43 protein-coding genes (1 of these 43 running past the window's edge) are annotated in these 57,671 nt (G+C 56.2%); 17 read left to right on the top strand and 26 right to left on the bottom strand.

Annotated features, from left to right (window positions below):
- The 15 genes from VLY20_01040 to VLY20_00970 all read right to left on the bottom strand — a co-directional run.
- A protein-coding gene (locus VLY20_01040; GenBank protein HUK55225.1) for a peptide-binding protein crosses the window boundary here: on the bottom strand, nt 1–714 show its start. Its footprint begins 858 nt before the window's first position; the window shows 714 of its 1,572 coding nt (coding positions 1–714); its start codon is at nt 712–714; the stop codon falls past the left edge of the window.
- 38 nt (nt 715–752) lie between these two features.
- A complete protein-coding gene (gene secG / locus VLY20_01035) occupies nt 753–1,187 on the bottom strand; it encodes a preprotein translocase subunit SecG (protein HUK55224.1) in 435 nt (144 codons plus the stop codon).
- 27 nt (nt 1,188–1,214) lie between these two features.
- Nucleotides 1,215–2,024 (bottom strand): triose-phosphate isomerase, encoded by an 810-nt coding sequence (gene tpiA / locus VLY20_01030; GenBank protein ID HUK55223.1) that lies wholly within the window; start codon nt 2,022–2,024, stop codon nt 1,215–1,217.
- Nucleotides 2,021–3,235: a phosphoglycerate kinase gene (locus VLY20_01025; protein HUK55222.1), complete on the bottom strand. Its 1,215-nt coding sequence runs from the start codon at nt 3,233–3,235 to the stop codon at nt 2,021–2,023. The genes tpiA and VLY20_01025 overlap by 4 nt, the downstream gene beginning before the upstream one ends.
- 94 nt (nt 3,236–3,329) lie before the next feature.
- Nucleotides 3,330–4,334, bottom strand: a complete 1,005-nt coding sequence (gap, locus tag VLY20_01020) for a type I glyceraldehyde-3-phosphate dehydrogenase (GenBank protein ID HUK55221.1) — start codon at nt 4,332–4,334, stop codon at nt 3,330–3,332.
- A gap of 116 nt (nt 4,335–4,450) precedes the next feature.
- Nucleotides 4,451–6,865: a PBP1A family penicillin-binding protein gene (locus VLY20_01015; GenBank protein ID HUK55220.1), complete on the bottom strand. Its 2,415-nt coding sequence runs from the start codon at nt 6,863–6,865 to the stop codon at nt 4,451–4,453.
- A 174-nt stretch (nt 6,866–7,039) separates the two neighbouring features.
- Complete coding sequence (locus tag VLY20_01010) at nt 7,040–7,423, bottom strand: PilZ domain-containing protein (GenBank protein ID HUK55219.1); 384 nt, start codon at nt 7,421–7,423, stop codon at nt 7,040–7,042.
- Between the two features lie 60 nt (nt 7,424–7,483).
- Nucleotides 7,484–7,804, bottom strand: coding sequence for a PilZ domain-containing protein (locus tag VLY20_01005; GenBank protein HUK55218.1), 321 nt, complete (start codon nt 7,802–7,804; stop codon nt 7,484–7,486).
- Nucleotides 7,805–7,835: 31 nt separating this feature from the next.
- Nucleotides 7,836–9,368 carry a YifB family Mg chelatase-like AAA ATPase gene (locus VLY20_01000; GenBank protein HUK55217.1) on the bottom strand — a complete coding sequence of 511 codons (1,533 nt, stop codon included), beginning with the start codon at nt 9,366–9,368 and terminating at the stop codon, nt 7,836–7,838.
- Between the two features lie 36 nt (nt 9,369–9,404).
- A complete protein-coding gene (locus tag VLY20_00995) occupies nt 9,405–10,985 on the bottom strand; it encodes an RDD family protein (protein ID HUK55216.1) in 1,581 nt (526 codons plus the stop codon).
- Between the two features lie 126 nt (nt 10,986–11,111).
- On the bottom strand, nt 11,112–11,762 hold the full coding sequence (locus VLY20_00990; GenBank protein HUK55215.1) for a CPBP family glutamic-type intramembrane protease: 651 nt from the start codon (nt 11,760–11,762) through the stop codon (nt 11,112–11,114).
- Between the two features lie 92 nt (nt 11,763–11,854).
- Nucleotides 11,855–12,016 carry a hypothetical protein gene (locus tag VLY20_00985; GenBank protein HUK55214.1) on the bottom strand — a complete coding sequence of 54 codons (162 nt, stop codon included), beginning with the start codon at nt 12,014–12,016 and terminating at the stop codon, nt 11,855–11,857.
- Entirely contained in the window at nt 12,013–12,435 is a 423-nt protein-coding gene (locus tag VLY20_00980) for a hypothetical protein (protein ID HUK55213.1), read from the bottom strand. Before VLY20_00980 ends, VLY20_00985 begins: the two co-directional genes overlap by 4 nt.
- A 68-nt stretch (nt 12,436–12,503) precedes the next feature.
- Nucleotides 12,504–13,091, bottom strand: a complete 588-nt coding sequence (locus tag VLY20_00975; protein HUK55212.1) for a DsrE/DsrF/DrsH-like family protein — start codon at nt 13,089–13,091, stop codon at nt 12,504–12,506.
- A 105-nt stretch (nt 13,092–13,196) separates the two neighbouring features.
- Nucleotides 13,197–13,439, bottom strand: a complete 243-nt coding sequence (locus VLY20_00970) for a sulfurtransferase TusA family protein (GenBank protein ID HUK55211.1) — start codon at nt 13,437–13,439, stop codon at nt 13,197–13,199.
- Between the two features lie 165 nt (nt 13,440–13,604).
- Here VLY20_00970 and VLY20_00965 point away from each other — a divergent pair, with 165 nt between their 5' ends.
- From VLY20_00965 to VLY20_00955, 3 genes are all read left to right on the top strand, one after another.
- Nucleotides 13,605–13,787: a hypothetical protein gene (locus VLY20_00965; protein ID HUK55210.1), complete on the top strand. Its 183-nt coding sequence runs from the start codon at nt 13,605–13,607 to the stop codon at nt 13,785–13,787.
- Between the two features lie 14 nt (nt 13,788–13,801).
- A complete protein-coding gene (locus tag VLY20_00960; protein ID HUK55209.1) occupies nt 13,802–14,728 on the top strand; it encodes a site-2 protease family protein in 927 nt (308 codons plus the stop codon).
- 125 nt (nt 14,729–14,853) lie between these two features.
- On the top strand, nt 14,854–15,924 hold the full coding sequence (locus tag VLY20_00955) for an HD domain-containing phosphohydrolase (GenBank protein ID HUK55208.1): 1,071 nt from the start codon (nt 14,854–14,856) through the stop codon (nt 15,922–15,924).
- 24 nt (nt 15,925–15,948) lie between these two features.
- Here the strand turns inward: VLY20_00955 and VLY20_00950 are convergent, their stop codons facing one another.
- The 5 genes from VLY20_00950 to VLY20_00930 form a co-directional block, all read right to left on the bottom strand.
- On the bottom strand, nt 15,949–17,268 hold the full coding sequence (locus tag VLY20_00950; protein ID HUK55207.1) for an MFS transporter: 1,320 nt from the start codon (nt 17,266–17,268) through the stop codon (nt 15,949–15,951).
- Between the two features lie 63 nt (nt 17,269–17,331).
- On the bottom strand, nt 17,332–18,147 hold the full coding sequence (locus tag VLY20_00945; GenBank protein ID HUK55206.1) for an inositol monophosphatase family protein: 816 nt from the start codon (nt 18,145–18,147) through the stop codon (nt 17,332–17,334).
- Nucleotides 18,148–18,276: 129 nt separating this feature from the next.
- Nucleotides 18,277–19,428 (bottom strand): helix-turn-helix transcriptional regulator, encoded by a 1,152-nt coding sequence (locus VLY20_00940; GenBank protein HUK55205.1) that lies wholly within the window; start codon nt 19,426–19,428, stop codon nt 18,277–18,279.
- 676 nt (nt 19,429–20,104) lie between these two features.
- Nucleotides 20,105–21,469, bottom strand: a complete 1,365-nt coding sequence (locus VLY20_00935) for a TolC family protein (GenBank protein HUK55204.1) — start codon at nt 21,467–21,469, stop codon at nt 20,105–20,107.
- A 712-nt stretch (nt 21,470–22,181) separates the two neighbouring features.
- The gene (locus tag VLY20_00930; protein ID HUK55203.1) at nt 22,182–22,478 is read right to left on the bottom strand and encodes a hypothetical protein; all 297 of its coding nucleotides are present in this window, start codon (nt 22,476–22,478) and stop codon (nt 22,182–22,184) included.
- A gap of 342 nt (nt 22,479–22,820) precedes the next feature.
- On the opposite strand from VLY20_00930, the gene VLY20_00925 reads away from it, so the two are divergent.
- The 12 genes from VLY20_00925 to VLY20_00870 all read left to right on the top strand — a co-directional run bounded on the left by VLY20_00925 (nt 22,821) and on the right by VLY20_00870 (nt 45,849).
- The gene (locus tag VLY20_00925) at nt 22,821–30,161 is read left to right on the top strand and encodes an SDR family NAD(P)-dependent oxidoreductase (GenBank protein ID HUK55202.1); all 7,341 of its coding nucleotides are present in this window, start codon (nt 22,821–22,823) and stop codon (nt 30,159–30,161) included.
- Entirely contained in the window at nt 30,158–35,458 is a 5,301-nt protein-coding gene (locus VLY20_00920) for a beta-ketoacyl synthase N-terminal-like domain-containing protein (GenBank protein HUK55201.1), read from the top strand. The genes VLY20_00925 and VLY20_00920 overlap by 4 nt, the downstream gene beginning before the upstream one ends.
- Nucleotides 35,459–35,485: 27 nt before the next feature.
- A complete protein-coding gene (locus tag VLY20_00915; GenBank protein HUK55200.1) occupies nt 35,486–35,788 on the top strand; it encodes an acyl carrier protein in 303 nt (100 codons plus the stop codon).
- Nucleotides 35,789–35,847: 59 nt separating this feature from the next.
- Nucleotides 35,848–37,446: an alkaline phosphatase family protein gene (locus VLY20_00910; GenBank protein ID HUK55199.1), complete on the top strand. Its 1,599-nt coding sequence runs from the start codon at nt 35,848–35,850 to the stop codon at nt 37,444–37,446.
- Nucleotides 37,447–37,451: 5 nt separating this feature from the next.
- Nucleotides 37,452–38,363, top strand: a complete 912-nt coding sequence (locus VLY20_00905; GenBank protein ID HUK55198.1) for an alpha/beta hydrolase — start codon at nt 37,452–37,454, stop codon at nt 38,361–38,363.
- Nucleotides 38,341–40,647 (top strand): methyltransferase domain-containing protein, encoded by a 2,307-nt coding sequence (locus tag VLY20_00900; GenBank protein ID HUK55197.1) that lies wholly within the window; start codon nt 38,341–38,343, stop codon nt 40,645–40,647. The genes VLY20_00905 and VLY20_00900 overlap by 23 nt, the downstream gene beginning before the upstream one ends.
- Nucleotides 40,648–40,649: 2 nt before the next feature.
- Nucleotides 40,650–41,528, top strand: a complete 879-nt coding sequence (locus tag VLY20_00895) for a class I SAM-dependent methyltransferase (protein HUK55196.1) — start codon at nt 40,650–40,652, stop codon at nt 41,526–41,528.
- Nucleotides 41,529–42,320: 792 nt separating this feature from the next.
- A complete protein-coding gene (locus VLY20_00890; protein ID HUK55195.1) occupies nt 42,321–42,740 on the top strand; it encodes a hypothetical protein in 420 nt (139 codons plus the stop codon).
- Nucleotides 42,741–42,755: 15 nt separating this feature from the next.
- Nucleotides 42,756–43,604, top strand: coding sequence for an SDR family NAD(P)-dependent oxidoreductase (locus VLY20_00885; GenBank protein HUK55194.1), 849 nt, complete (start codon nt 42,756–42,758; stop codon nt 43,602–43,604).
- Entirely contained in the window at nt 43,594–44,373 is a 780-nt protein-coding gene (locus tag VLY20_00880) for an SDR family oxidoreductase (protein HUK55193.1), read from the top strand. The genes VLY20_00885 and VLY20_00880 overlap by 11 nt, the downstream gene beginning before the upstream one ends.
- 57 nt (nt 44,374–44,430) lie before the next feature.
- A complete protein-coding gene (locus VLY20_00875; GenBank protein ID HUK55192.1) occupies nt 44,431–45,432 on the top strand; it encodes a PHB depolymerase family esterase in 1,002 nt (333 codons plus the stop codon).
- 24 nt (nt 45,433–45,456) lie between these two features.
- On the top strand, nt 45,457–45,849 hold the full coding sequence (locus tag VLY20_00870) for a hypothetical protein (protein ID HUK55191.1): 393 nt from the start codon (nt 45,457–45,459) through the stop codon (nt 45,847–45,849).
- Nucleotides 45,850–45,893: 44 nt separating this feature from the next.
- Here the strand turns inward: VLY20_00870 and VLY20_00865 are convergent, their stop codons facing one another.
- From VLY20_00865 to VLY20_00840, 6 genes are all read right to left on the bottom strand, one after another.
- Nucleotides 45,894–48,062, bottom strand: a complete 2,169-nt coding sequence (locus tag VLY20_00865; GenBank protein ID HUK55190.1) for an efflux RND transporter periplasmic adaptor subunit — start codon at nt 48,060–48,062, stop codon at nt 45,894–45,896.
- 146 nt (nt 48,063–48,208) lie between these two features.
- Nucleotides 48,209–49,378: a tetratricopeptide repeat protein gene (locus tag VLY20_00860; protein ID HUK55189.1), complete on the bottom strand. Its 1,170-nt coding sequence runs from the start codon at nt 49,376–49,378 to the stop codon at nt 48,209–48,211.
- 332 nt (nt 49,379–49,710) lie between these two features.
- On the bottom strand, nt 49,711–51,474 hold the full coding sequence (locus tag VLY20_00855) for a hypothetical protein (protein HUK55188.1): 1,764 nt from the start codon (nt 51,472–51,474) through the stop codon (nt 49,711–49,713).
- A 45-nt stretch (nt 51,475–51,519) separates the two neighbouring features.
- Entirely contained in the window at nt 51,520–52,092 is a 573-nt protein-coding gene (locus tag VLY20_00850) for a DUF3332 family protein (GenBank protein HUK55187.1), read from the bottom strand.
- A 179-nt stretch (nt 52,093–52,271) separates the two neighbouring features.
- Entirely contained in the window at nt 52,272–53,096 is an 825-nt protein-coding gene (locus VLY20_00845; protein HUK55186.1) for a metalloenzyme, read from the bottom strand.
- A gap of 13 nt (nt 53,097–53,109) precedes the next feature.
- Complete coding sequence (locus tag VLY20_00840) at nt 53,110–53,937, bottom strand: phosphoadenosine phosphosulfate reductase family protein (GenBank protein ID HUK55185.1); 828 nt, start codon at nt 53,935–53,937, stop codon at nt 53,110–53,112.
- A 698-nt stretch (nt 53,938–54,635) separates the two neighbouring features.
- On the opposite strand from VLY20_00840, the gene VLY20_00835 reads away from it, so the two are divergent.
- Both VLY20_00835 and ltaE read left to right on the top strand, forming a co-directional pair.
- Complete coding sequence (locus VLY20_00835) at nt 54,636–55,997, top strand: MATE family efflux transporter (protein ID HUK55184.1); 1,362 nt, start codon at nt 54,636–54,638, stop codon at nt 55,995–55,997.
- Entirely contained in the window at nt 55,981–57,015 is a 1,035-nt protein-coding gene (gene ltaE / locus VLY20_00830) for a low-specificity L-threonine aldolase (GenBank protein HUK55183.1), read from the top strand. Before VLY20_00835 ends, ltaE begins: the two co-directional genes overlap by 17 nt.
- Nucleotides 57,016–57,671: the final 656 nt, after the last annotated feature.

Raw genomic sequence — 57,671 nt, 5'->3', positions numbered from 1 at the left:
CAGCGGACTCAATCCCATAAAGTCCAGTCCGCCGGCCTTTAATTCCAAGAACATCGTCGCATTATCCGGGATGATTCGATAGATGTATTCCTCGATATGCGGCGGGCCTTCGAAATAGGTGCTGTTCGCGTCCAGAACGATTTTCTGTCCGGTGACCCATTCTTTCATGCGATAGGGTCCGGTGCCGATCGGCTTGCGATTAAAATCGGTCGTGTTGAGATCCGTGTTTTCCAGAAGATGCTTCGGGATGATCCCCATGCCCCAACTGGCCAGACCCGGCGCGAAGGGTTCTTTGTAGGTAACCAAAACGGTATACGGATCCGGCGCGGTTATCTTTTCAATCCGTTCAAAGTCGCCGCTGTAGGGCGTGGCCACTTTGGGGTCGATTGCTTTTTGGTACGTAAAGAGAACGTCGGCCGCCGTGAATTCCTGACCGTCCTGCCACTTCACCCCCTTGCGAAGCTTGAAGGTGACCTTTCGACAATCCGGCGATGCGGAAAATGATTCGGCCAGATCTGCCACCAGGTTGATGTTCTTGTCATACTTCACCAACCCGTTGAAGATCCACCCGCTGATGTCCCCGGAGGCCGAGTCCGACGCCAGCATCGGAATCAGCCGCTGGGCGTCCCCGATGGAGCCCACCGTGATCGCGTCCGGTTTCTCCGGTTCTCCCGCGTGAACGATGACGGGAAACAGGCAAGACACTGCAGCCATAATTACAACAAGGATCGTCCGAGTCATTGTCGTACCGGTCATGGAGCCGTTTTGGGCGGAGTTTCCTGCGTCGGCGCGGGCGTGGCTGGAACCGCGGGGGTGTTGACCGGAGCCGTCGACTGTCCTTCCGCCGGATTCGCCGGTGCCGTTGCCGATGGAGCGGCTCCCCCGTTCGCGGCAGGCGGCGCGGGCGCTTCCGCAGCCGGCGGGGCCTTTTTGAGATCCAACACGCTGGTGGATAAGAAACGTCCCTTGGACAACACGGACAGGCTCAACGAGGTGAGCATAAAGATGACGGCGGCCGACACGGTCAGCTTGCTTAAAAACGTGCCCGGTCCGCGGCTGCCGAAGACGGTCTGGCTCGATCCTCCGAATGAGGCGCCGATCTCGGCTCCCTTTCCCGCTTGAAGCAAGATCACGCTGACCATAATAAAGCTGACGATCACATGCAGGATGATTAACAAAACATACATTTTCCTCTTCTCCCCCTAATGTATTATTTAACGATCCGTTTTGATTTCGCTTTTTATTTTTTCCAGTGTCTTGACGATGGCCGCAAATCCATCCGCCTTCAGCGACGCCCCGCCGACCAGCACACCGTCCAGATGTTCGATCATCGCCAGATCCGCGATATTCACCGTCGTCACGCTACCTCCGTAAATCACCCGGACCGCCTCAGCCGAATCCGTCCCGAGTATTTTGGCCAGTTCTCGACGGATTAATGCATGGACTTCCGAAATCTGGACTACGGTCGCCACCTGACCGGTTCCGATCGCCCAGATCGGCTCGTACGCGATCAACAGCCGATCGAGCGATCCTTCGGTCGCACCCTCAAGGCCCTTCCCGATCTGGGCCGTCACAACGGATGCCGTCTGAGCCGCCCGGCGCTGGTCCGACGTTTCTCCCACGCAAACAACGGCGTTTAATCCCTGTTTCAACGCGGCAACTCGTTTTCGTCCCACCATTTCGTCGGTTTCGCCGAAGAGGGTGCGCCGTTCGGAATGGCCGATCAACACGAATCGGCAACCGGCCTCTTTGAGCTGGACCGCCGAAACTTCACCGGTGTAGGCCCCCCGGTCATCCCAGTGAACGTTCTGCGCCGCCAACAGAAGGTCGGTCCCTGTTAGAACCTCGCCGACGGCTTGAAGGGCCGTGTAACTCGGCGCGATCACAATCTCGACATTCCGTCTATCGCCTAACTGCTTGACCAGTTGCCGCGCGACCGCCGTCGATTCGGTCAGGGACATCTGCATCTTCCAATTCCCGATCGCGATCGGCCGTCTTCGAAAGGATGTCGTCTTGACGGTCACACCCGCTGGAGTTGCTCGGCGCGGCCGGGCAAAACGGCCAGCCCGGGAAGTTCTTTGCCCTCCAGCAGCTGCAGCGCCGCGCCGCCGCCGGTGGAGATAAACGACATGTTTTCTGACTCGCCCGCACGATGAACGGCCAGCGCCGTATCCGCCCCGCCCACGATCGTCAGGGCATACGCATTGGCCACCGCGTGCGCTACGGCGAACGTTCCACGGGAGTACGCATCCATCTCAAAGAGCCCCATCGGGCCGTTCCAAAGAATCGTTTTCGCATTGGCCAAGGCTTCCGTGAATAATTTTACGGAAGCCGGACCGATGTCCAGCGCCATCCAGTCCTTGGGGATTTCCTGCATCGGGACGATCTTCGTTTCCGCGCTGGGGTCCCGGCTCTGCGCCACGACGCAGTCGACCGGGAGGTAGAACTTCACCCCGCGGGCCCGCGCGTGGTTTCGGATATCCATCGCCATCTGAAGCATGCCGTCCTCGACCAGGGAGTTCCCGACTTCATAACCCAGGGCTTTGTAAAACGTGAAGGCCATTCCCCCGCCGATGATCACCTTGTCCACTTTTTTCCCCAGGTTCTCGACGACGCCCAGTTTTCCCGACACCTTGGCCCCGCCGAGAATCGCCGCAAACGGGCGGGCGGGATTCGCCATGGCCCCCTCCAGATAATCGATCTCTTTCTTCATCAGAAAGCCGGCCGCGGATTGGGGAACGAATTTTGAGACTCCGGTCACGGAGGCGTGGTTTCGGTGGGCGGTCCCGAAGGCATCGTTGACATACACATCGGCCAAACGGGCCAGCGCCTTTGAAAAGGCTTCATCGTTTTTCTGTTCTCCGGGATGGAAACGGAGATTCTCCAAGAGGAGGACGTCTCCCGACTTCATTTGGTTGACCATCTTCTCGACCTGCGGACCGATGCAATCCGGGGCAAAGGCCACCTCTTTCCCCAGCAATCGCTGGAGACGCTTCACGACAGGCGCAAGGCTCAGCCGGGGATCGATCTTCCCGTTGGGTCTTCCCAAATGGGAGCAAAGGATGACTTTCGCCCCTTCGTCGATGGCGTAATTGATCGTAGGCAGCGCCGATCGGATGCGGGTGTCGTCCGTAATGTTGAGGTGCTCGTCCAAAGGCACGTTGAAATCCACCCGGACGATCACGCGTTTTTTCTTGATCTTCAGATCTTCAATGGTCACTTTGTGCATATTCATGGGGTCCTCTGTCTACGATCATCGTTTTGATTCATGACGGGAACGCAGTCAATGCAATCGGACTGGGCCGCTCATGGACGACGTCGTATGCGCGTTAGCCTTTCTGTCCGATGTATTCAATAAGATCCCGAAGACGGCAGGAATAGCCCCATTCGTTGTCGTACCAAGCAATGACTTTCACCATGCGTCCTTCCAGAACCTTGGTCAGGGACGCATCGAAGATCGCCGAATGAGCATTGCCGTTTAAATCAACCGAAACCAACGGCTCTTCCGTATACTGAAGAATGCCTTTTAAAGGACCCTCGGCCGCCTGACGGTAGCGGGTGTTGACCTCCGATTCGGTCAGGTCACGTTCCACCTCGGCGACCAGGTCCACGACCGAGACATTCGGTGTCGGCACGCGGATAGACATGCCGTCCATTTTTCCTTTCAATTGGGGAAGAACCAGGAAGAGGGCCTTGGCCGCCCCGGTGGTAGTGGGAATCATCGAAAGGTGCGCCGCCCGGGCCCGCCTCAGGTCCTTGTGGGGCAGATCCAAGAGGCGTTGGTCGTTCGTCACCGAGTGGACGGTCGTCATCAATCCTCGCTTGATGCCGAAACCGTCCAGGAGCACCTTCGCGACCGGAGCCAGACAGTTCGTCGTGCAGGAGGCGTTTGAAACGATGGCATGTTTATCCGGTTCGTACATCGACTCGTTGACGCCCAGAACAATGGTGAGATCCGGATCCTTGGCCGGCGCAGAGATGATCACTTTACTAGCCCCGGCCGTCAGATGCGCGGTCGCTCCCTCCCGATCCGTGAACCGCCCGGTGGATTCGACAACAATATCCACTCCGAGTGCTTTCCAAGGAAGTTTTTTGGGGTCCTTCTCCGACAGCACCTCTATCGGCCGACCATTCACCCGGATCGACTTATCCTTCGCCTGGACCTCCGCCGGGAAGGTCCCGTGGACCGAATCGTATTTCAGGAGATGCGCGAGGGTCTTGGCATCGGTCAGATCGTTGACGGCCACGAACTCGATCGCGCGTTGGGATAGGGTCGACCGGAAAAGATTACGGCCGATTCGTCCAAACCCATTAATTCCAACTTTAATCGTCATCAATCATCCTCACGGGCATTCAACGACGGATGTGGAAATCCGCATCCTGTTAAAAATAGCTTTTTATAGTAGGTGAAATCGCCCTTAAAAGTCAACTGCCCCGATACGCCCCTGATCTACCCATTACCCGCATCAATTCGAAAAAACTCGGCGGGCTTGGGCTGAGGATGCGACACTTTCGTGGGCTCGGTGCCCTTCACAAAGATCTCGATCACACCGTCATCGGCCCCTTCCGGGGCGAGCAGACCCGTCTGCGGATCGATCTTGGCGAACACCACATTTTCCGGAATCGGAAAGGTCATTTCAGGTATCACGTCGAACGCCGCCCGCATGAAATTGATCCAGACCGGCAGCGCCGCCGAAGCGCCGGCCTCACGATCGCCCAACGATCGGACATCGTCGAACCCCACCCAGACACCCGCCACAAGATTCGGGGCAAATCCGACGAACCAGGCATCCGTGAAATCGTTCGTCGTTCCCGTCTTTCCGGCCAGGGGACGACCCAGCACTTTGGCTCGCCATCCCGTCCCCTTCTGAATCACATCCTCCATCATGTTGGTGATCACATACGCGGTTTCCTTTGCAATCACCTCGTTCGCCACCGGCTCGTGCTCTTCCAGAATTCGGCCGGACGAATCCACAACGGACAGAACCGCCATCGGTTCCACGTAAACCCCTTCATTGGCGAAAACACCGTAGGCCGAGGCAAGTTCGATCAGGGTCATGCTCGATGAACCGAGCGCCATCGACAGATCCGGCGTCAGCGGACTGGTGATGCCCACGCGCTTGGCGAATTCCACCACATTTTTGATGCCCACGCGGTCCAGCAATTTCACGGTCGCCAAATTCCTCGAATGGGCCAGGGCTTCCCGCAGGCTGATGGGGCCATAAAACCGGGATTCGTAATTCTCCGGACGCCAGACCTTCTGCTGTTCCTCATCGACAAACACGACCGGCGAGTCCACCATGATCGTGGCCGGTGTGAACCCGCGCTCGATCGCCGTGGCGTAGATGATCGGCTTGAAAGCCGAGCCCGGCTGGCGACGGGCCGAGAGGGCCCGGTTAAACTCGCTCCGCTTAAAATCGTACCCTCCGACCATGGCCTTGATCGCGCCCGTTCTCGGATCCAGAGCGATCAACGCGCCTTCCACCACCGGATCTTGATCTAGGCTGAAGACGGCCGTTTTGGCGCGGGCATCGAGCCTTCGAATCTTGACGCGGATCACATCGCCGACATGTAGGATACCGGACGGCTTGGCGTTGGGGTTCGTCTCGACATCTTTGAGGAGGTCCGGCCCCTTCAGCCTCTTCTTGGCCCAAGCCATGCCGTCGGGGGAAATCCGGCCGGTCCGGCCGGCCGCAACGACGGTGGCTCCTTGCTCGTCCACGGCCGTGACCACCCCGTCGATCACGTCCCCTTCATTGACCACGGCCATTCCCATGATTCCGGCGCCGGTTTCGAGATCCTGAGCCAGTTCCTTGGGACTCTTGTGCGCAATCGGGCCGCGATAGCCCTGGCGTTTATCCAAGTCGCGGAGGCCTTCCTGGAGGGCCTGCGTGGCCGCTTTCTGGAGCACGAGGTTCAATGTGGTATAAACACTGAGACCTCCTTTATAGACCATGTTCTCACCGTACGTCGCGCTCAGATTCTGGCGAAGGTATTCCATAAAGTAGGGTGCGACCTCTTCTTCTTTTTCGAGTTTGTGAAAATAGAGGTCTTGTCGGTAGACACGGCGGAATTGATCTTCGGTAATGAAACCCTCCTCCACCATACGGCGCAGGACGACGCCCTGACGTTGTTTGGCGCGTTCGGGATTGATGTAGGGAGAGTATTCCGTCGGAGCGCGCGGCAGGCCGGCCAGGAAGGCCACCTCGGCCAGGTTGAGCTGTTCCACGTTCTTGCCAAAATAGGTCCGGGCCGCGGACTGGACCCCGTAGGCGCCGTGCCCGAAATAGATCTGGTTCAGATACAACTCCAAGATTTCGTCCTTGGTCAGGACCTTCTCCATTTTCCAGGCCAGCAGCGCCTCTTTGATCTTTCGCTTGAGGCTTTTCTCGGACGACAGGAAGAGCGAACGAGCCAGTTGTTGTGTGATCGTGCTGGCCCCCTGACGGAGGCGGAGGGTCTCAATGTTGGTCAATAGAGCGCGAAGAATGCCCAGCGGGTCGATGCCCTTGTGTTCATAAAAACGCGAATCCTCCACCGCGATAATCGCGTGGAGAAGATCCGGCGGCATCTGGCTGAACGAAACGACGACGCGTCGCTCGATATAAAACTGCCCGATGAGCTGGCGATCCTCTCCATAAACCTTGGTCACGAGGCTCGGCTGGTACTCGCGCAGGGTTTCGATGGACGGAAGATCCCTCGAAAAATACCAAAGGATCCCGCCCAGACCGCCCGCCCCGAGAATCGCCAGGGCGACCGCGATAATCAGCAGCCTGATCTTCCAGGACCACTTTGGCTTCGACGGTCCTTCATACTCGATCGCTGGAAAGATCTTGTCTTTTTCGTGTTTGCCTTCGTACGGCACATTTCACTCCAGATCCACGGCGTTTTGTCGACTCTGAAAACACTCCATTATACTTTGAATCGGATTCCGAACACAAGGAACGCATACAACGTTTTGGACGTCGCATGGAAACGGATGGGATGATTCTAAACAGCGCCGCCGGCAAAGACCGGGCGCCGCTTGCTTAGAGACCGGCTATGGCAATTGTAATTCCTCCATGACATTGAGATGCCTCAATAGCTGGCTGTAGCGTTGATCCGACATCGGTTCAAACTGGAGCCCGACCATATAAAGCTGGCCCGCCGACTTGGCCCACCGAATGCGCGCCGCGACCTTCAATTCCTGTCCGTCCTGGTCTCCTTCGATCAGTTTGAGTGTCATGACCACAAGTTGTTTAACCTTAACCGGACGGTGCAGATAGACGCCGAACCCTCCGCGGCCGATGCTGGCAAGATAGGCTTCCTGCGGCTCTTCGCCCTGCACGGTCAACGTCACCACGCCCATTGCGGTCAGGCGCAGATGTTGCCGTCGCTGGGATATTTTGGCGTTGTGCGTATTGTTCAGAAGGGAGTTATCCATGTCGTCCCCTGATCGTTTCAGAGGCACTTAACAGGCCGCGCCTCCGACATCCGCACGATTTTATGAAAAGAGGCTTGTCAGAACGGCGTGATATTTATCTTTGGTCATGCTCTCAAACCGGACACCCACCATGTAAAGTTCTCCGGCACGGGAGATCCAGGCCACCTCGGCACCGAATTCCTCTTCCTGGTCATCTTTGTCTTTCGATGGAACCGCAATCCGGAGTTTCTCTCCGACTCGGGTCTTTTTATGAAGATAGATCCCGATGCCCCCCCGGCTGATATTGGCCAGATAGGCTTCCACGGCTTTTGAATCGCCCGGCAACCGGACCCGGACCATCCCCATAATGGTCAGCCGCGGATTCTGTCGTCGATTTTTCATGCCCAGCCTTTCCCCTAGCGGAAACCCCTCATTACGCAATGCCCCTGCGGTCGAGGGTGCGGTACTGGATCGCCTCTGAGACGTGCGGCGGTTCGATCCGTTCCTTGACCTCCAAATCGGCGATCGTCCGAGCGACCTTCAAGATCCGATTGTAGGCCCGGGCCGACAGTCCCAGTTTGTTCATGGCCAGCTCGATCAGTTTCCGTCCGGCTTCATCAAGTACACAATACTTCTTGAGTTGCCGGGGCCGCAGCTGCGCGTTACAATATATTCCGTCGTTCTGATACCGCTCCTGCTGTAATCGGCGCGCCTGGCTGACACGTTTGCGGATCGTGGTCGAATCCTCCCTCACACGCTCCGCCGACAGATCCCGGAAGGGAACCGCCGGCACTTCCACGTGGATATCGATGCGGTCGAGCAGGGGGCCGGAGACCTTGGCGCGATAGCGCTGGATCTGCAGCGGGGTACAAACACAGGCATGAGCCGGATCGGTAAAGAAACCGCACTGGCAGGGATTCATCGCGGCGATCAGCATAAACTGGGCGGGGTACGATAAGGAGGCGGTCGCACGCGAGATCGTGACGCGTCCGTCCTCGATCGGCTGACGCAAAACTTCCAGGACGTTTCTCCGGAACTCCGGCAATTCATCCAAGAAGAGCACGCCGTTGTGGGCCAGGCTGACCTCGCCCGGCTTCGGCACATGGCCGCCCCCGATCAACCCGGCGTCCGAGATAGTATGGTGGGGAGAGCGGAACGGACGGGCCGCCAGCAGGGGTTGTCGTTCAGGAAGAAGGCCGGCGATGGAATGGACCTTGGTCGTTTCGATGGCCTCGTCGAAACTCATCGCGGGCAGGATCGACGGGAGACGCTTCGCGAGCATCGTCTTCCCGGAGCCGGGCGGGCCGATCATTAGGAGGTTATGGCCGCCCGCGGCGGCCACCTCGATGGCGCGCTTGGCATGCTCCTGTCCCTTCACATCCATGAAATCATCGCTGTATACGGCGTTCTCCGAAAAAATCTCCCGAAGGTTAACCGCGACCGGAATGATGGATTGATTCCGGTTTAAAAACTCAACCACCTGAGGCAACGTCTCCACGCCGTAAACATGGACGCCCTCCACCACGGCCGCCTCGTTCGCATTCTCAGCCGGAAGAATCATCTCCCTCAGCCCGGCTCCTTTTACGGCAACCGCGATCGACAGGGCGCCCCGAATCGATTTGATCCGCCCGTCGAGCGACAGCTCCCCAACCACGAGATAGTTCTTGACCGACTCCGGTTCCAGGATTCCCTCGGCCGCCAAAACTCCAAGAGCCATCGGCAGGTCAAAAGCCGAGCCCTCTTTCTTGACATCGGCCGGAGCCAGGTTGACCGTGATTTTTTTCACGGGAAAATTAAATCCGGTGTTCTTGAGCGCGGCCCGGACGCGATCCTTGCTTTCTTTAATGGCGGCATCCGGCAGTCCTACGATTGTGAACATCGGAAGACCCATGGCCACGTCCAATTCCACATCCACGAGAAGGGCATCCAGACCGATGACGGCGCTGCTCCGTATTTTGGCGATCATCATTCCTCCTGCAAGCGGACGTACCGCAGGACCCATTCATTGAGCGCCTGCTTCCGTAACGTCCGGTTTATGTTTTGTTCGCACGACAATGGTCCGACCAGCCAGGTCTCCCAAGCGCTGCCAACGGTCGGTGGCGGCAATGCTGATCAGCCCCACCCAGTAGAAGCAAACGCTGTCCGCCAAACGCAGGAAGTTGCGGACGGCGGACTGCAAAATCGTGCACGGTTTCAGATTCTGACCCGTCACCGCGATCCCGCAGAGTCGTTTGCCAAAGGTCTGCCCCCAGAAACCTTCGGCCACGGCATGGTAGGTAAAAAGCAAGAGCGAAGCGATGATCCACGCCGTCGCGCCGGCCGACAGCCAATGCTTGAACGAGGTCGGCGAAAGAAAACGGTCCGGATCCAGGCGAGTTCCGACCAAGATCCCGACGGGAATAATCACCATGGCGGTATCGATGGCCTTCGCCACCAACCTCCGCCCCACCGATGCGTAGGAGGGACCTGAATTCACCGAAACCGGCTTCCACCGACTCAGCGCGAAAGCCAGCCCGGCCGTGGCAAGACTCATTAGGAAGAGGAACAGAAACAAAACCTTTCCCTGATAACGGAGAACGGTCGGCCCCAGGTCGCCTCCCATCAGAATAGCGGTTCGTCCCGGCCGCCCTCCCTCCCACATCATATCCTCGATTTGTATTCCGGTATTGACCACGAGATGCGGTTCGCCGTGAGCCAGGAAGGCCGAAATCTCCAGAAGCTGACCGGGGGTAGACCGCCCGAGATGGTTCGCGCCGTGCCACCCGTTGCCATCCCAAACGTTCAAGCCGATGGGAGGGACCGTTGGACCGGCGTTAGCGGAATCCGTTTCCAACATCGGAATATACCATATGAATATTCCATCTGGAGCCGACAGGACCTCGAAGCGGATCAGTTTTCCAAACGTCTGCTCCAGCGACTCCACGCGGCCCGATGCTCCGCCGTCCCACGTCAACCAATAGAGGGTCCCGCTTTTCAGCCAGAGGTAATAGACCTTGTCTTTGAAGATGACCAAGCGCGAGAAACACCGTTCCGAACAGAGCAGGTTCCGATCGTTCGGATCGATCCCGACCGGCACAGGCCTTTCCCAGACGTCATGGGCATAGGACGTCATGGAAAAATCCGTCCCGATGCGGCTGAGGAGCAAAAGCCGTTCCGGTCCCGCGGTGACGATGGGGTCATCGCCGACCCACGGGGCGTCGAACCGCTGCCACTCTTTCCCGTCGAAGACCCGGTACATTCCCGGACTGAAGAACCAGAGTTTGTCGGAGAAAGCCACGAGGGATTGAAACGGTTTGACCTCCGATTCGCCTTGCATCCGATCGTCTTCCACCGTCTTCATCCACCAGCTCTCCTGGGACGGGGCGGCGGACGGGTCGCGCCGCGTCAGAAAAAGGTAGCTCCGATTTCCAAGCCCGGCGGCTTGAAGGTTGAAACCGGCGGCCGGAAATTGCGGCACGGGTATGCGATGAAACAAATGCAGGAAGGCCCCGATCATCAACAGGCCGGCGATCACGGCCGATCCGATCGGGATCGCAAATCGGCGCGTCCAGAAACGAACCCGATCCTGATGATCCGTCGTCATGATGCAATCCCGTCCGAACGAGTTTTCATTATAAGAAGTTCCAAAGCGGTTTGCAATAAAAACCGCCACCGCGGGCCGTCGATGGAACCGACGCTGCGGCGGCTTGGAACATCGAATCCCAACCAATCACCGATAAAAAATCCAGAGGACGGAATAAACCCATATCACCTCAACCGCATGCGCCGCAATTGTGGAAAACAAGTTTCGGGTCCCCAGCAACAGCCCGCCCCAGATCAAACCATCCGTGAGCGCCAGCCAGTGATAACCCCGAAAGACCGTTATCATGAACGGATCCAGAGAAAAAACAAAAGCCGAAAGGATCACGGCGAGGGTCGATCCGTACGGTCTGTCGCCCAACAGCGCCGTGATTCTCCCCAGAATGAACCCCCGGAAGTCCGCCTCGACGAACACCGCGATCACGACGATGCCCCACGGAACCATCAACGCGAACGGCATTCGCGCATGCGGCGTGTCGCGAAGGAAACCAAAACTGTATCCCAACCAGGGCGTCAGCTTAACAATGACCCACAAATTGATGAGTCCGGTGAAGCAGCCGACGAGCGTTCCGAGCCAAAGGCTTCTTTTAAGATGGCGAGTGCCGATAAACAGGCGATCGAGCGGGCGGTCATTGACGCCCGCCCAAATCCCCAGACAGACATAGGCGACGGATTGAGGAACCAGACTCGACCATAACGATGCCGGGAGCGACGGGGACCAAAGGGAGTAGGTGAATGTAAGGACGACCGGGACGATCGCAAGTCCGCTCCACCGCTCCATCCGAGATCGGCTCGCCGTTTCATCGGAGGATGAACCGAATCCTAGAGCCACCGTAGAACCGGCTTCAGGTTCTGAGAGACCGTCGGCGATGTCTACTCCCCGCCGGCCACATCGGTCTTGCAGTCGGCGCAGATGGTCATGATGTCCGTTCCGGAGTAGACCGGGAAGAATTTCTCGGCCTCCTGCCCGCAAATATCGCAGGTCCGCGGCGGAAGCACGGATGGACTGTACCGTTGAGAGGGATCCTGTTTCATATATACAGAACGGTCGCGGCGCCCTCCACCATGGTCAACACCTGAGGCAGCCCCCAAACATCGTCAATAAGGCCGTCCTTCGGCGCCTTGTCGTTGATATCCATATATTCCAGCCCGGCACTGCAGACGATTACCTTGGCCCCCATCCCCCGCGCCTCCCGGAGCATCTCGCTGATGGGTGGAACTTTTTTCTCCTTCATGAGCTGGGTGATCTTATGGCTCCAGGGCTGGTACTCGACCGGAAAATCGGCATGGTCCAATTGGCCCGAGTAAAATTTTTTCAAGGCCCAGAAAAACAGAATGATATAGACCTCGCTCCCCATGGCGGCCGCGGTTAAGGCGATCGTGGCCGTTTGATGAAGTTTATCGTAGGTGCCGCTGTGGGCGAAGATGACGAATTTCCCCTTGTTTTTTTTCATGCCGGGAGGATAACAAACACCCACGGGGAAGTCAATCCGCCGTGGGTGCATCAAAGACGCGGAAGACGTTAGATGAATAGAGTGATATCGGCCTCGCCCGCATATTCCAAAAAGGTCGCGGCGCCCACAGGATCCGGCAGACCGTCGATCAGGTCTTCTTTCTTTAAATTAAACATGTCCATTGCCATCTGGCAGGGCCACAGCTTGACTCCCGTTTCGAGCGCGATCTGCATGAGATCGGGAATCGTGGCGATCTTCTTCTTTTTGATCTCCCGCTTCATCATAAGCGTTGCCAAGGCCGTCATCCCGGGCAGAACGCTCACGATATTGGGCATCGCGACCGGCATAGCCGGATTTCCCAAGGGGACGACTTTCAACGAATCCTGATTCCCTTTTTTAAGGATGTTCAGACCAAAAAATGAAAAATAAACGCCGACCTCCATATCCAGTGCCGCCGCCGTCGTGGCCAGGATCAGCGCGGCGTAGGCCGTTTCGATCGTTCCCTTTGAAACCACCGCGATCGCCAGCCGCTTCCGTCGACTTTCCTTCTCCTTTTTAAGTTTTTCCTCCACCAGCGTCCCGACCCGTTGATCAACGATCTCCCTGACCTTCGCTTCGATCAGGTCATTCAAACTCTTATCCAGTGTGGTTGCCATAATGGAACCCCTTCTTTATTGTGCGGTCCGTGCGGTTATAATCTGTAAAGTCCTCAGATGCCCTTACTCATCGGGCCTGTCATGGCAAAGCTGCGAACCCGCCCCTTACTTTGTTTTTCGGATAAAAAATTGAAACAAGCCGTTTTCCCGCCGGTGCTCCAGCAACTCATGTCCGGTCCGTTTCGACCAGGCCGCCATGTCGGCCACCGAACCCGGGTCGGTCGAAATCATTTCCAGAACCTGTCCGATCATCATCTTGTCGATGGCCTGTTTCGTCCGGATCACAGGAAGGGGGCAGAGAAGTCCTTTACAATCCAAGGTTTGATCCACTTTAATCGTATCGGACATCTTGATCGCTCCTCTCCGTTTTTTTATAAAGTTATCTATAGAGGCCGTCGGTTTATATGCAATTTATCATAGTCCGCCCTCCGACGTTAAGTCAAGACTTGATTTGGCCACGACCGGGACAGCTTCACCATTGAAATTTCGCATGGAATGGATTATGATAAACCGATGATCATGGACGAACTGGAAAGCTTGAGGGGGCAGCAGGTCGAAGTAATTTACAACGCCATGACTTACCGTGGCGAATTGGTCGGTGCTTCGGAAGACGAAATCTATCTCAAGATGGCCTTGGACTGGGTCACACTCCCGATGGATGGCATCCAACAGATCCGCAAAGCCGTAAACTCCTAAAGAAGAGCCCCTTCATGGAAAGACCGCTTGTGCATCGCATTCCCATGGAAGAACCCGTTTCACCCCCGATGCCGGATACCGGAATGTTTCGGCCGACGGACAATGCACAGGTCCGCAAACGGTTTCCCTGGGTCAACACGCTGCTTTTCATCGCGACGGTCTTCACGACGCTCTTGGCCGGCGCGATTCAACAGGGCGCGCAGGTTTTCCAACATCCGGTCGAATTGGTCCAAGGGATCCCGTTTTCCTTCACTCTGATGGCCATCCTCCTGACCCATGAAATGGGCCATTATCTCACCTCTCGCTATCACGGGGTGGGTGCCACATTACCTTTCTTCATCCCGGCCCCGTCAATTATCGGGACTTTCGGCGCCTTCATTCGAATGACCTCGCCTATCCCGACCAGGCGGGCGCTGATCGATATCGGCGCCTCCGGACCGATCGCCGGATTCATTGTGGCGATCGTTGCCGTGGGAATCGGACTGCACTATTCTCAAGTGGTCGAGGTTTCAACGCTCGAAGGGATGAAACTCGGCACACCGCTGATTTTTTCCATGATGTCCCGTCTGACCATCGGTCCTCTTCCGGTTAATTATGACGTGCTGCTGCACCCGATTGCGTTCGCCGGCTGGATCGGAATGTTCGTCACGGCCCTCAATCTGATCCCGATCGGCCAACTGGACGGCGGGCATGTGGTGTATGCCATTCTCGGCCGGCATCATCGGACGATTTCACTAATCATGATTCCCACGCTGATCCTGTTGGGCATTTACGGCTGGCCGGGCTGGCTTCTCTGGGCCATCCTCCCCCTCATCTTCGGAATCAATCACCCGCCGGTGTTGGATACCGACCGTCCTCTAAGCCGGAGCCGGCAGATCGTCGGGTGGATCTCGCTTGCGATCTTCGTCGTAACCTTCACACCAACCCCATTTATGGGATAGCCGATTGGAGGAATGACCATCCCCGTCAACGGTTTTCAATTTGATCTGCAAACCCTTGACAGGCGGCCGAAATTTGCTATTCTTTGGGGAGCAATCTTTCTTGAATCAGTAAAGGGTCGGATCGCATGCATCAAAAAACAGAAAAGATCCTAATTGTAGACGACGAACCCAACATCCGGACGATCCTGTCCCGCCATCTCTCCAAGATCGGATACTCCTGCACCGTCGCAGAAAATTCGCAGTCCGCCATAGGCGTGTTGGAGACCGACCCCCACGCCCTGGTCATCACGGATATCCGAATGCCCGGACGGGACGGTGTTTGGCTTCTGGAGGCCTTGAAGGCCAAGTGGCCGGACACGGCCGTCCTGATGATCACGGCGCTGGATGACTCCCAGATCGCGATCAATTGCCTCAAGCTTGGAGCATACGACTACCTCATCAAACCCCTTCATCTGGAAGAGGTAACGCTGGCGACCCAAAGCGCTTTGGAAAAAAGACGGTTGGTCATCGAAAACAAGCACTACCAGGAGGAACTTGAAGCCAGAGTCGTTGAGCGAACGTCCAGGCTTCAGGAGACGCTCGCGGAGCTTGAGCTCAATTATGACCATACCCTGGAGGCGTTGGTCGCCGCGTTGGATGCGCGTGAACACGAAACCGGCAATCACTCCAAAAGAGTCGCGCAATACACCCTTTTGTTATCGGAGCCCTTCGACATTTCGAAGTCGGACCGTCTGGACATCTATCGGGGGGCCTTTCTGCACGACATCGGCAAGATCGGGGTTTCCGATAATATTCTCCTGAAACCCGGTAAGCTCACCGCCGAAGAATGGACCGAAATGCAGCGCCACCCTTCGATCGGATACAACATTCTCAAACAGATCGGCTTTTTAGAAGGGGCCACCCGAACGGTCGTCAGTCATCACGAACGCTTTGACGGAAAGGGGTATCCAAAAGGACTTCGCGGTGATGAGATCCCCCTGGGAGCACGCATTTTCTCTGTTGCGGACGCCTTTGATACCATGACCACCGATCGGCCTTATCGAAAAGCGCTGACGTACCCGGCATCCCGGGACGAGATCCTCCACTGTTCGGGATCGCAATTCGATCCCAAAGTGGTGGAAGTCTTTCTAAAGATCTCCCAGCGCGATTGGCTGGACTGCCAGCGAGCGGGTCGGGATCCTCACTCAAAGAAATAACGTCTTTGGGCGAAGGCACCGGTCTTAGATCCCCGCTGGAGGTTGATTTCCCGCCTCGATCGTCGCTTTCCGAACATCCACGCGCAGCAGCAAAACCATACCCAATATAAAAAAAACCACCAGGGAAAGAATGGCGATGCGATAGCTGCCGGTCAACTGGAGCGAGAGGCCAAAAAGAAGCGGGCCCAGCCAACTTGTTCCACGCTCGCTCACCTCATAAAGGCTGAAATATTCCGCCTCTTGGCCCTTTGGGATCATGAGCGAATAGACTGAACGGCTCAAAGCCTGACTTCCTCCCAACACCACGCCGATGACGGCGGCCAGAGCGTAAAAATGGAGGGCGGTTCGTAGAAATCCGTAGGCGTAGATCAGACTCCCCGTCCAGATAACAAGGCTGGCCACAATGGCCCGTTTGCTGCCGATGCTTTTGGCGATGTAATTGAAGAGGATGGCCCCGGCAAAGGCGACGAACTGCACCATTAAAATAACGGTCGTCAACGTTGAGATCGGTAGTTTCAATTCTTCCTGTCCGAATTCCGAAGATAGCGTGATCACCGTTTGGATCCCGTCGTTGTAAAGCAGATAGGCTGCCAGAAAGAGAAGCGTCTGGGGATAGGCACGCACTTTGCCGAGCGTACGACGAAGTTGCTTGAAACCGACCATCAGATAGCTTTCCTTCGGCGGCAGTCGCTTGATCGCCTGGCGACTTTTCAGTGCCACCAAAGGGATGATCGTAAAAATACCCCACCACACGCCGGCCGAGGCCAGACTGATTCGCACGGCTTGTCCGGTCGTCAATCCGAATGAACCGGCTTGCGAAAAAAGAACCAGGTTCATCATCAGCAGCAGACCGCCGCCCAGATAGCCGATCGCCCAACCCATGGAGGAAACGGCGTCCCGCTCATCGGGGCCGGCGATCTCCGGCAGAAATGCGTTGTAAATGATGACCGATGCGCCGAAGCTGACATTGGCGAAGATGAAGAGTGCCCCGCCCAATAAATAACGGGAGCCGTAAAGAAAATACATCCCCGTCGTAGCCAACGAACCGAGATAGGCAAAGACCGCCAGCATCTGCTTTTTGCGATGCGAGTAATCCGCAATCGCTCCCACGATCGGCAACAAGATAACCTGAAGCAACACGGATAAAGAAACCACATAGGGAAAGAACGAACCGGCATTCAACCGGATACCGAAAAGGTCAAGGAACCCGTCGGGACCGGCCGCCGACTTCGTCAGCGTGGTAAGATACGGACCCAAAAAAACCGTCACAACCGTCGTGGAGAAGGCCGAGTTGGCCCAATCGTAAAAGTACCATCCTCTCCGCTCGAAATGGTTGCTCTTCAATGGGGAAATCTCTGAACAGGAACTGCGGTCCTGAAATGGACCGCGTTTGGATGAGTACGCTTATCAGTCGGGACGCTTTGACAATCCCAGAACTTCGACCATCTCCCGATGAATCTTTCCGTTGGTGGCCAGGATCTCCTTCTTATAGATCCGATACGGACGGTTCCCAAAATCGGTCACGGTCGCCCCGGCCTCGGTGGCGATCAGAAAACCCGCGGCGGTATCCCACGGGGACAGCTTCATCTCCCAAAATCCGTCAAAGCGACCACACGCCACATAACAGAGATCCAACGCGGCCGAACCAGTCCGCCGCACGCCCTGAGCCCGGAGGCTGAATTGCGCGAAATGATCGAGATTGTTCATCAGATCCTCCCGCACATCGTAGGCGAAGCCGGTAACCAGCAGACTGGCGTTGAGTTTCTCGGTCTTGGAAACGCGGATCCGACGGCCGTTCAGGGCGGCCCCGTTCCCCTTTTCGGCCAGAAACATCTCTTCACGCAAGGGATCGTATACGACCCCCAAGACGATGTCCCCCCGGGTTTCTAATCCGATCGAGACACAGAACGTGGGATAGCCGTGGGCGAAGTTCGTGGTCCCGTCGAGCGGGTCGATGATCCATTTGTGATCGGACGCAATCGATGCGGCCGTGGCATACTCGCCGCCTTCTTCGGCCAGAAACCGGTGATCCGGAAATCGCTTACGAATGGTTTGGATGATGGTGGCCTCCGCCGCCCGGTCCGCCTCGGTCACCAGATTCACTTCCCCCTTGTAATCAATCCGGATCTCGGTCGCGAAGGATTGCCGCAGAATTTCCCCTCCCGCTTTCACGGCTTTGACGAGGGTATCGCGAAAAAGAGGTGGAACGGATTGGGCAGGCATAATGAACGACTATACCACATCCCGCGGGTCCATGGAAATGGCCTTCGTCGTATTCTCGGAGCGGGTTTTATAAGATCGTTTCTTGAGAAAAGTCGGAGGCGACCGATATTTTCCATCGGGTGGATCAGTTCAATGCGCGTGGGGGTCGGGCGCGGATCGGACCATGATCTTCCCCACAATACCAGAACGAGTGTTGGTTCCGAGTTTCTCCATAATGTGTCTGATATGGTCTTTGACCGTATAGATGCCGATGCCAAGATCGGCCGCGATTTCCTTGTTGGTATAGCCTTGACTGATCAGTTTGGCGATCGCCCCCTCCCGTGCGGTGAATACAGAAAACCGCTTATTGAAGACGGGCGAAACCTCCGTTTCTTCTGACATCGCCTCGATCAGAATCATCACCAAGCCTTCATCCCGGCCGCTTCCATCCAAAAGAATCCCTTTGCAAGAAAAGGTCGTTCCCCTGAAGCGAAAGATCTCGGAGGGAGGACTGGAACTTCCGTTTTGTTTGGGGAGGAAGGTTTCATTCAGGACCCGGGATCTTAGCTGACGAAGTTTTCGGAAAAATCTCTCATCGGATGTTCGCGCGAGATGTTCTCTCCCGCTTCGGATAATTGAAAGAATGGTCTTGGCCTCTTGATTCATCAGGCCGATCTCATCGTCTTTTCCCAAGATGATCACGCCGGGTTCCGAGTGTTGAGTGATCAACCTCAAGATCTCCGGTTTTTCCAGATCGTCCTCGGTCGAACGGGTCCGGCTCAAGATAGTAGCGCACGAAAGGGAGGCGTGCTGCAGAAACACGCTGTCTCGACCGGAGAAATCATACCGATGCTTGGATCTCCAGAGGACGATAAGACCGACAAATTGTTTTTTTTGGTCGACACAAGCGCCCACGAGAAAAAATTTAAGCCCTAGTGGATGAAGCACATCCTGATAAAATGGGTTTTTTAACCAGACCGCGGTTTCAACAATATCGGACCCTCTTTTTGCGATATAGCCATCCTTTTGAATTTGATGGATGGTGGGTATGGGGGTTTCGGTATAAAAGGTATCCAGGTATTTTGAAAAAGCTTCCTGACTGAATTGGTGAAGGTAAATATCCGAGATGTTAAGCGATGAGGGATCAAACTTAAAAATCCAAGCCGCGTCAAATTGAATGGAGCGCTGCAAAATATCAAGAAGTTTTTTCCCTTCCGAGGCGACACTGGCTTGTTTTTCTTCATTTAAGGCCAGGTCTTGAAAATTGTTCAACGTCAACAGATGATGTTTACCGAGCACCATGAAACCGCCTTTAGAACTTTGCGATCAGAATTTACCTTGATTTACCGGTTTGAGGATATCAAATCTTAAATCTTTACAATAAGGATGTCAAATAAAAACCGAGAGTACCCCCCCCAGAAAAGGGGGTTGACTGCAAATTCATTTGATAGTAGGATTCCTCCCCGACTAATTTGTCGATCTCGGGCAGAATACCAAATTGGCACCTGTTGCGCTCCTTAAAGGCCGCTGAAGAAGTGGGTGTATTGTGAACGGCTAACCCCACTCACTGAAGTAGTTTATGTTCCGTCAGACCGACTTGCACCAAGTTCGGTCTCACGCGTGAGACATTGCCATGCCTGACAGATCGCGGGAACTTCCCAGATCAAGCGCAAGGTTTTCCTCAAACCTTCGAGTGGAATTCCATCGTGCAATCGGTCCCTCGAGCGAAAATCCGGAACAAATGGGCTTTGACGGTGTCCTTCAGAATATAAGCAGCGGTGGCGCCTGTATTATGACAACGCGCCCCATAAAAGCTGCGGAGGTCTTAAAGATTTCGTTTCCAGTCCAGAAGTTTTTTGCGCCGCGTACTTTGGCCGAGGTCAGGTGGGCTCATCGCCTCCCCGAAGGCAAATTTGTTGCCGGTCTGAGGTTCTTGCTTTAGGAAGATCTAGGATTGGAGGATGTTTCCATTTTCCGTTTAATTGGAGCCGCCTACTTTTCCAAGACTTTCTTCGTCCATGATGCCGATGGAATGTCGAAGGGTTGCCCGGGCGAGTTGAGCTGCAAATCGAGCCCTTAAATCGGTAAGCTCAGCCTGCGAAAGCAACGCCTCTGCTTCGATGAGGTTTGTTGAGGTCTTGACACCTGCTTGGAATCCCAATGCAACAACCCGCAAGGCCTCAGTGGCGTGTTCCACAGTGCGTGCTGCGACCTGAATTTGCTTCTCGGACTCTTCAAGCTTCACCCAGGCCTGATGAACATCCAGCTGGACCTGGTCCGAAAGTTGATTGACCTGATATTCAGCCTGCCGTTCCTGAGCCTCCGCCTCCGCCACCCGTTGCTTGGTGCTCCCCCATTCCCAAAAAGTCCAATCCGCTGTTAAAAAAAGTTGCCAGCGGTCTCGATCTATCGTACTAGGGGATATATCTTGTCGGTACCACTTTGCGCCGGCATTAACCTGGGGATAGTACGAAGATTCCACAATCCGCGTAGAGTAGACGGCGGCATTGTAAACCGCAACGTCTTTCTGCAAATCCGGACGGTAGGATTGAGCCGCCGACAAGGCCGTCGCAAGATCCAGTGCAACGGGCGTAAGATCGGATACGGGTTCGATTGAAACAGGGGCATCGACCGAGCGGACAAGTAGAAGATTGAACTGTCCCTCGCTAATTTGCAAGCCGCTCGTTGCCGACAATAGTTTTTCCTCGGCCTTTCCTTCCTCTGTTTGAACCTTCAGCACCTCATCCAGTGTAGTCCGACCCGCTTTGTATTGTTTTTCGATATCCGAATGCAGCTTTTTATAAAATTCGAGGTCTTTTTCCGCCACGGTTTTCTCGCCTTGGGCTTGCAAGACATCGAGGTAAGCCTGCTCAACCGCATAGAGGAGGTCGTTCACCACCTGTTTTTCATTCCAGCCGGCCTGTTCTTCCCATGCCTGGGACTGCTGAAATCCAAAATAGAGGCGGCCACCCACAAAGACGGGCTGCTGCAAGGATGGGCCGAATTGATAGACGTCCCGATTTGAAAATTGGATCAACGTGTCGATCAGAGGAAATGTGGTAAAGTTGTTGGGAATGGCTCCTTTCGGTAGAAGGAAGTCGGTCTCGTCGTTATACCGCGTCACGTTGCCGTTGAAGGAAAGCTTGGGGAAGAAATTGGCAAACCGGGATTTGCGTTCCGACTCCGCTGCCATAGCCTGCTCATGAGCAATTTTAACCCCCCAATACTTCTGGAGTGCTTCCTCACGTGCCTGGTTCAGAGTCAATGCGAAGGCGGAAGAACCTCCAAAGGGAAATCCGACAAAGAGGGTCAGACAAAAAATGAAAACAAGAAACCTAAACATTACGTATTCTCATTCCCCTTTCGGAAGTTTAGGGGTGAAGCACCGTTTGCATACTCTCCAACCTGTGGCCCGATTATCTCTGGGATGAACACCCGCCATCGAATTCCATGGGAGTCCGGATGTACTCGATCGAGGTAGAGTTCCAGATTACGAATACCGATGAGAGTCGCGTCCTGTTAGGCGCGGATGGTAGCATCTTCTTTTTAGGTTTTCAAGAGAAATTCATGCAATTTTCGACGGGCTATCAACAAAAACAAGAATCCTCTTGTGCTGAGACAACCCCAAATCCGTTCTTTCCCCTCTTTTGAGGGGGTTGATTATACCCAGTACTCCCTATATAGTATTATTCTCAAAAAAACAGTTACATTCTCAAAAATTCAAGGAAAAATTATGCGGACTCTCAAATTGTTTCAGCGTAATTCGTCTTCTAACGTGTAGCCCCTCTATCATGGACTCCTTCCGTCTCATAGCCTTGACCCCCGCCCGAACAAACAATCCGTCCATTGCCATTGCGGCCTGTCGAGCCGGCGAATGGGGAATACTTGATCTGGAATTCAGCGGGGACCCCGAAACGGCCCGCGCCGCGATCGAACGGCTCGTGCAATATTCAAAAAACGAGTGCGGCATCAAACTTGATTCGTCTGCGGGTTTATTTTTTCACGCGGTAACGGAAGGCCTTCCCGAACCCGTCCAAATCGTACTGCTCACCGCTTCAAACCCCGAAGCGCTTCCAATGCAAGTCAGCGCCCTGCGCAAAAAAAAACGGACCGTTCTCCTCGAAGTCACATCCTTTGATGAAGCCTGTCTCGGTGAAGAAATTGGGGTGGATGGCCTGATCGCGAAAGGCCATGAAGCAGGCGGATGGGTCGGAGAGGAAACCACATTCGTACTCTTCCAACATATTCGTCAACGCGTCAAACTCCCCGTGTGGGCTCAGGGAGGAATCGGCCTTCATAGCGCAGCGGCATGCCATATCGGCGGTGCGGCAGGTCTCGTCTTGAACGACCAACTTCTCCTCGCGCGGGAATCCCCTCTGATCGATTCGATGAAGTCCGCCATTTCCCGCATGGACGGAAGCGAGACAACGTGTTTAGGGAGTGAGATCGGTTTGCCGTTCCGGGTATTTCAAAGTCCAATCACGCCGGGTGTCGAGGAACTCCGTCGTATCGCGGCCTCACTCAGCCATGACCCGCGACCGAAGCGGGAAATTCAGGACGCCTGGCGACAGGCGGTTCAAAACAGGGTCGGTTGGAATCCTTCGGCGGGCACGCTTTGTGTGTTAGGACAAGAGGCCGTGTTTGCATCTCGCTTGGCTGAGCGATTTGGAACCGTTGGCGGTATCCTGCAGGGGATGAAGAAATCGATCGAAGACCATCTCAGCGCCGCACGGAGACTAAAGCCGTTGGACGAGTATACTCCTCTGGCTCGGTCGCACGGTACGCGTTACCCGATCGTTCAGGGTCCAATGACCCGGGTCAGCGATCGGGCCGAATTCGCGCTACGGGTTGCCGAAGGCGGCGGCCTCCCCTTTCTGGCCCTGGCGCTGATGCGCGCCCCTGAGGTCGAGACGCTGCTCAAGGAAACCGGCCGGCTGCTTGAGGACCGTCCGTGGGGAGTCGGCATTTTGGGGTTTGTCCCGTTCGACCTGCGCCAAGAACAGCTTGCGGTGGTCAAAGCGTACAAACCGCACTTTGCCCTAATCGCCGGCGGTCGACCGGACCAGGCCCGAAGCTTGGAAGCCGAAGGGATTCCCACCTATCTCCATGTCCCATCCCCCGGCTTGTTAAAAATGTTTGTGGAAGAAGGCACCCGGCGTTTTGTCTTCGAAGGCCGGGAGTGCGGGGGCCATGTCGGCCCCCGGTCAAGCTTTGTCCTGTGGGAGAGCATGATCGAAATACTCTTGGAGCACCTCCCGTCCGGCCACGAATCCGAACGCTGTCATGTGCTCTTCGCCGGAGGCATTCACGATTCGCTCTCTTCAGCCATGGTGGCCGCGTTGGCCGCCCCCCTGGCCCAGCGGGGCGTCCGAATCGGCGTCCTGATGGGAACGGCCTATCTCTTTACGGAAGAGGCAGTCAATGCCGGCGCGATTCAGAAGGGCTTTCAGGAGGAGGCGATCCGCTGCACGGACACAGTTCTCCTGGAGACCGGACCCGGCCACTCCACCCGGTGCGCCGACACTTCGTTTGCACAGACGTTTCAGGAGGAAAGGCGGCGGTTGGCGGCCGAACGGCGGTCACTTGAAGAGATCCGGGATACTCTGGAAGAGCTCAACCTGGGGCGCCTCCGAATCGCCGCCAAAGGCATCATCCGCAATCCGCAGTTCGGCCAGGACCGGGATCTTCCGCGCTACCTGACGATCGAGGATGCCGAACAACACCGGCAGGGCATGTACATGATCGGACAGGTCGCCGCCCTCCGGAACCGAACCTGCACCATCCCCGAGCTGCACAACGAGGTGGCGGTGCGCGGCATGGAGCGGCTGACTCGATTGACCGAACCGCGCGCAACCGAGGCGACCAACGGAAGGCGGATGCGGCCCAGCGACGTGGCGATCATCGGGATCGGCTGCCTGCTGCCGAAAGCGCCTGATACCCGCACCTTCTGGGACAACGTGCTGGGCAAGGTGAATGCCATCACGGAGATTCCCGAGCACCGTTGGGATGTCGCCCGCTACTTTGACCCCGACAGGAAAGCGCGGGACAAAGTCTATTCCCGATGGGGAGGCTTTCTTGACGAGGTGCCGTTCGACCCCATGCGCTACGGCATGCCGCCCAACTCGCTGAAATCGATCGAACCGCTCCAATTGCTGGTGCTGGAAGTGGTGCGTCAGGCTCTTCACAACGCCGGATACGGCATCCCTTCGGCGGGTTTGCCGGGATCTTCGTTCCCGCATGAGCGCACCTCCGTCATTCTGGGCGTCGGCGGCGGCGTCGCCGAACTCGGACAGCAATACGCGCTGCGTTCCGGTCTCCCGACAGTGTTTGACAACCTCCCGGCCGAGGTCTGGGACCGCCTGCCCGAATGGACCGAAGATTCGTTTGCGGGAATCCTGCTGAACGTGGCGGCCGGCCGGGTGGCCAACCGGTTTGACCTGGGGGGCGCGAACTTTACGGTTGATGCCGCCTGTGCATCATCGCTGGCCGCGATCTACCAGGCGGTACAGGAGCTCGAAAGCGGTGCCAGCGACATGGTCATTGCCGGCGGGGCCGACACGGTCCAGAGCCCGTTTGGCTATTTGTGCTTTAGCAAAACGCAGGCCTTGTCCCCCAAGGGTCGCTGCCGGACCTTCGATGAGGAGGCCGACGGCATCGTGATCAGCGAGGGACTGGCGGTGGTCGTGCTGAAGCGGCTGGAAGACGCGGAGCGGGACGGCGATCGAATTTATGCCGTCATCAAGGCCGTCGGCGCCTCCAGCGATGGACGGGACAAGGGACTCACCGCGCCGCGACCGGAGGGACAGATCCGCGCGCTCGATCGGGCCTATGAGAAAGCCGGCTTCTCTCCGGCCACCATCAGCCTGTTCGAGGCGCATGGAACCGGAACCGTCGCGGGCGATCAGGCCGAGGGGGAGTCGCTCATGCGGGTCCTGGCCGCATCGGGTGCGCACCCGCAGGAGACGGCCATTGGATCATTAAAATCCATGATCGGCCACACGAAATGCACGGCCGGCGTGGCGGGATTGATGAAGATGGCCCTGGCCCTCTACCACAAGGTCCTGCCTCCGACGATCAACGTCGAAAGACCCAATCCCAACGTCTTCTATCCGGAGAGCCCGCTCTATGTGAACTCGGAAACCCGTCCCTGGCCGGCCGCTGTGGCCCACCCGCGTCGGGCCGGCGTCAGTTCGTTCGGCTTCGGGGGAACAAATTTTCACGCCGTCATCGAAGAGTACACGGGGAATTATCTGGAGACCAACAGGCCGGCTGTGGCCGATCGATGGCCCACCGAGCTCTTCTACTGGGCCGGCGGCTCCAGGCAGGAGGTGGAGAACGAGCTTCAGCGGATCGAGCAGGCCCTGACCCAGGGAGCCGCTCCGGAACTTCACGAGTTGGCTGCCGCGGTCTGGCAACAGACCCGCACTCGATTGACATCGGGAAAAGCCTGCCCCATTCGCCTGGCGATAGTGGCGGCCTCGCTGGATGATCTCCAGCGGAAACTTTTAGTGGCCAGGACGTCATGGACGACGGATCCCCAGGGCATCTACATCGGCGACCCGGCCACGGGAAGTCCGGGCAAGGTTGCCTTTCTCTTCCCCGGCCAGGGCTCGCAATATCCCGACATGCTCCGGGATCTCGCCATTCAGTTCAGAGAGGTGCGGGAGTCCTTCGAGGCCGCCGACCGGGTCTTGGCGGGGCGCTTCTCCAAACCTTTAACCGCCTACATCTATCCGCCCCCGCGGTTCAACGACGAGGAGAAAAAACGGGATCAGGCGGCCCTGACCGCCACGAACATCACTCAACCCGCACTGGGCGCGGCCGGCGCCGGCTTGTATCGACTCCTGCAGACACTCGGCCTTCGGCCTGATATGGCGGCGGGCCACAGCTATGGGGAATACGTGGCACTCTATGCGGCCGGAGCCTTGGACGAGGAGACCCTCTTCCATCTCTCCGAGACCCGCGGCCGGATGATCATTGAGGCGGCCGAGGGAAGAGAACTGGGCACAATGGCCGCCGTTGAAGCGGATGCCGAGAGCCTGGGCGGGATCGTGGTCTCCATCGAGGGATTGTCGATCGCCAATCTGAACGGTCCGAACCAAACGATCCTCGCCGGCTCAAAAGAGGCCATCGCACAGGCAATCGAAAAGCTCACAGCCCGAGGCGTGACGGCGCGTCCCATCCCCGTCGCCTGCGCCTTCCATTCCCCGTTTGTCGCTCCGGCCCGCGACCGATTCGCCGACTACCTGCGCGCCCTGACCTGTGCCGCACCCCGATTCGATGTCTACTCGAACACCACCAGCGGCCCGCACCCCACCGACCCTGTCGCCATCATCGACACGCTGGCCGACCATCTCGTCCGGCCGGTGGAGTTCATCCGCGAGATTGAAGCCATGTACGCGGCCGGCGCTCGGGTTTTTATTGAGGTCGGACCACGCGGCGTTTTGACCGGCCTGACCCGGGCCATTCTCGGAGCGCGGCCGCACCTGGCGGTCGCGACCGATCTGCCGATGCGGGACGGGCGGACCCAGCTCCAGCATGCGCTCGCGCAGATCGTCGTCCGGGGTGTCTCAGCCGATTTTGACCGTCTCTTTGAAGGGCGATCGGCCCGCCAACTCAACCTATCCACGCTTGAAACCTCCTGCAAGCCGGTGCCCCTTCCGCCAACTACGTGGATGATCAGCGGGGGTGGGGTACGGAAACTGTCGGAGGCCAAACGCACGCTGAAACCGCCCATCGCATTGAGTGCAGGGGGCTCCCAGCAGCCCGCTTCCCCTCAACTCTCCCCTGCCTTAAACGAGGGAGGGAATGGGATTGGTTCGATCAGCAAACCGTCCCCCACGCTCACGAGGACACAGCACGCAGTCGACTCACATCACGGGTCGGCAGCCTCAGAGACCGACGCCGTCTTGATTCAGTTCCAAGATCTCATGCAGCGTTTTCTTGACACGCAAAAACAGGTGATGCTGACTTACCTCCAGGGATCGCCGGTACAGCCATCACCGACTCAACTACTCCCCGCATCCCCGGCACACAAGGCCGACATTCCCTCACCTCTCCCGGTGATCGCAATACAGCCTCAGGGAAAGACCACGCCACTTTCGTCCCCATTAATCGCTCCCTCCCCGGCTCCGGCTTCTTCCACCGCCCCGGCGGCCGCGGCCGACCCTGCAGTGGTCGATCAGGTCACGCTGACCGAGATGCTGGTGCAACTGGTCGCCGACCGGACCGGCTACCCCCGGGAGCTGCTGGGCCTCGATCTGAACCTTGAGGCGGACCTGGGCATCGATTCGATCAAGCGGGTGGAGATCATGGGCGCGTTCCGGCGGCAGCTCGGGCCCGACAACGAACAGCGGGTCTCACGGGCCATGGAACAGTTCACCGGGGTCAAAACCCTCCGGGGGATCATCGAGACAACGGTTGCCATTCTCTCCGCCTCCCCGACTCCTCGGGCACCGGCCCTCTTTCCCGCATCAGTCGTCACGCGAGCGGCCGCGCCGACGGCACCGGCTCCCTCACGGTCCCTTCCCCGATTTCTCCTCCGGACTCTTCAGGCACCATTAGATGATGCCACCGCTCCAACCGTGTCGGGCCGCCGCATCGTGATCACGGATGACGGCCGAGGAGTCGCCGATGCGCTTGGATCAATACTGACCCGCATGGGGGCGGACGTGGTGACCGTCGTTCACGGACCGTCGCTCACGGTCACGGCAGACCGCCGATTCGAAGCGAACCTGGCCGATCCTTCCGAGGTCGATGCCTTGATGCAACAGATCCACGAACGGTATGGGACGATCGACGGCCTTGTACATCTTCTTCCCCTGCGGGAAGCGCCCCCCTTCGACCGGCTCGATCTGAGGGTATGGCGGGATCGCTTGCGGGGCGAGATCAAAAGTCTCTTTTATTTGGTCAAGGCGGCCGCGCCCGATCTGAGGGCTGCGGGCCGTTCCAAATCAGCCTGGGTCATCGGCGCCACGTCGATGGGGAATGTCTTTGGAACAGCGGGCGAATCTCCGTTGACGTCACCGCACCACGGCGGTATTACGGGGCTGATCAAAGTGTTGGCCCTCGAATGGTCGGAGGTGCACTGCACGGCGGTCGACTTTGATCCGGCCGAAGCCGCGCCGGCCCTGGCTTCCCGGATCCTCGCAGAGATGGGCGCGTCGGACGGCATCATTGAGGTGGGATACCGCGGAAGCGATCGCCTGGCCCTGCGCCCCTATCCAGCTCCATTGGAGACCACTTCGGGCGGGATCACAATCGGGGCAGAAGATGTGATTCTGATCACCGGAGGGGCCTGCGGCATCTCGGCCGAGATTGCCATGGAATTGGCCTCCCAGTGCCGGCCCACACTCATTCTGGTTGGCCGCACCTTGCTCCCTCAGACCATCGAAGCGGCGGTGACGCGCGGGCTGACGGAACCTGCAGCGCTTAAAGCGGCGCTGATCGATCAGATTCGTCGCTTGGAAGGCGCGGTCACGCCGGCAAAGGTCGAAGTAGCCTATGCCCGCCTGCTCCGGGAACGCGAGATTCGAACAAATCTTACAGCGCTGCAGTCAACCGGTGCGAAGGTGGAATACCTGCAAGTGGACGTCCGCGATGCGGCCGCGATGCAGACCGTGATCAACGACATCTACCGGCGCCATGGACGGCTGGACGGGGTAATCAGCGCCGCTGGTATTATCGAAGACAAGCTGATAGAGGAGAAAACGCCCCAGTCTCTGGACCGGGTCATGGACACCAAAGTGGATGGCGCCTTCAACCTCATCCGTGCGATCAGACCGGAACAACTGAAATTCTTCGTCTTCTTCGGCTCGGTGGCGGGACGATTCGCCAATCGCGGTCAGGGAGACTACGGCGCCTCGAACGAGATTCTGAACAAGCTGGCCCTTCACCTTGACCGAACATGGCGCGCACGAGTGGTGTCATTGAATTGGGGGCCATGGGAATCCGGCATGGCGTCGACCGAAGTCCAACGGCAGTTTGCCGAGCGAGGGGTTCAGGTCATCCCGCCGCCGCTTGGACGGGCCGCCTTCTGGCGCGAGCTGACGCTGGGCCCGAAGGGCCACGTGGAGGTGGTGCTCGGTGACGGTCCATGGGAGGCCAGCACGGCACCCAAGAACCAACGGGCGCATCTTCCTCTCCTGAAAGGATTCTCCCTTTCTCCCGGCGATGGAGGAACGCTGGACGGGGTCCAGATCCTGGATCCGAACCGCGATCTCTTCCTGTTGGACCATCAAATCGATGGGAAACCTGTGTTGCCGTTTGCCTTTGCACTTGAGCTCATGGTCGAAGCGGTTCAGACTGCGTGGCCTGAATGGCAGGTGATCGGCGTTCGTGATGTTCGGCGGTTTAAAGGGATCATTTTCGATAACGGTCCGAAACAAATCCGATTGTCCGTCCGATCACGAACCGAACCCGCTCAAGAACGCCTCGGTCTGGATGCCGTGGTCACCATTACTGATGCAAAGAATCCCGGCCTGACTTACTACCAGGGAACCGTCGAGTTGAGCGACCGATTTCCTGAGCCGCCGGCGGTTGATATTCCGAGACAACCTCTTGACGCGTTTCCAAAGACGGTTAACCATGCGTATGAAGAATGGCTGTTCCACGGTTCGCTGTTCCAGCAGATCGAAACGATCGAGGGCGCCTCGGATGAAACGATCATCGCAAGCTTACGGCCATCCAAATCCGGCGACTGTATCACAGGGGCGACAACCCCCTGGATGATCGACCCGATTCTGGTTGATTGCGGCCTGCAACTGGTGCTCCTCTGGGCGCGGGCGTTTAAAGATATCACCCCTTTGCCGTCACGACTCGGGCGGTATATACGCTATGGATCAGCCGCTGGCGGTCGGGTCCAGTGTATGGTGCGGATTCTTCCTGATACCGATGATTCAAGCATCTATGAGGATATTTACTTCTTTGACGACGTTGGGAGGCTGATCGGTCAGATGAAGGGGATGGAGGTGGTCGGTAGCCGGGCCCTCAATCGGCTCGGCGGATCCCATACCACTCAACGGAGGGCGTTGTGACAGAAATCGCAATCATCGGGATGTCCTGTCTCTATCCCGGCGCTCCGGACCTTGCCTCCTATTGGAACAATATCGTCTCGAAGGTGGATGCCGTCGACGCTCCACCTCAGGAGTGGGAAGTTGAACGCTATTATGATCCCGACTCCAAAGAGAACGATCGGATTTACTGCAAACGGGGCGGCTTTCTCGGTGACCTGGCCCGCTTCAACCCGGTGAAGTATGGCGTCATGCCTAATTCGGTCGACGGTAGTGAACCCGATCAATTTCTGGCCCTGCGTGTGGCCCATGAGGCCCTCACGGACGCGGGGTATTCCGAAGGTCAAATCGATCGGACGCGGATTGAAGTGATTCTGGGCCGCGGAACGTATATCAACCGCGGTATTACCAATGGCGTCCAGCACGGCGTCATCATCGACCAAACGATCCGAATCTTAAAAGAACTTCACCCCGAACACACCGATGAAGAGCTCGCCCAATTAAAACGAACACTGAAAGAGAGTCTGCCGCCGTTCAATGCGAATGTCGTCCCCGGCTTGGTTCCCAACATCATCAGCGGGCGCGTCATGAACCGCCTCGATTTCATGGGAACCAATTACCTCATCGACGCGGCCTGCGCATCTTCTTTAATCGCCATCGACCACGGCCTTCGGGATCTGGCTTCCGGCCGCTGTGACCTGGCGATCGTCGGGGGGGTGCATGCCTCCTTGTCGCCACCGATCATAATGGTGTTTTGTCAGCTCAACGCCCTCTCTCGTAAAACACAGCTGCGTCCGTTCGGCAAAGAACCGGACGGAACGTTGCTGGGGGAAGGACTCGGCATGCTCGTCCTGAAACGAGTCGAGGATGCGGAGCGAGATGGCGACAGAATTTATGCGCTCATCAAAGGCGTCGGGACGGCCAGCGATGGCCGGGCGCTTGGATTGCTGACGCCCCGCGTCGACGGGGAAGAGCTGGCGCTCCGCCGAGCCTATGATTCTTCTGGAATTCCACCGCAGACTATCGGATTGATTGAGGCGCACGGGACCGGTACTCCGGTCGGAGATGTTACCGAGGTCCAAGCCCTTACCCGTGTTTTCGGGCAGCGAAACGGCCCGCCGCGGTGCGCCATGGGATCGGTCAAGTCAATGATCGGCCACACGATGCCGGCCTCAGGTGCCGCTGGTGTCATCAAGGCCGCGCTCGCACTCCATCACAAGGTCCTGCCGCCCACTCTCTGTGAGGAGCCTAATCCTGATCTCAAACTGGAGGAGAGTCCCTTTTACCTCAACACAGAAACACGGCCCTGGATTCATGGCGCGGCCGAATCCCCGCGCCGCGCCGGCGTTAACGCCTTCGGCTTCGGCGGGATCAACGCTCACGTTATTCTTGAAGAGTATATCCCTGAAAATGAATCCGCAATGCCGAGTCTTCTTCAACGCTGGGATTCTGAGATGGTACTGCTCCAGGGGGACTCCCTCCAGGATCTGGTGCAGAAGGTTCAATCCCTTGAACATTATATAAAGGGGATTCAAAAGGTCGAGCTCAAGGACATCGCCTACACCCTCAACACCCAGCAACCGCTTCGCCCGTTTCGCCTGACCCTGGTCGCCACCTCGATCGATGAACTCCTCAAGAAGCTCGCCCATGCCGCTAAACGGCTTGCGGACCCCGCTTGCCGTCAGATCAAAGAGCGCGAGGGCATCTACTATTTTTCCGAACCGCTTGCCCCGCACGGTAAGGTGGCGTTCCTGTTTCCGGGCGAGGGCTCCCAATATCTCAATATGCTCTCTGACCTGTGCTGCCATTTTCCGGAGGTCCGGCAACAGTTCGACCTGATGGATCGCGCGTTTACCCAGCAGGGACGCCGCTACCTTCCCAGCGACGTCGTCTTCCCGCCTCCGACCACTCAGGATGGACAAGGGAATTCGACCGACGAACAGAAACTGTGGCAGATGGACATCGGGGCCGAGGCGGTTTTTGCGGCGAGCCAGGGGATGCTTGCCCTTTTCAACTGCTTAAAGATTCAGCCCGACTGCGTCGTCGGTCACAGCACAGGGGAATATTCCGCGCTGCTGGCTGCCGGGGCGCTGAGTGGAGAAGATAACGAGGGGCAGCTCGTCCGACACATTCTTGATCTCAACAGGATCTATCAGGAGATGGCGGCCCGCAACGAAATTCCAGAAGGGATTCTGCTCGCCGTTGGCGGCGTTGAACGTCAGACCGTCGAAACGATTATCGGCACAGGTTCCGAACCGATCCATATCGCCATGGATAACTGTCCGCATCAACTGGTTCTATGCGGATCAAGACACGCGATTGCATGGGCATCCTCTCGGCTGGCCTCTGAGGGAGCAATCTGCACACCGCTCCCGTTTGAGCGGGCGTACCACACCTCCCTCTTCGCGCCGGTCTGTGCTGCTCTGAAGGACTTCTTTGCCGCTCTTCCTTTGACGACGCCCCTTATCCCGATTTACTCCTGCGCGACGACGGGCCCCATGCCGTCCGATGCGGAAAAAATCCGCAGGCTCGCGCTGAACCAATGGTCGCAACCGGTCAGATTCCGGGAAACGATCGAGGGCCTCTATGCCGCCGGCGTCCGAATCTTCATTGAGGTCGGCCCAAAGAGCAATCTGACCGGATTCGTGGATGACACCCTCAGAACACAACCACATCTTGCCGTCGCGTCCGATTCCCATCGACGGCCAGGAACGACCCACCTCAACCATGCGCTCGCGCTGTTGACGGCCCATCACGTCCCAATGGACCTGGAGCCCCTGTATCAGCGACGGACACCACATCGCCTCACGCTTGACATTCAGCAGGATCGGGCTGCCCGAGGGGAGTCCGACAACGGCATGCGCATCGCCTTGGAGTTGCAGCCGCTTCGACTGGACCGCCACAACGGCGACACTGCTCGGCCGCGACCGACGTCCGTTCCGACGCCTGTGCAGCCCTTGACCGCTCTCGGCAACCCTCCGGTCACGCCCCCCACGGTTGCGCCCCGTTCCCTTGTCCAGACAGGTGGCTCGGAGTCCCTAGTTCTGCCGGCCCGCAACCCCACCGATACTTCACAAAACAACGTGCTGCAGACCTACTTCAAAACAATGGATGCATTTCTGACCATTCAGCAGTCGGTCATGGAAGGTTATCTGTCGCGAACGGTTCACGGTCAGCCGATTCCGTCATCAACCTCGACGGCCTCGGCCGTCCCAACCCAATCAGCAACGACCGTCAACGGCAATCCGGAACCGCCGGCCGCGCTTATTGCGAAAACCGAACAACCGGAGCGCACAGACTCGGACCACATCCAACGAACCTTCCTAAACCTGGTTTCGGAAAAGACCGGCTATCCGGCTCAGATGCTCGGACTGGACCTGGATCTGGAAGCCGACCTTGGTATCGATTCGATCAAACGGGTGGAAATCCTTGGCGCGGCAAAACGAGCGCTCAAGCCGGCCCTTCCCGAACAGGCGATGGAGGGTCTGACCGGTAAAAAGACATTGCGAGAAATCATTCGTTTCTTTTCCAACGGTTCAGGTGAGACATCCACAGCCGCTGAGCCCCTGGTGACGACCGACGACCGCAAACCGATTCAGAATTTTCCGTTTCTCAACCACATCGTCACCTTGGAGCCCGGCAAGCGCCTCGAAGCCATTCGTCGGATCGATCCAGAGGAGGATATCTTTCTCCGGCACCACACACTTGGCGGACAGGTTTCGATGACCGATAAAACTCTTATGGCCTTGCCCGTCATGCCGCTCACCATGACGATGGAGATCATGGCCCAGGTGGCGGCAGCGCTCGCGCCGGACCTGCATTTGGTCCGCATGCGCGAGATTCGCGCCTATCGGTGGATCGCGTTCGACCGACCGCCCGTCACGCTCGCGATGACGGCCGCTCGGATATCCGATCACGACGGAACAGAGATCGAGGTCAAGATCCGGGAAGTCTCCGAATCATCCGGAACCCCCGGGCCGGTGTTGGCCGAATGCGTCGCAGTTTTTTCCGATCGCTATCCAGCCACGCCGGTCGCCGCGCCGCTCCCCCTGACGACTGAACGTCCATCGCGGTGGCGTCCTGAAAATCTGTATGCCGAGGGAATGTTTCACGGTCCGACGTTTCAGGGCGTGAAGTCGGTCGACCGCTGGGGCCAGGACGGAACGGAAGCTACCCTAACCGTCCTGCCGCTAGACCGATTGTTTCGATCGATTCAGAGCCCGGTCTGGATAACCGATCCAATTCTGTTGGATGCGGCGGGCCAGCTCGTGGGTTATTGGACGACCGAACATCTTCCGACCGGTTTCAATGTCTTTCCGTTCCGGTTGCGGGAACTCCAGATTTTTGGTCCGCGCCTTCCGGTCGGCACGTGCGTCACCGGCCGCGCCCGGATCCGGCTGGAGGGCGATCAGCAAATTAGTTCCGACATCGATCTGATCGGACCGGACGGCCGACTGTATCTGCGGATGTCGAACTGGGAGGACCGCCGGTTCGAACTGCCGGAGGAATTCTATCGGACCCGAATTCGGCCGCAGGTCGGCTATCTAACCCGAGACTGGTCCGTGTTCGGTCCCAATTTCAACAATGGACGTTCCGTGAGTTGCGCGTTGCGTGAACCGTTTCCGGCGGATTTTATGGATGCCCACGCCATGATCTGGCGTCGGGTCTTGGCGCATCTCATCTTGAGCCATCGGGAACGCGAGTTCTGGCATGACTTAAAAGGTCCAAACCAACGCCAGGTTGAGTGGCTTCTCGGCCGTTGCGCAGCGAAGGACGCGATCCGACGCCTTGTAAAGACGCGCCATGGACTGGACCTTTTCCCAGCCGATGTCGAGATATTAACCGATGCCGAGGGGCGACCGCGTGTGGCCGGCAGTTGGATGGATGGCCTAGGCGGAGTGCCATACGTTTCGATCTCCCATTCGGCCGGGTGTGCGGCGGCCGCCGCCTGTTGGCCGGATACCGCCAGCGGGCTGGGGCTGGATATCGAACAATGGCCCGTCGGCGGCCGCGATCCCGGATGGCTCAGCTTGGCCTTTACCGAAGGTGAACGCCGCCTGCTGGCCGGTCTTACCGGTGATCCGGAGGAATGGGCGCTGCGCTTCTGGTGTGCAAAGGAAGCGGTAGCCAAGGCGCTGGGACGTGGTCTTCTGGGGCAAATGCGAGATCTCGTGATTGAGTCTATCCACCCCCAGAACGGTGAAATGGAGCTGGTATTACAGGGGAATCTGGCACGAGACCTTCCCGCGCTGGGCGGTTCGAGCCTTAAGGCTCGAACCCTACGGGAAGGCTCCCTGATCAGCGCGTTATCAATTTTTTAAACATATTTTAAACTTAAAGGAGAAGGTATGGAGAACATCCGACAGAACACAGGAGTGAACTCCGGAACGGTCCAAAACCAACTGATCAAGATCATCGAGGACATAACGAGCGACTGGGACACCGGATTTTCGGGCCAGATTACTGGCGAAACCCGACTCATGGGCGACTTGGCTTTTGAATCAGTCGATGTGGTTCATCTCATCGTGGCCATTCAGGAGCGATTCGGCAAGCACGACATTCCATTCGAGGATTTGGTTATGGAGAACGGCCGATACGTGAACGATCTTCAGGTTTCTCGGATTGCCGATTTTCTGAAAGCTCATATCTGATTCCGGCTTATACCCGCTCGTTTCGATGGTTTTTATTATACTCACATGGAGATAACAAAATGGCTCGCACGCTCTTGATCGCTCTGGATGGAGCGACATTCAACGTTCTGAATCCGCTCATGGAGGACGGCGTTATGCCGTTTCTCAAAAGCTTTTTGGAGAACGGGACGAGGGGCGAACTCCTTTCCACTCCGAATCCCCTCACCCCTCCGGCCTTCACATCGATGATGACGGGGCGAGGTCCGGGACATCACGGCGTCTACGATTTCATTCGAGGCGAGGAGAAAGAGAAGACGATCTTCTTCACCCTCATCAACGCGCGCGATGTCCGCTGCGAGACCATCTGGTCGATCGCAAGCCGAAACAATAAAAGCATCACATGTCTCAATTTCATCGCGATGTACCCTCCGAGACCCGTCAAGGGACATATCGTGCCGGGCTTCGTCACATCGAGAAATCTAAAGCTGAACGTCTACCCTCCCGGACTTTACGATCAACTCAAGGTGCTTTCCGGTTTCAACGTCAAAGACGTCTCGTGGGACGTGGATCAGGGACGCAAACCCCTGCTCGGGCTGGCCAAAGAAGACTGCGAGGAGTGGATCCAGTACAATATCCGAAAGGAACGGCAGTGGTTCGAGATCACGAGCCACCTCATGCTGACCGACCCGACCGACCTGACGGCGGTCGTATTCGACGGAGTCGACAAACTTCAGCATCTGGTCTGGAGGTTTCTGGACCCCGCGTACTTTCCTCCGAATCCCTCCGATTGGGAAATCCGCGTCCGAGAGATCTGCCGGGACTATTTCCGTCGGCTGGACGGATTCTTGAGCGAGCTGGTCCGAATCGCCGGGCCGGATTCCCGGGTATTCATGGCCTCCGATCACGGGTTCGGTCCGACTCATGAGATCTTTTATGCTAACGCCTGGCTGAATCAAAACGGCTATCTCACGTGGAAAGAAGGCACACCGGAGGATCAATCCGATTCCTTGACCGCAGAACGCCTCCGCGAACATTACGAAACGATCGATTGGGACCGGACCACCGCTTACGTCCGGACATCCAGCAGCAACGGCATTTATATCCGGACATCGACGGGGCCGGGGAAACCGGGTATCCCCCTTTCGGAATACGAGTCTTTCCGCGCACGGCTGGTGGCTCGTTTGAACGAATTCCGCGACCCGGCGACGGGTGATCGCGTCGTCAAAAAGATTCTCACGCGGGAAGAGGCCTTTCCGGGGCCCTACATGTCTCAGGCCCCGGACCTGACCTTGGTGCTCAGAGACAACGGTTTCGTCTCAATCCTGAACGCTCGGTCGCCCTTGAAACCCCGCCCTGAGGTTAACGGCACCCATCGCCACGAGGGCATCTTTTTCGCCTCCGGGAAGGGAATTAAAAAAGGTCTTTTAGCCGCTCCACGGTCCATACTGGATGTCGCTCCGACGCTATTGTACAGCATTGGGCTCCCGGTACCCGAGGACCTGGAAGGAAGTGTGGCGACCGAGATTTTCAAGCCGGAAGTTTTTCAGGAAATGCCGATCCGGATCGGGTCTCCGACACTCGCCCCGGATAATAGCCGGGACCAGGAAAAACAGGCCACGATGACTGCAGCCGAACAGGCCCAAGTCATGGATCGGCTCAAAACTTTGGGATACATGTGACGAAGATGGCCAAGGCGCTGATCAACGGACTTCAAATTCAGTATGAGACAGCGGGATCCGGCCCGGATCTTATCATGGTGCATGGACTCGCAGCCAATCTGGCGTTCTGGTTTCTCCAAGTCGTCCCCCATCTCAGCAAGGCCTTCCGAGTCACGGTCTTTGACTTGCGCGGCCACGGCGGCACCGATATGCCAGCCTCAGACTATACGACCGCCCACATGGCATCGGACCTGATCGGCCTGATGGACCATCTGAAGATCCCTCGGGCCCATCTCGTCGGGCACAGTTTCGGCGGTGCGGTGGCCCTGCATAGTGCGGCGCTGCACCCGGAACGGTTCGAGACGCTCACCCTGGCCGATTGTCGTGTTCACGCGCTTCAGCCGATCCCTTCCGGCAAGGACGGCCCGTTCTGGAGAGCCCGTCGGAAAAAACTACAGGACCGGGGAATCCCTGTTGCGGACGATACTCCCAAGGTCGTCTACACCATGCTGGAGGAACTGGTCGGACCGGTTCCGAGACCGGGAACGGATCAGGGACTTGCGATCGCATTCGGTTCATGGAATCCGAACAGCCGGACCGCAAGAAAATGGCTCCGCCTGCGAACGACCACCACATTTCAAAAGGATGTCCTCAGCATCTCGGGATTGGATCGCGCGCTCATCCAAAAGGTCGAGACCCCAACGCTGTTGATCTTCGGTGAGAACTCCCGCTGCCTGAAGACTTGTCTCCGATTGGAAAAATTATTGCCCCGGCACGAGACCGTCATCCTGCCGGGGGTCGGTCATTTCTTTCCGGTCGAGGTTCCCGGAAGGTTTGCCCAACTTCTCATAGAATTTATCGAGAAGGACCCGCGCTCCACACTGCAACCGATAGAAGCTTGGGCAGGTGATAGGGATGCCAACCCAAACGCTCATTAAACACGAAGCGTCCCGTATTCCCCGGCGGGGATTGACCCTGAACGACTTCACACAGATCGCCATCCGAGGATTTGGAGATGCCCGTAATTCTTACCCTCATTCGATGGCCTGGTTCGACGGCTACCTCTATGTCGGCACAACCCGCGACAATCTTTGCCTAGTCAATGCGCGCAATCCCCTCAAGATGAATTGCTGGCCAGTCCGGTGTACAAGCCCGCCGGACCCCCAGGAGCTTCGGGCTCAAATCTGGCGATACGATCCCCGCGTGGAGAAGTGGGAAATGGTACATATTTCTCCGATGATCATGCGAAACGGCAAGGAGGAAATGCGCGACATCGGATATCGAGGGATGGCTGTTTTCCAGGGGAAAAGCGACGGACGACCGGTGCTTTATCTGAGCAGTTGGTCGGCGACCGGATCCCGGTTCATTCGCTCGGAAGATGGTCGGTCTTTCACAGACGTCAGCGAACCGGGCCTCGGACACCCCAGCATGGTCTGTTTTCGCACCCTCCAAGCCTTCAACGGACGGCTCTATACCTCGCCGGTCGGGAGGGCAGGACACGGTCCCAACGAAGCAGAGCTTCCGGTGATCCTCGAAACAGACGACCCGGCGGGTGGACAATGGCGGACCGTGAATCATCTCGGATTCGGACACCCGGGCAACCTGGGCATCTTTGAAATGACCGCCTTCAACGGCTACCTTTATGCCGGCACGCTGAACCCGGCAACCGGATTTGAACTCTGGAAGACCCGCGCCGAGAGCTCTCCTCCCTACACATGGACCCGTGTGCTAACATCCGGAGCCTATCGTGGAATCGACAACGAAGGGGTGGCCAGCCTCTTCGTCTTCAACGGGGCGCTCTATGTGGGGACCGGCATTGCGGGCGGGGGATACAATCGCTATCATAAGGTAGGACCGGCAGCTTCCGAGGTCATCCGTGTCTACCCCGATGACACATGGGAGCTGTTGGTGGGGGCTCCTCGGGTCACGCCGGAAGGGTTTAAAATCCCATTAAGCGGCTTGGGACCGGGATTCAATAATTTTTTCAACGGTTATACCTGGCGAATGTGCGTGCATGAGGAATGGCTTTACGTGGCCACATACAACTGGGGCTGTTTTCTTCCGTTCCTGACATTCGAGGGTTTTCCCGAAGCCCTTGTTCAACAAATCCAAAAAGTAGGGGTCGAGGAACTCACACTCCGGTCCGGAGGGTGCGAGTTATGGCGAACCCGAGACGGCATCCACTGGCATCCTGTCTCCTTGGACGGTTTCGGAACCCCTTTCAATTTTGGTATTCGAAACATGAGCTCGACACCTAGCGGTCTGTTCGTCGGAACAGCCAATCCATTCGGGCCGCTTGTCGGTGTCAAAACCGAATCGGGTTGGAAATATCAGCCCAACCCCAGAGGTGGGTGCGAGATCTGGATTGGAAAGAAAAAAAACCAGGAGCGCGGCACCGAATCGCCATTAGCGCAGAAACAAAAAGACCCCGAACGTGCAGCCATGCGGATTGTCCACCGACAATTTGATCGGGAATTCTATGCCGATCGAGTCGATGACTTTTATGAAAAAAGCGACTTCGATCAGATGGGCTACTGGGAGGACGGTGCCCAATCGGCCCGACAGGCTTGCGAGCATCTGATGGACCGGCTCTTAAAGCTCTTGGGACCGGTCTCCGGTCGGATTCTTGATGTGGATTGCGGCCGCGGCGGATCAACGCGCTATCTTATACGAAAATTGCCTCCGCAACGGATCACGGCAACCGGTTACCGCAATCCCCTTTGGAGGAATTTGGAACGAGAGCAGCCCGGCCTATCCTTCATCCACCATATGGACACCGCGGACATGGATTTTCCAGATGGAACTTTCGGCGGCATTCTCTGTGTCGAACGGGCCGGCTTCTTCCCTCATCGCGCCTCTTTCCTAAAAGAGGCGTTCCGGATTCTTCAACCCGGGGGCCGTCTTGTCCTCGCCGACACCCTCTATTCCAGAACCGGGGAACTGACCGATTGGAGTCGAAATAAAGGAAACTATCTCCGGGATGTCAATGCTTACCACACCCTGCTGGAGAAAATCGGATTTTCCGAGGTACAAGTCATCGACGCAACTCGAGAATGCGCTGAGAGCTATCACAGGTACATCAGCCGAACGGCCCTGGATCGATTCCGTGCACGGGAAATCGACACCGAAGTCTTCAACGGGATCATGTCCCATGTGAATCGGAGTCTTCTTAATCTTCGTTATTACGTTTTAGCGGCCGCAACAAAACACATGGCAGGTTGAAGATGGACAAACCAACGATCGTTACATCCTATGAACCGTATTCGGATGAACCCGAATACTTGGAAGCCAATCGGGCGTTCATCAACACCCTTCCGATCGAATCCTGCAGCGACATATTGGATCTGGCTTGCGGCACGGGCATCCTCAGTGTCATGATGCTACAGGCGCACCCGAAACTCCGAATCGTTCAAAGCGATCTTTCCCATGAATCCTTGCTTCTGACCCGGAGTCGCTTGAACCGCTCCGGTTTTCTGAACCGCGAGCCATTTGACTTTGGACGGTCCTTCGGTCTGGTAGAAGCCTCGGCCGATACCCTTCCGATTCGGGACAGTCGGTTTGATGCGGTCGTCATGGGAAATGCGATTCACATCCTCCCGGATACGGACCTCCTGCTTCGGGAGATTCGCCGTGTCCTCCGTCCCGGCGGTTTGCTCGCCTTTAACAGCTCCTTTTATGCGGGAACCTTTTCTCCCGGAACCGAGAAATTTTATCACCAATGGATGATTGAAGCCTTGCGATTCATCAAAAACAGGGATGAGGAACTCAAGCGCAACGGACGGGAGGGAATTCGCAGGGTTCGGGGCCGAGTGGCGGCGGCATTTTCAAAACAATGGCCGACGCTCACGGAATGGTGCGAGCGGCTGGGAAAAAACGGGTTTCGCATCCGCAGCCATTACGAACGAACCGTAATGATGGACCAACGCAGCTTTGAAACCGTCGGAGCGTACGCGGGGCTGGCCTGCGTCTTGTTGAGCGGGTACCCGGTGACGCTGGCGTGCGAGGCACTGCAGGCGGCGTCCGGTCCGGCCTTGGCCGCGGTTAACATGAAAAGCGTCCCGCGGCTCTGGTTGGAGGTCGCCGCGCTGGTGTCAGACGATTGAGGACGTCTTGATTGAAGCGGCGTTCTCGGAGACAACCTTACGCCCACCACGGCTACTGAAACCGCCTCGGGATAACGATTGATTAAGCCTGCGATGCCCGACTTGATCCTGGCACGACCGGGTCGAACGGGTCAAAGGATTCTTGAATATTGTCCGATGACCGAGAGAAAGGTCATCGGGCCCGCTCGGGTTCCGATGCGTTTTGAATCCAATAATAACGAGGTTGGGCCGGCTCGTCCTCCCGACCAGCCCCAAACCGGTCCGGGTGGAACCGAATATCTTCACAACGGTTTTTCTCAACACCGTGTCGGCCGGGGGGAACAAGGATGCTGGCTCTTTACGCCGAATGATCCGGTGCCCGAATCCACACCGGTTGTGGTTTTCTTTCATGGCTGGTTGGGGGTCAATCCAATCAATTATGGTGCTTGGATTGTCCATCTCGTCCGTCGTGGCAACGTCGTGTTATACCCAGTGTATCAAGCTTCATTTTTCACGCCGTTTGAGGGAATGATGGCCAATGCCATCGAAGGAATCCGCTTGGGACTTCAACGTTTGAAGGACAGAGGACCGGTCCGTCCGCTCCCTGACCGCTGGGCCTTTGCCGGACATTCTCTGGGCGGGTTGATCGCATCCAAATGCGCGTCTCTCGCGCCGGGTCCTCTTCCTGATCCTCGGGTGTTAATGCTGGTACAGGCGGGGTGGGGCCGACGGTTTTCAGTATCGTTGAAGGACCTGCGACAAGTTTCCCCACACGTCCTGGCTTTGGTTGTCGCAGGGGAGGAGGACCGTCATTTGCCTTTTGACCAACCTCTGGCCATCTACAACGCGCTTTCCGGGATTCCGGATGAGAATCGAAATATCATTCTGGTGCGATCGGACCGCCACGGTTTTCCTCCATTAATCGCCGATCACAGTGCGCCCCTCTCGGAGCGGGCCGATGTGGGTCTTCGGCTCACGCCGCAGGCGGCGTTGCGCCGGGAGCAGGCACTGTCTGCGGCGGGATTGAGGAGCGCTCGTGCCGACGCACTGGACTTCTACGGCCACTGGAAACTTCTGGACGCGGCCATATCGGCGGCCTTCCACGGGCAGCATCGTGAAAAAGCTCTCGGAAATACCCCGGCGCAGCGCTATATGGGAACGTGGAGCGATGGAATTCCAGTGAAAGAATTGTCGGTATCGACCCGGCCGGACGGGCGGTTCACGGATTCATAACGGGTGGAGGAAGGCATGCTTGAGAATGAAGCGTCCGGCCGTCTCAAAGGCCAGGTCGCAATCGTGACGGGGGGAACCGGAGGGATCGGACGTGCCGTGACGGCGGCGCTGATTCAGGAAGGCGCAAGACTTGTCCTTGTTGGCCGGACCCTGGACCGGGTCAAGCTTGCGGTTGCGGAGCTCACCATAGAACGACCCGGTCAGACGGCTCCGGACGTCTTGGGACTCGCGCTCGATGTGCGCTCGGAAGCGGACATGAAGGCGATGGTTCGGAAAACCCTGGAGCGCTTCAACCGGATCGACATCCTCATCACATGCGCCGGTCTCGGACAGCCCAGCCAAACGAACCGGGGAGGAATTCCCTACCCTGTCGCACAGCTTCCCACCACCGCATGGGACGAGATGATCGATACCAATTTAAAAGGGGTCTTCTTGAGCAACCGGGCGGTTTTGGAAACCATGACGGCTCAGCGCCGCGGGCAAATCATTAATATCTCCTCCGCAAGAGGCGCGACATCCGGCCAACCCTATGCCGCGGCCTACTGCGCATCCAAATTCGGGTTGATGGGGCTGACCGAAGCCTTGGCCGAAGAAGTACGTGCCTTCGGAATTCGGGTACAAACTCTTGTTCCGGACGCGGTCGATACCCCTTTGCTGAGTGGAACCACGCTGACGCCCGGTCCCGGCGAAGCGCTTTCGGTTCGCACCATTGCACGCTTTATCATTACGATGCTGACGCTTCCCGAGGATACCTTATTGATCAATCCGTTGATTGCGCCGTTCCGTTCCCGGCGAAAAAAACAAACCCGCAAGCCGATTTTCATCCCGGCAACTCGGTCGGAGGATGAAACGGATGGCCGATGAAACCCAAACGACCGGTCGACTCTCCGGTTCTGTAGCCATTGTCACCGGCGGCGCGGGCGGCATCGGCCGCTCCGCTTGCGAGGCTTTGGCGCGGGAGGATGCCAACTTGGTCGTCGTGGATGTTGATCCTTCACAGATCGAGGAGACGCTTCGCATCGTGAATGCGATCGGAGGCCACGGAGAACGATTGGGGTGGGTCACGGATATTCGCGATGAGCGATCGGTCGATGAAATGGTCCAGCGTACGCTCGAACGGTTCGGACGGATCGACATCCTGGTCGCGGCGGCAGGGATCCTTCGCGGCAAAGGGCGATCTCCCAAACCAATGGCCCAGATTTCCCTGGACGAGTGGAATGATGTGATCGGAACAAACCTCCGAGGAACCTTCCTGACTAACCGGGCGGTTCTTCCCGCCATGGTTCGGCAACGGGCGGGACAGATCCTGAATATATCGTCCACCTCCGGCCGGAAAGGACGTCCGTTTGATTCGGTTTACTGCGCTTCCAAATTCGGCGTCATCGGTTTTTCGGAATCCCTAGCCAAAGAGGTTGAGCATTACGGAGTCAAAGTCCACGTCATTCTTCCTGATGCGGTGGATACTCCCCTTTGGAAACAGAACGGCCCCATTGCCTGTCCACCGGCATCGTTAACTCCTGCGCGTATCGCTCAGGTTATCTTGTTCCTCCTGCTGCTTCCGAAAGATACCCTGATACCAGCCCCGCTTATCATGCCATTCCGAAGCGGGCACCGCCCGATGGACTCGACTTGACATCCTGGAGAATCACGTGATAGCATTTCTTTTATACAACAAGAGGATGGTACTACGATGAAACGATTTACCTTTTCATCCTTTCCGATGATGATCTTGACGATCGGCGGCCTTTTCTTTTGGGGATGTTCCACGGGCCACTCGGCCCAGATTCCGGCCAAAGAAATCACCCAAGCAAGCGCGAGTTGCGAGCAATCCGGTCTCGGCCCGGGGGAATACGTTCGCGGTATCGAATCGGGGGGCCGCAAGCGGTCGTATAAGATCCATATACCTCCAGGGTATTCAAAAGAGAAAAAGGCGCCGTTGGTCTTGAACTTCCACGGAGGCGGCGGAAACGCGGACAATCAGGAGGAGCTTTCTCAAATGGATCCTGTTTCGGACGCCAACGGGTTTATCGTTGTGTATCCCAACGGCACCGGAGTTTTCAGCAATCGTTTTTTGAGTTTTAATGCGGGGATGTGCTGCGGATATGCGCAGGCGCACAATGTCGACGATGTCGCCTTCGTCCGAGACATGCTGAACGACGTCGAACGCAATTTTTGCATCGATACGAAACGCGTTTTTTCAACTGGGTTTTCGAATGGAGCGATCATGACTCATCGGCTTGCCTGCGAACTTTCAGACCGGATCGCGGCCATCGCCCCGGTCTCCGGTCCGATCGGCGTCGACTCTTGTCAGCCGTCCCGTCCCGTCCCGGTCCTGGAATTTCACGGAACGGCAGACCCCTGGGCGCCCTATAACGGCGGGCAGGTGAAGGCGCTGGTGGGTAAAGAGAAACATCTCTACCGTTCGATGAACGAGACAATATCCGGTTGGGTCCAACATAATCATTGCACGGGAGCACCCGAGGTCTCCTTCAAACAAGGCGCCGTGAGCTGCGAATTACACGGATCCTGTTCGAATGATGCCACCGTCACCCTTTGCACGATTGATGGGGCCGGTCATACATGGCCCGGCGGCATCAGCACCCTGTCCGAGAAAAAAATGGGCCCCACGAACCATGATATCTCGGCCAGCAATATGATATGGAGTTTTTTTGAGAAACACCCCCTTCCCTAAGGGTTTATGGGAGGGAATAGACGAATGGGAATCGATCGAAAGAATTCAGATGAGCGGAAAAAACCGTCGGAGGAAGATCCGCGCCAGTCGCTTATAGACCTCCAAAAAAAGCGACGTACGTTAGACAACTCGAAGTCTAATCGTAAAAGCCTCGAGGGGCTTCGCTTTGGCGCATTGCTTCGTCAACTCGAAGCCCTTCAGGCCCTTCAAGGGCTTCAGGAGTTAAATCCTGCCTCCGAAAAACATGCGGCTCCCTTCAAGATTGCACAGGATCCTGTAGAAAGGGAACATCAGAGACAATGGTTGAGGTTTAAGGCCGACTGGTTGGAGGCCCTGTTGGAAAGTACGTTAAACGACTTGGAAAAACTCGAGGCAGTCCAAAAGGACAAAACGAGCACCGCACCCACCGACGAGTGACAAGACCGAACTCTCGGCCCGCCGTTCAAGCCGTCCCCCGCCATTTACGGAATCCAGTACCAGACCTCAACCATGATAAACCGAACCAACACCCGAGTCAGAACGACGCCAAACGGTTTCCATCCCGCATCGATTTTTGCATAGCCGGTCATGTTCGATTTCAGCAATCCATCCCGATTTGGAACCTGCACCATGACCCTGATCACTTTCTCACCGCCTTTATCGATGGCGATCGGTGCAATCGAAGTGACCTTCCCTCTGAATATCGCATATGGGTATGTCCAGATTTTTATCCTGACATCTTCGCCGATATGAACATCGCTGATATTCCCTTCCGGGGTGTCCACCTCGGTTTGGAGAGTATTGTTGTTCTCAACTTGGGCAAACAGGTCGCCTTCTTTTAAATAGTATCCGACACGATCTTCAAGATAGGGGGTTGTAATGCGTCCATCCATCGGGCTTGTCAATGCAGTCAACTGCATATTCTGGCGGGAACTCTCAACGAGAGTCTCCAAACGTCGGACATCCGCTTTCGCGGCGTCGATCTCTTCCGGACGAAAGCCCGCCAGAACGTGCCTCAAATTGGCTTTGGCCTCCTCCAGTCTCTCGTGATTTAAATCCCGTTCTTGCTGGACTTGTTGAAATTTCTCTTCCGAAATAACGCCCTCTTTAAACAACGGACGGAGCCGATCTGTTTCCTTTCGAAAATAATCGTATTGGACCTGTGAGGTCTCTACCTGCTGTTTCGCCTTATCGATTGCTTCGGGGGTAGCACCGGTTTGCAGAAGCTGTAAATGGGAGCGGGCGGATTCCAAGTTGGCGACCTGGACATCGAGTTGCTCCTGATGAACTCGGGTAGACAGCAAGGCGACTGTTTGTCCTTGATGCACAAAATCATTTTCTTTAACCAGCACCTTCACGATTTCTCCAACTACCTGGGGTCGGATTTCAAGTTTCTGTTCAGGAAAAAAGACAATGGGACCACCGGTATCGTACGGATACGGAACCAACATGAGAAGAAGCAGGCTTGACCAAAGCCAGACTTTAATCAACCGGCCCCGGCCTTTTCCAAATAACAGCCGTTTGTACCAGCGAACCGGTGCGGTGTGTTCTATCATGGCACCGACGGGACGTTGGAGCAACAACGCGGCCCCGGTGACAACGATGACCCCTCCGATCCCTTGAAATCGGTTGGCATACTGAGCCGCAATCACCATAACGACATAAATAGGAAGAAGGTACGGAACGAGCAGGAATATACAAAAGATAAACCCAATGCGTTCTTTAAATGTCATGGGAATAACGGGAGATTGACCGGGAAACCAAGACTGCACGGCCGCGAGGACCCGATTTCGGAGATCGGGAATCTCAAGCCATTGTGCCAACAAAAGGTAGCCATCCCCATAGGTAAGAGGGGTAAGATTTACCAAAAAGGCAAATAGACCCACCTCTCCCACCGTCAAGAAAAACAAAGGGAAAAACGGGGGCCAACCCATCGTCAACCACCACCCGATAAACCCAATTTCCGTGGCCAACAGCTGGAAAAATAATCCGGCGAAGATGATCTGCATTCGCTGGGACTTCGACCGGACCCACACAAAATCCGAGAAATCAATATAAGCCGCAGGACAAATATTTAAATAGATACGGATCCCGCAATCCTTGACCCGACCGCCGTAACGGACCAAGGCAAGACCGTGAACGAATTGGTGAGGGATCGAAATGAGGAAGAAGGAAACTCCCGCAAACAACAGGATATCCCAGAAATTGGTGAAATCGGCCAGAATTCGCATTTGAATGCTCAAGAAGGGGCTTCCATAATAATAAACAATATACGTTACCGGGATCAACAAAACAAGGGAAACTAAAGCGAATGGAAGGCTGAAACACCAACCGAAAAGTGGTAGGAGGCGCTGCAGGATGGCTTGGGGGGATCCAAAACTGATCTGTTTCGTAGGAGCCCAAGGATCAATCGAATTGGGAAAGGCCTCTTGCACCAGGATGGAATTTCCAATGAACAATTTTTCCTGGCTTAATTTATCGATCATGGCCTCGAATAGATCGCGATCCAAGGTCAAATGAAATTCTTCATCAAATCGTTTTTTTATCTCCTCAAAAGAGAGTTTCCCGTTGAGTTGTCGGCAGAGGAAATATTCCTCTGCTCCGAGCTCAATCGTCTCCTTGTCTTCGGGGCGGATAAGAAGGTAGCGCACAGGATCTCCCTTTGTGCGCCGAAAAACCACTTTAAGATCGCTGCGAAATACATGTCGTTCGAATGACAAGGCCGCCCTACTTGTAAAGTGTCTTGGGAATTGCGGATTTTAAATATCGTACTCCCAGTCCGGGTTTCAGGATGCGTCTATCGATCTGGTCTCGTCGAAGATGGAATAAAATTCTTGTGGTGGACCGTTTCGTCCCCTGGGTCATCCAAGAGTTCTTTCCAGAACTCTGAGGCGGCCTGCGAACCAGAATTCCTGGTCGCTTCCCTATATTCGTTGGCCACCTTCTGGAACTTGGGATTGATTTCCATCGCAGCCTGCAATTCCCCCACGGCCGGTGGGTAGTCCCCTTGTTCGTATAAAACAATTCCCAATTTCCAGTGGGCCAAGGCAAGGCTTGGGTTGAGAACCAACGCCTCCTGATATTCAGCCTCGGCTTCCTTGTAATTCTTTTGAGCCACATAAACATCTCCGAGCATCAAATGAGGCAACGCCGTCCGGGGAGCAAGGCGCACCGCCTCTTCAAAGCAGATTTTGGCCTTGTCATATTCCTTGTTCCGGAGATGGATGCCTCCGAGTCCAGAGATGATGGCGATGTTCTTTGAGCTTCGATTAGAAACCTGTTTGTAACATGCGCTTGCGGCTTCGTATCTTCCTGTTTCCAGGTAAACGGTTCCCAACTCAAAACAGACCCTGACCAGGCTTGGATCAAAGTGAAGGGCTTCCTGAAATTTTGCCTCGGCCCTTGAAAACTGCCCCTGTTCCAGGTAAATCTTCCCTTCCATGAAATGTGCAAAAGCCATCTCTGGATCGATCTGCTGCGCCGCTTGGTAGGCTTTCATGGACCTTTTGTACTCTTTGTTTTTAAAAAAAATGCCCCCGAGCATCAAGTACGCATCAATTTCGCTGGAATTCAGCTTCAGGACCATATCCAACTCCCAAACCGCTTCCGTGTATCTTTGCTGTACGGTATACACCCACCCGAGCATCAAGTGGGCATCCGAAAATCGGTCGTTGGATTTCAACGCCGCTCGGTAAGCCGTAACCGCATCATCATGCTGGCCCAAGGCCAGATGGATGTTTCCAAGCATCAGAAGCGCGGTGGAAAGATCCGGGTCAACCGCCAACACTTTTTTGACTTCGACGGTACACTCGTCGTACCGCTTTTGCTCAAATAGGACATACGCAGTCCGCAGGACCGCCGTCGCTCCACATCCATAACTTTTCAACTGGGGCACCCAGTCCGCACCGGGCATATTTGACGTCATGGCATTCACCGCATTTGCGCTGGACGTGTTGAGATCATACAACCCTTAGACTCCGATAGTTGATTGAAGATCCATGGCATAGCCTCTTGAATGCGAATCCTCGACACACAATCGATTACTCAATAACAATCTGGTGAAAATCGACGATATTCTCTCGGACTTTGTCCGACTCGGGAAATACCTAAAACCCCAAACCCACCCGTCGGAGGATAGTAATGCTACAACTGAACAGCCTTGTCTGTCAACCCCTCTTTTGAGGGACTTTATAGAAACCCCTTATTATTAAGCTTTTCCTCGAATGTCATTAATCCTTGAACCATGACCTTCCTATTACCCAAACAAATCAACTGAGACACCGAAGTATCTATAGAGCTCTATCTGAAATGATATTGGACCCAGGTCTCTTCGCCATTCACACCCCGGACTCTGACCTGGAGGATAACCGGATCGGACCCTGAAGAAGTCACGCCGGGAACGACGGAGGCACCTTCACAGGTTGTGGGAAGAGTGATCGTCCCACTCGTGGAGGAGGGACCGGGGAACGGGCTGTTGACCGTACAGACCGATTGCCCCACCGTTATCTGCCCGATCAGATCCACCTGCCCGATCGGAAAAGTAGTCGGGAGGGTCCATTCAACCGTCAACGACTGGCCGAGCAAGGCGTCGTTCAGGGTATGGCCTGTCGGGCTCGTGATCCGGATGGATTCGGTTGTCATCGATCGCAGAAGGTCCGTATAGCTCAACTGGTTCGTGTTTGTAGTAAGGTTGAATGTGTAGAGCTCCCCGATAGATGGAACAGGTAATAACACACCGAATTGATCTAGTTGGAGGCTCATCGAACTGCCCACCTCTGGATAAAGGGTATCCACAAATACGGTTGACGCTTTTATCAACGGGATGGTCGTAGTGCTATTCGCCGCCTGGGCACTGATCAGTTTCCCCGTGGGCGCGATTGCTTGAAGCTGAAAGAGCGGATAGGCACCGTCGCTTGTACCGCCTGCCATGATTTGAACCATGATCGCCTGCGCTTGTACATTCGCAACTTGTTGATTGCCGAAGAAGCGCCAGGATCCGTCGGCCTGCTGTTTAAAGCCGATCCCCCCCTCTCCCTTATCAACCACCCGATACAGGATCTGCCCGTCTTGAGCCCATGAGAACGTGGCAACGACATGAATTACTTTATCCGAATCATCGTATGAGACGATCCGATCGACCGTAAAGGCCTTAAGCTGAAGCGCAACACCCCGCAGAAGGGAGGCAAAGTCGGCCGTACCAACATCTTTTCCAAATCCGTCCTGTATGTAGTTGTCATCAAAATACCTAGCCAGATCGGTGTCGGCAAGGAACAAACCCTCCGTACGGGCCTTGCCCACCACATTCAAAAGGGTGGCGTTTACCCCGTTGAAGGCCGTTTGAATTGCCGCCGTTGTGGGAATAACAACGGTAGTGATGCTGTTTGTTGCCTGCTGACCCGACGTAGTTGTGGTGTTGACGGCAAGGGTGCTCGTTGAAGAATCGAAAGAGAGCGTGGAGGTCTCATTCATGCTTGAATCCTGAATCGTCACCACACCGCTTGCATCGATTTGCGATAGCGCAAGGACGGCGTCGAAACCGGCACCGTCTGCGTTGAACGGAGTGGTGATAAGGTCGAACGTTTGTGGATTAAGATCGTGATCGTTCACCCATCTCCAAACAATGTCCTTGGCAACGTTTGCCAGTATCGAAACCTCAGGCTCGGTCGGAAGCGGTGTGGAACTCCCCATGCCGGCAAAGGCATCCAGAACCTTCAATCCCTTAATCTGGTACCAAGTTCCAATAATCAGATCGGTAAAAGGATGGATGTTTACATTGCCGGTGTGGATCCCCACACTGAAGAGAGAAGATCCTGACGACAGATCCACCTTGAGCAGAAAAGGGGCGGTTAATCCGGTGACATCGATACGGTATTTTCCCAGCGCGTCGGTCGTTCCCGTTTTTGATACACCATTCCGGTCTTTTACCGTCACAACCGCATTGGCAATGGGCGCACCCACGGCGGCCGTTCCGGTGAGGCTGGAAGGGACCGGGCCTTTTTTCCCCCCACCGCAACCCTGAAAAACGCAAGCGAACAAAACCACGCTTATCCAGATCAGGGCCATCCTGAGGAAATGAGTCACCATCGTCTCGTTTTAAGAGGGCACCATCTAATATTGACCCATTCGCTGGGTCAGCGTCCTCGAGCCGGCCATCTTAATTCCGCGTTGAGCTTGAACGATACGGCGTTCTATTCGAAGAAGCGAATAGGAAAAAACGGCTTCCCCCTGCGGATCGATGACCTGTTGAATTCCGTTTTGAAGCGAGCGGGACACAAAGTGAACACGGCCGTCGGCATTTTCCGCCACCAAGGATCCATTCGTGTATTCTGTCACCCGGATGGAATCGATCCATCGTCCTTGTTCAAATAAATCCGCTCGCACTGTTTTCTCCTTCTCGGTGAAGGTGAGGATGGCTCGGTGCTCTTTGTCCATGACGATCTCCTTGGAGCCGTTTTCACTGCTGATCGGGCCTGTGTTCGGAGCTTTCCAGAACCAGATCGGGTTGAGAATCAATACATCAATCAGGCCGGTGATCGTATAGACATGAAAGATGACCAACCCCAAGAAAACGAGCTCGTCTTCCCATTTGTTTCCGACTCCAGCGTTCCATTTTCCAAGGCTTCGCGAAAGCGTAAAGGGACCAATGCACCCAACAACGAAGAAACACACAAGAACAATCATGGCAACGGCAGACCGCATTCCTTTCGGAACCCTCATGATTATCTCCTTCTTAATTTATTAATATCGACTAAAGACATACGGATTGGGCAGGATGACTTCCCGTCGCGCTGGCCGGATAAGAGGCGGCATGAATCCGTGGATTTTCCGCACGTAAGATCTAAAAAAACCGAGGAAAGCGATTAAACCTTCCCTTCAATATAGGGAACCTCGAAGACTTTTGGATGCATGATCGGGCCATGGCCGAAATAGCCGTCTTCCCCGAACAGTTCGCCATGGTCGGACGTGATGATGATATGAGTCCCTGGCGGGCACTTTTTGAACAGCCTTTCCATCAGACGATCCACCTCCTCGATGGCCGCAATCTGCCGCGCCCGGAAAAGATCCAGATGTTTTTTCTCGAAGTAGTATCCGGTCAGGTCCGGCGATTCGGGCCGATGTCCCAAAACATCTTCCCCGGCTCGCTTGAAAACTCCGTTTTCTCCATGAAGAGACGGCATTTCCTCGGGTGGGATTCCGTAAGGATAATGGGCTTCTCCTAGGTTCAACAGATAAAAGGCCGGACCGGAGTCAAACGATACCTCGTTAATCATGGTTTCGAAATCGTTGTAACGGTCCATCAGTTTGTACGTGTCGAATGAGGCATTCAGAATGGTCATCGGGTTGATGATCGGCATCGAAACCCGTGCATGGGTTTTGTACCCTCTGGACTTCAAGAACTGCGGAAGCCAGAAGCGGGGGACGAAATCTTTCATCGCGAGTTCCCCTATTCCCAACCGGTCCCCCCATTTCAGATAATCCTTTTTATAGACCTCCGAGGCGAACACCCCCTCCGGACTCCGATGCGGGGTCATCCCCATCAGATAGACGAAATGAGACGGAGAAGTCCATCCCGCGTAGCTGTATCGCCGCTCCGGATGGCCGAGATTTCTCATGTTCGGAGTTGCCGCGGATGCAAAGGAATCGTAACGGGCACTGTCGATGATCAGATAGATCAGATGATTCATTGAACGGCCCTGTTTACATATAACCCAGTTCGCGCAGGCGCTCCATGATCCCTTCCTTGTCCTGCCGTCGTCCACCCCGTTCCGTGGTATGCTCCAGGTCCTGCTCCCAGGCCGGGAGATCACTGGTCTTGGTGGTGGTGTCCTTCGTCCCCAGCGAGCGGTAGCCCTGGGCATAGAGGGGGTTCACCGGAATTTTGCGGCTGTGAATCAGGTCCCATATTTCCCGCTCCCGGAAGTGAAGGATCGGATGGACACGGTAATGATCCGGAGTCCTCCTTGGGCTAAAATAAATCTCGTTCGATCGAGCCGACTGCTCGTCCCATCGGACACCCGTATACATGGCCGTGATACGATGCGACTCGATAAAAAGATTCATGGCCACCGTCTTCATCAAATGGTTGCCGACATAGGACTCCGGCTCCCAGACAAAGGTTTCCTCGGCATAGTTCAGCTTTTTGAGCTCTTCCCGATTGCGGAAACTCAAGTCCGACACCCTGACGACGTCGCCCGGTTTCCGGACTAACCGCATAACGTCATCGTTCTTCACCTCATGAATTTTGAGGGACCATTCCCGCTCCATTCGATCTTTAAACGCCAGGACCTCTTCAAAAACATAGCCCTCATTAATAAAGATCAAATCCGGAATGGCACAGTTTCGCTCGCGGCTCACCTCCCGGATCAGCCAGAGCATCACCGTGCTGTCTTTTCCGCCCGTCCATGCCACGACCGCCTTTTCCAGGCCAAACCGGTCGAATGCATCCCGGACAACCTGCTTGCCCTGTTCGATCTTCCCGTCCAAATGAAGTTTTTCGTAATACGATTTGTTGATTGTGTTCTCCATCAGAGATCTCCTACTCGCTTGTTGTGTTCACCGTGATTTTTCCGTCCCTGGAAATGGTGCCAATTTACAATGCATCCAGAAAAAACATCAAACAACCCGAACAAAAGGTATTTCAAGATGAAATGACTATCTACACTACAAAAAACGGGCTTGAAGTTCAATCCCCCTAAAGGAGGGGGAGAAGCAGGGTTGGACCCTCGGTTCCCACGCCGCCGGGCGGACCGGACGCGCCTAGTGTTTTAGACGCGAAATGCATTATAATTGCGGAATGCGAATCCTCCCTATCGAAGATCAACAAGACCTGTCCGCGGTCGTCAAGAAAGGTCTTCAGGAACAGGGCTACACAGTCGATACCGCGCTTGACGGTGAAGAAGGGCTGTTCATGGCGGAAAACTTCCCGTCGGATGCAATCGTGCTGGATATTTTGCCGCCCAAAATAGACGGGCTCGCTCTCCTCAGTCGCATTCGGAAAAATCGTGGGCCTGGATTGCGGTGCGGACGATTACCTGACCAAACCCTCCGCCTTCCAAGATCCGGTCGCAAGAATAGGAACTCTCCTGCACCGTAAAGCTGAGAGGAGAAAAAGGCCGCGCTGAAAATTGATGCGGCGTCTCACAATCGGACGCGGCTTCCATCCTCGCACGCCGAACGCTCCATCCTTTCTTTGACTGGAATCCAAAATGCACTATAATGGAAGGGTGAGCCGATCACTCCTTCGCAAACAAGTCCGCCGTGAAATCGTGGCCCTGGCCATGCCGGTGGTCCTCAGCAGCCTGTTGCAGCGGACCGTGAGCATCGTCGACATCTTTTTGGTCGGCGGACTGGGTGCGAACGCGATCGCGGCCGTGGGAATCGGCCAGCTCTTGGTCTTCATGGCCCTGACGGTCATCTGGGCGTTGTCATCCGGCACGACGGTCATCATCGCCCAACTGTACGGAGGCCGCCGGCAACCGGAAGCGGCACGCATCGCTTTCCAGTCCATCCTGTTATGCATTTTTCTTTCCATTCTGATCAGCCTGTTTGGCGGGTTTTTCGGACAGGAGGGCGCGCGCTTTCTGGGGTCCGAGCCGGCCGTGATCCATTTGGCGGACGGGTATCTCAAAGTGATCTTCGGGGCGTTCGGATTCATCGCCCTGGTGAATCTCCTCTCCAACATTCTATACGGGGTGGGGGACACCCGCAGCCCTCTCATCGCGGTTATCATCACCAACGTCCTGCACGTGTTGATCGCCTATCCCCTCATCTACGGACTCTGGGGGGCGCCGCACCTCGGCGTCGTCGGGGCGGCCACCGCCGTCGGAATCTCGGAAGCCGTCGGCGTGGGGATCCTTCTCTGGGCCCTCTACCGGCGCGGGGCGATCCATGTGGGACTGTTCAATTTGGCCCTGCTGAAGGAAGTGATCCGAATCGGACTTCCGGTCTTTGGAGATCGGGCGCTGCAGCAGGCCGGCCAAACTTTCTATATGAAGATGATCATGTTTTACGGAACGGCCGCCTACGCCGCGCATCAGGTCGGCGTCTCGATTGAGGCGCTTTCCTTCATGCCGGGGTACGGGCTCTCCATCGCCGCGACCACCGCGGTCGGACAGAGTCTGGGAGCCAATCAACGCGATCGGGCCAACCTGGTTAACTGGGAAGCCAATAGGTTCGCCGTGATGCTGATGGCCTGCATGGGCCTCTTGTTTTTCTTTTTCCCGTACATTTTGCTCCGCCTGTTTACCAGCGATCCCGAAGTCATTCGTCTGGGGACCCTTTTCCTAAAAATCGCGGCGATTCTACAAGTCCCTCTGGCGATCACGATGGTGCTCTCCGGCTCGCTCAGAGCCGCCGGCGACACGCAATACCTCCTCTTCACCACAATCGTGGGAAGCTGGCTCGTTCGGATCCCTTTGGCCTATATCTTTTCGGTCGGTCTCGGATTCGGCCTCCCGTTCGTCTGGAGCGTCATGGTCGTCGATTGGTTTGTACGGATGACCCTGCTCCTGATCCGTTACCGCTCCGAGCGCTGGCATCGCCCCTCCGTCATCCCGGAACAGGCCTTTCATGAACTCCCGGATTGATCTTCGAAGCGACACCGTGACCCGCCCGACTCCGGCGATGCGAAAAGCAATGGCCGATGCCGAGGTGGGAGACGATGTCTTCGGCGAGGATCCCACGGTCAACCGTCTTCAGGAGCGGGCGGCCGAGTTGTTGGGGAAAGAGGCCTCGCTGTTCGTTCCGTCCGGCATCATGGCCAACCAGCTTGCCGTCCGACTTTTAACACAACCCGGCGATGAGGTGATCATCGAGGCCCAGGCCCATATTTTCCATTACGAGGCCGGGGCCGGGGGAGCCCTGAGCGGGATTCAATTCTACGGTCTTCCCGGCGCTCGCGGTATTCTGGAAGCGGACCAGGTGGCCGATGCGATTCGAACGGATGAAATTTATCTCCCGCCCACCCGTCTCGTTTGTCTTGAAAATACGCACAACCGCGGCGGCGGAACAGTCTATCCTCTTGAGAAGATCAAAGCAATCGCCAAGATCGCGCGGCGCCGCGGGGTGGCCATGCATCTGGACGGAGCAAGAATCTTCAATGCCTCCATCGCAAGCGGCATTTCCGCCGCCAAGTACGCCGAGTCTTTCGATACCGTCTCGTTCTGCCTGTCCAAAGGGCTCGGCGCGCCGGTGGGATCGTTGATCTGCACTACGACCGATCGGATTCCATTACTACGACGACTACGGCGGATGTTCGGCGGCGGGATGCGTCAGGCCGGCATACTGGCCGCGGCCGGACTGTACGGGCTGAAACATAACATCAAACGCCTCGCGGAGGATCACGCCCATGCCAAGAAACTGGCGATGGCGCTCGCAGACCTTCCGAGTATCTCACTCCACCCGAATCATGTCGAGACGAACATCGTGATCTTCGATATCGCCAAGACCCGCTACACCCCCGAGCGGGCCGTGGAGACGCTGAAAAAAGAAGGCGTCTTGGTCGTCCCTTTCGGCAAAATGCTGCTTCGCGCCGTGACGCATCTGGACGTGAGCGCGAAGGATATTGACAAAGCAATCGCGGTTCTTCAAAAGGTCTTTCGATAGAATTTCCTCATTCCATCAAAAGCGTGGAGAAAAATAATGGGGAAACCCAGGTTCGGCCGAAAAAAAATCGTAAAGGAAAATAAAAAGTCTCACCGACAGTCCAGAGTATCAGGGAGTTCCATCAAGTCGACATTCTTTCGTAAAGCGAGTAATCGGGCAGTTGCCGGTGAGGAGATCATCGCTGCAATTGAGCGACTTCGACAGCGCGGCACCTGGGCTGACCAGTATAAGCGGACAAAGCGATGGTGAACCGCATGTCCCAAGTCTGACCTTGAAATATAAGTTTCATCTTACGACGGTCGTCAAAGCCAAAGCGGGCACCCCATCCATCATATAGTCCTTTATCAAATATCAAATCCTGCCATGAACGATCGTTCAGGTTTGCCCGATACCGTCGGACGAATCAGCGGCCAAGGCTAAACCACTTCGCCCATTCCTTCATCATTAAGAGACCAGCTTCAATTGCCGACATTTTAAGTTGTCCACCGGACGATCTGGCTTGACGGACGGCGGCTGAGGGCTACACTTGAAGTGTATTCCCATCCGCCATCCGAAGACGGTCTGACCTTATGGCCACACGATTTCAAAAGAATGACATTTTGATGATCGGTTTGAGTATTATTGGGCTGGTGGTCTTTCTGAGGTTTTACGGGAAA

The organism is Nitrospiria bacterium (genome assembly GCA_035517655.1).
In the GTDB taxonomy this organism is placed as follows: Bacteria; Nitrospirota; Nitrospiria; order JACQBZ01; family JACQBZ01; genus JACQBZ01.
This window is presented reverse-complemented; position numbering and strand designations above follow the sequence as displayed.

Coding starts and splice junctions, on each gene's coding strand:
- secG (HUK55224.1), bottom strand. CDS start 1,187: ATGTATGTTTTGTTAATCATCCTGCATGTGATCGTCAGCTTTATTATG.
- VLY20_01025 (HUK55222.1), bottom strand. CDS start 3,235: ATGAATATGCACAAAGTGACCATTGAAGATCTGAAGATCAAGAAAAAA.
- gap (HUK55221.1), bottom strand. CDS start 4,334: ATGACGATTAAAGTTGGAATTAATGGGTTTGGACGAATCGGCCGTAAT.
- VLY20_01010 (HUK55219.1), bottom strand. CDS start 7,423: ATGGATAACTCCCTTCTGAACAATACGCACAACGCCAAAATATCCCAG.
- VLY20_01005 (HUK55218.1), bottom strand. CDS start 7,804: ATGAAAAATCGACGACAGAATCCGCGGCTGACCATTATGGGGATGGTC.
- VLY20_01000 (HUK55217.1), bottom strand. CDS start 9,368: ATGATCGCCAAAATACGGAGCAGCGCCGTCATCGGTCTGGATGCCCTT.
- VLY20_00995 (HUK55216.1), bottom strand. CDS start 10,985: ATGACGACGGATCATCAGGATCGGGTTCGTTTCTGGACGCGCCGATTT.
- VLY20_00990 (HUK55215.1), bottom strand. CDS start 11,762: ATGGAGCGGTGGAGCGGACTTGCGATCGTCCCGGTCGTCCTTACATTC.
- VLY20_00985 (HUK55214.1), bottom strand. CDS start 12,016: ATGAAACAGGATCCCTCTCAACGGTACAGTCCATCCGTGCTTCCGCCG.
- VLY20_00980 (HUK55213.1), bottom strand. CDS start 12,435: ATGAAAAAAAACAAGGGGAAATTCGTCATCTTCGCCCACAGCGGCACC.
- VLY20_00975 (HUK55212.1), bottom strand. CDS start 13,091: ATGGCAACCACACTGGATAAGAGTTTGAATGACCTGATCGAAGCGAAG.
- VLY20_00970 (HUK55211.1), bottom strand. CDS start 13,439: ATGTCCGATACGATTAAAGTGGATCAAACCTTGGATTGTAAAGGACTT.
- VLY20_00965 (HUK55210.1), top strand. CDS start 13,605: ATGATCATGGACGAACTGGAAAGCTTGAGGGGGCAGCAGGTCGAAGTA.
- VLY20_00960 (HUK55209.1), top strand. CDS start 13,802: ATGGAAAGACCGCTTGTGCATCGCATTCCCATGGAAGAACCCGTTTCA.
- VLY20_00955 (HUK55208.1), top strand. CDS start 14,854: ATGCATCAAAAAACAGAAAAGATCCTAATTGTAGACGACGAACCCAAC.
- VLY20_00945 (HUK55206.1), bottom strand. CDS start 18,147: ATGCCTGCCCAATCCGTTCCACCTCTTTTTCGCGATACCCTCGTCAAA.
- VLY20_00940 (HUK55205.1), bottom strand. CDS start 19,428: ATGGTGCTCGGTAAACATCATCTGTTGACGTTGAACAATTTTCAAGAC.
- VLY20_00935 (HUK55204.1), bottom strand. CDS start 21,469: ATGTTTAGGTTTCTTGTTTTCATTTTTTGTCTGACCCTCTTTGTCGGA.
- VLY20_00925 (HUK55202.1), top strand. CDS start 22,821: ATGAAGAAATCGATCGAAGACCATCTCAGCGCCGCACGGAGACTAAAG.
- VLY20_00915 (HUK55200.1), top strand. CDS start 35,486: ATGGAGAACATCCGACAGAACACAGGAGTGAACTCCGGAACGGTCCAA.
- VLY20_00910 (HUK55199.1), top strand. CDS start 35,848: ATGGCTCGCACGCTCTTGATCGCTCTGGATGGAGCGACATTCAACGTT.
- VLY20_00905 (HUK55198.1), top strand. CDS start 37,452: ATGGCCAAGGCGCTGATCAACGGACTTCAAATTCAGTATGAGACAGCG.
- VLY20_00900 (HUK55197.1), top strand. CDS start 38,341: ATGCCAACCCAAACGCTCATTAAACACGAAGCGTCCCGTATTCCCCGG.
- VLY20_00895 (HUK55196.1), top strand. CDS start 40,650: ATGGACAAACCAACGATCGTTACATCCTATGAACCGTATTCGGATGAA.
- VLY20_00885 (HUK55194.1), top strand. CDS start 42,756: ATGCTTGAGAATGAAGCGTCCGGCCGTCTCAAAGGCCAGGTCGCAATC.
- VLY20_00880 (HUK55193.1), top strand. CDS start 43,594: ATGGCCGATGAAACCCAAACGACCGGTCGACTCTCCGGTTCTGTAGCC.
- VLY20_00875 (HUK55192.1), top strand. CDS start 44,431: ATGAAACGATTTACCTTTTCATCCTTTCCGATGATGATCTTGACGATC.
- VLY20_00870 (HUK55191.1), top strand. CDS start 45,457: ATGGGAATCGATCGAAAGAATTCAGATGAGCGGAAAAAACCGTCGGAG.
- VLY20_00855 (HUK55188.1), bottom strand. CDS start 51,474: ATGGCCCTGATCTGGATAAGCGTGGTTTTGTTCGCTTGCGTTTTTCAG.
- VLY20_00850 (HUK55187.1), bottom strand. CDS start 52,092: ATGATTGTTCTTGTGTGTTTCTTCGTTGTTGGGTGCATTGGTCCCTTT.
- VLY20_00845 (HUK55186.1), bottom strand. CDS start 53,096: ATGAATCATCTGATCTATCTGATCATCGACAGTGCCCGTTACGATTCC.
- VLY20_00840 (HUK55185.1), bottom strand. CDS start 53,937: ATGGAGAACACAATCAACAAATCGTATTACGAAAAACTTCATTTGGAC.
- ltaE (HUK55183.1), top strand. CDS start 55,981: ATGAACTCCCGGATTGATCTTCGAAGCGACACCGTGACCCGCCCGACT.